The organism is Saccharothrix mutabilis subsp. mutabilis (assembly GCF_039521145.1).
Lineage (GTDB): Bacteria > Actinomycetota > Actinomycetes > Mycobacteriales > Pseudonocardiaceae > Actinosynnema > Actinosynnema mutabilis.
In genome coordinates this window covers 115,192-171,050 of sequence record NZ_BAAABU010000014.1, presented here as the reverse complement: position 1 = coordinate 171,050, position 55,859 = coordinate 115,192, and the positions used below count along the sequence as shown (strand labels likewise).

Here is a 55,859-nt window from a genome sequence, read left to right as displayed (position 1 = left end):
AGCGGCGCGACCCGGCGGACGACACCGGACATCGGCACGGCGGACCTCCTCGATCGGCGTGCCGGGCGCGGCGCCACGCCCGGCACGGTGGATCAGCTCTTCGTCTTCGGCCGGTTCATCGCGAGGATGGACAGGTCCGTGCGGATCTCGCGGACGTCGCCCGCGATGACCTCGGTGTCGTCGGCGACACCCAGCTCGTCGATCGACAGGTCACCCGACGACGTGAACATCTCGGCGAGCGACTTCTCCAGTGCGGCAATGGATTCCATGGCGCATTCACCTCCCCCTTGTGCTCGGCTGTGCGAACGCGTGGCGGCGGTGCCGCGGAGGGTCAGCCGTGGACGGCGTCGGCGTGCGCCCGCAACGGCGAACCGTCCGGGAGCACCGCGCCGCCCAGCTCCTCCACGACCTCCGCCAGCCACGACGTGAATCGCCGACCGTCCAGGCCCAGCTCGGCGCGCGCCCCGGGTGTCGCCGTGCCCGCGGCGAAGTGGCGGGCGCGGGCCCAGGAGGTGGCGAGCCGACGGGCGAGGACGGCCGGCCCCTGCGGGACCAGGTCGCCGTGGCCCAGCAGGGAGAGGTAGAGCACGGTCTGGTGGGTGTAGACGTGGTAGGCGGCCAGCGCGCGGTCGACGCTGAACTCCCGGTCGCCGCCCCACGGCACGGGGATGCGGTGGCTCTGCTCGTCCACGTACCCGCGGCGCAGGATCTCGCGCGCCACCCCGATGTCGGCGAGCTTCTGGTGCAGGGACTCGTGCAGGACGATCTCGGCGGCCTCGGCCTCGTCGGCGAACACGCCCGCGTTGACGAAGATCAGCAACGGGGTGCCGGCGTAGTAGCCGCTGCCCATCGCGCCCTCGAACAGGCCCACGCCCGCGACCGAGCGCACGGTCTCCGCGCCCAGCAAGGGAAGTGCGCGGTCGAGGGTGGACAGCGTCCGGCCCAGCGCCGCGTCGTGCTCCGGTGTGGGCGCGACCGCCGTGACCACCGCCGCGTCGCTCGCGGAGGCCATGGAGGCGTTGAAGCGGGCCACGACCTCCTCGCCGACCGGGTCGCCGCGCCACCCGCGCAGGGCGTGCGGCAGGTCGGCGGACCGGGTGTCGGCGCCGAGGTGGGTGCGGGGCAGGTCGAGGTACTCCGCGACGACCCGGCGGCCCTCGTCGTCGTCACCGGCGAGGAAGGCGCGCAGCGCGGAGTCCAGCGTGCCCCGGCGCAGGCTCTCCAGCTGCGGCGCGGCGGCGGCGTCGAGGCCGGTGACCCCGCACCGGTGCGCGCACAGCCGGCCCAGCCCCCGGTAGTAGGCCGTCGCGGTGCGGCGGATGTCGTCGGCGTGGCCGAACACCCCCGACGCGAGCTTGCGCTCCTGGGCGGTGGCCAGGCCGCCCGGCAGCGTCCCGGCGGTCACGCGGCACGCTCCACCAGGCCGTGGCGGCGCAGCATCGCGACCTGGCTGTCCACGACCTGCCCGGCGCGCTCCGGACCCGCGCCCATGACGTCGGCCAGGCGCTGCACGACCGCGTCGCGCGGGCTGCCGTCGCACAATTCGAGCACGTACCACGTGAGGCGGTCGAGCACGCTGACCGAGAATGGTTCGCGCACGAACACGAATGCGGCGGACAAATCCGCGTACGGTTCCAGCTCCCAGCCGGACGTGCGCACCAACACTTCTCCCGGGCGTGCGTCACCGCCCGGGGCACGGTTTTCCCCCACTGCCGCTCCCCCTGTTACCGCAGGCCCCGAGGGGCCATCCCCACCACGAACGTACCAGCACGTGACGAGAAAGGAACAGGAAGAAGAACATTCCACCCGATACGGGAAAGCGCACCAAAAATAGTCACCCGATCGATGTAACACGGGACGTTCACCGACTCTTGGTGATCCATTTCGTAGCTCAAACGGGCGATATCCGCCACGATCGTGAGCGTTCACCTCTCCGCAACCCTGCCAAGGAGGTTCCGTGCAGACCCTGGACCGCACCCGGCTCTCCTGGACCAAGCGCCTGCTCGTCGCGCTGAGCGCGCTGGCGTCCGTGCTCGGCGTCACCGCGGTGGCCGGCCCGGCCGCCGACGCGACCGTCTACAGCTCCTGCACCATGACCCGCTGCGCCGACGCCCGGTCGGCCAACTCGACGTGGTCGGCGAAGGGCTACCCCGGCTCGCGCGGGTGGTACAGCTGGCCCAACGGTCAGTGCAACTTCGCCGGCGGCACGTTCTACAACCGCGAGGGCCAGCTGCCCAGCGGCCGGTCCTACCTGGAGTTCGACGTCTACCCGCGCGCGTGCGGCGCGTCGCGCGACGCCTACCGGATCGTGGTGGACCGGACCACGGGCGCGGTCTACTTCTCGCCCAACCACTACGGCGACTTCTACCGCCTGTGAGGACGGGCTCGCGCCGCCCCCACGGGATCGGGGGCGGCGCGAGCCGTCAGGCGCGTTCGAACACCACGATCGGGATCTCCCGCGCCAAGGCCTTCTCGAACACCGCGAACCGGGACTTGGCGGCGCGGAACAGGTCGGCCAGCTCCTCCCGCTCCTCACCCCGGGCGATGCGCGCGGTGGCCTTGAGGGTCCGCGTGCCGATCTCCACCGTGACGTCCGGCCGGGCGAGCACGTTGTGGTACCAGCCGGGGTTGTTGGGCAGACCGCCGTTGCCCGCCGCCACGACCCACCGGTCACCGGCGGACAGGTAGCGCAGCGGGGTCACCCGTTCGATACCGGACTTCACACCGACGTGGTGCAACAGGAGCAGGGTGCGTCCCTCCGTAACACCTCCGTTGGCGCGGAAGTCCTCGATCACCCGCTGGTCGTGCGCACGGCGTTCGTCCGCCGTGGACCCGCCGGTCGTGGTCTGCTCGGTCATGGCGGAGATCCTGGCACGTCAGGGCGTCCGGCAGGACACGGTCGGGTTCGCCCACTGGCCGTTGGCCATGACGGTGAAGCCGAACGTGGTGCTGGCGCCCGCGGCGAGGTTGCCGTTGCCGTTGGGCTTCATGGTCATCACGTTGCCGCTGGAGTCCCAGCTCGGCGTGCCGTTCCACGTGGCCGACACCCGCTGCGGCGCGGTGACGGTGACGGCCGCGGTCCAGCTCGTGATCGCCGAGGAGCCGGCGGTGATGGTGACCTCGCCGTTGAAGCGGTCGCCCCACTGCTGGGTGGTGCGGTAGGTGGCGGTGCAGGAGCCGGCGGGCGGCGGCGTGGTGGTGGTCGTCGTGCCCGGCGGGGTGTCGGTGGGCGCGACGGCGCGGCCGGTGCTCGGCGAGATCATGCCGGTGCACAGGCCGCGGGACTTCAGGTTCGCGACGATCTGCGGGATGGCGTTGATCGTCGTCTGGTAGCCGTCGTGCATGAGGATCACGCCGCCGGCCTGCAGGTTCGACGCGGCCTGCACGATCTGCGCGGTGCTCGCGCCGTTCCAGTCCTGCGAGTCGACGCTCCACAGCACCTCGGTGAGGCCGAACTGCGCCTCGACCGCCTTGAGCGTGCTGTTGGTCTCGCCGTAGGGCGGGCGGAACAGCTTGGGCGCCTCGCCGGTGGCCTGCTGGATCGCCTGCTGGGTCTGGCTGATCTCGGAGGTCATCTGCGCCTGGCTGAGCTGGGTCATGTGCGGGTGGCTCCACGAGTGGTTGCCGATCCAGTGGCCGGCGTCCTTCTGGGAGCGGGTCAGCGACGGGTTCGCGGAGACCTTGTTGCCCTGGTTGAAGAACGTGGCCCGGGCGCCGGCGGAGCGCAGCGCGCCGATCACCTGGCTGGTGGTGCTCGCGTTGGGGCCGTCGTCGAAGGTCAGCGCCACGTACCCGGAACGGCAGTCCGCCGGCGGCGCGGACGTGGTCGTCGTGGTGGTGCTCGGCGTGCCGGCGGCGTTCAGGGCGTTGAGGACCGAGGTGTAGGCGGCCTTCTTGTTGCCGGAGGAGTCGAACAGGAGCGGGGTGCCGGACGCGCGCCACGAGTCGCTGTCACGGATGCCCCAGACGGTGATGCCGGTGCAGCGCGACACGGCCAGGCACGCCTGCACGACGCCCTGGTACTGCTGCGCCTGCGTGCTGCCGGAACCCTCGATGTCCAGCTCGGTGATCTGCACGTCCACGCCGAGGTTGGCGAAGTTCTGCAACGTGGTGTGGTAGTTCGAGGGGACGGGGTTGCCGCTGTTGAAGTGCGCCTGGAAGCCGACGCAGTCGATCGGGACGCCGCGGGACTTGAAGTCCTGGACCATCCGGTAGACGGCCTGGGTCTTGGCGTGCGACCAGTTGTCGGTGTTGTAGTCGTTGTAGCAGAGCTTGGCGTCGGGATCGGCGGCGCGGGCGGCGCGGAAGGCGGCCTCGATCCAGTCGTTGCCGGTGCGCTGGAGGTTGGAGTCGCGGCGGGCGCCGGTGCTGCCGTCGGCGAAAGCTTCGTTGACGACGTCCCAGGCGTAGATCTTGCCGCGGTAGTAGGTGGCGACCTGGGTGACGTGGTTGAGCATGGCCTGGCGCAGGGCGCTGCCTTCCATGCTCTGCATCCAGCCGGGTTGCTGGGAGTGCCAGGCCAGGGCGTGGCCGCGGACGCGTTTGCCCTGGTTGCGGGCGTGGTTCACGATCCGGTCGGCGTTGGTGTAGGTGAACTGGCCGCGGTTGGGCTCGGTCGCGTCCATCTTCATCTCGTTCTCGGCCGTGACCATGTCGAACTCGCGGTTGAGGATGCCCACGTAGGTCGAGTCGCTCAACTTGTTCGCGGCCACGGCGGTGCCGAAGTACCGGCCGCTCTCGGCGGCGGCGGAGGCCAGCGTGGTGCCGGCGCTGGCGACCAGCGGCAGGGCCAGGGCCGCCGCGCTCAGCAGCCCGAGGGCGCCGGTGACGGCCGCTATCCGGCGCGGTGTGCGCCGGTCGGCGTCGTTCTTGGACATCATCGTCCTCCAAAGCGCAAAAGTTTCGGTCGAGTTATCGACAGTTTCGGCAAGCTTGAGCGCTCGAATTGAGATCGTCAAGGAATCGGCGACCAAGGGAGACGGGCGGTCGTGGTTGCCAAATCGGCAACGAAGTTTGCCCAATCGGCCAGGGCGGGCGCAGTGTGGTCCGCGGAGGTGGTCACGATGACCCGGTCAGTGGTGAAGCAGTCGGCGGCGAAGCAGTCGGTGGCGAAGCAGAAGGTGGCGGCGCGGTCGGTGGCGGCGCGGGAGCTGTCGAGCAGGTACGACGTGGTGGTGGTCGGCGGCGGTGCGGCCGGGCTGAGCGGTGCGCTGATGCTGGCCCGGTCGCGGCGGTCGGTGCTGGTGGTCGACTCGGGCGCGCCGCGCAACGCGCCCGCCGAGGGTGTGCACGGCCTGCTCGGGCACGACGGCGTGAAGCCCGCGGACCTGGTGGAGCGAGGACGCGCGGAGGTACGCCGGTACGGCGGGCAGGTGGTGCACGGCGAGGTGGCCGGGGTGGTGCGGGCGGACGCCGGTTTCACGGTGTCGTTGGCCGACGGCCGGTCCGTGCACGCCCGACGGTTGCTGGTCGCCAGTGGTCTGGTGGACGAGTTGCCGCCGGTGGACGGCCTGCGCGAGCGGTGGGGGCACGACGTCGTGCACTGCCCGTACTGCCACGGGTGGGAGGTGCGGGACCGGGCGATCGGCGTGCTGGCCTCCGGGCCGATGTCGGTGCACCAGGCGTTGCTGTTCCGGCAGTTGAGCGACGACGTGACCTACTTCGCGAACAATCGCCCCCTGTCCGATGAGGACGCCGAGAAGCTCGCCGCCCTGGGGGTGCCGGTCGTGGCCGGCGAGGTGAAGGCCGTGGAGGTCGCCGACGACCGCGTGGCCGGCGTCCGCCTGTCCGACGGCACGGTGGTCGCCCGCGAGGTGGTGGCCGTGGCGACCCGGATGGTCGCCCGCGCCGACTTCCTCGCGGGACTGGGCCTGCACGCCGTGGAGCACCCTTCGGGCGCGGGCGTGCACGTGCCGGCGGACGCGGCTGGTCGCACCGAGGTGCCGGGCGTGTGGGTGGCCGGCAACGTCACCGAGCCCTCCGCCCAGGTCGGCGCGTCGTCGGCCGCGGGCGCAGCCGCCGGCGCGCAGATCAACGCGGACCTGGTCGCCGAGTCGGCGAGGTGGGCGGTGGACACGCACCGCTCCCCCTTCGCCCACGCCTCCGAGGCCCACAACGCGGACCGAGTGGCAGGCACCCGCCGCCACGGCCTCTGAACACACGCCAACCAACCCCGCCGCCCCACCAACGCCGCCCCACCAACGCCGCCCCACCAACGCCGCCCCACCAACGCCGCCCCACCAGCGCCGCCCGCGCCGACCTCGCCGCCCAACCAGCGCCGCCCTACCCCGCTGGCCCGCCAGCGCCGCCCAACCAGCGCGCCCAAGTTGGCGCGGCCGGGTCAGCGCACCCGAGCCAGCGCGACTGGGGTAGCGCGGCCGGGCCGGGGTGGCGGGGTTAGCGCAGGGCGGGTCAGCGCGGTCCGGTCGGCGCGCCCAACCCAGCCAGGCCGGTCACGGCGGCGGGGTCGACGCAGGCCGGGCCGGGCCGGCGCGAGTGGGTCGGCGCGGATGGGTCAGTGGGTGGCGAGGAGCCAGTGGGACCAGTCGACCACCTCCAGCACCCGCGAATTGCCCGCCCGTCGCGCACCCGCGAGGTGGGCGGGCAGGCGGCCCGAGGCGCGCAGGACCGCCCACTGGTCGCCGGACAGGGTCAGCGCTCGCACGTCCAGGTCCGCCAAGCCCGCCACGTCGTCCACCTCCGCCCCCGACAGGTCCACACAGGACAGTGCCGGCAGCTTGGCCAGGTCCGCTGTTCGCACCTTCCCACCCTTCACCGTCAGGTCCCACAGGGCCGGGTGGCCGGCCAGCTCCGACAGGTCGGCCTCCCGCGCCTCCAGGCTCAACGCCTCCACGGTGTCCGGCAGGCGCAGGTGGACCCGGCCCGCGCGGTTGATGCTCAGGTTGCGCAGCCTCGGTGTGGCGGTCAGCGCGCGCAGGTCGAGGGTCTCGGCGTCGTTCAGGTACAGCTGCTGGACCTGCTCGCGGTTCTGGACGTCTGCCAGGACTTCCGCCAGGTCCCGCGACCCGACCGACTCCGAGGCGTCGTAGTCCACGTCCTCGTCGTACAGCGGCACGATCAGGCGGCCCGAGCCCTCGGCCGGCTCGACGTCGTCGCGCCGCAGCTTCTCCAGCACCGCGCTCATCCGCGCCGTGACCGACTCGGCCACGTACCCGACCGGGCCGAAGAAGTCGCGGCCGTAAGCGATCAGCTGACCCGGTGTGCCCGCCGGACCCGGGTCGAGGTCCACGGCGCAGTAGTTGCCGGCCAGGTCCGTGAAGGCGACCACCCACCAGTCGCTGCGGGACACGCGCCGCACCACGCCCGGCGGGTCTGCCTCCAGGACCACCCGGTCGAGCGCGAACACGCCGTCGTTCCAGCCCCACGCCCCCGGCTCGCCCTCCAGGTACTCCGACACCACCTCGCGCAACGGCATGAGCTTGTACCGGCCCAGCACACCGGTCTCCCGCATGTCGTCGCCGATCAACAGGTACAGCGCCCGCACCTCCTCGGGCAGCCGCAACCCCATCTCCCGCTCCGCGGCGGCCAACTCCTCCTCGGTGCGCACCTCGCCGAACTCCGGGTCGCGTCCGGTCAGTCTTCGGTGGTGCCCGACGAACTCCTCCAGCAACTCCCCGACCCGCCGCACCGCCTCGGGATCGGTCGGCGCACCGGTGGGTTCCACCCCAGCCGGACGCGGCATGCCGGGCCGCGGGTGGTGCGGGTGGCGGTACTCCGGGTCGAGCACCACCGTGTCGGCCGAGGCACCGCCCGGCGCGAAGGCGTGCGCGAACTCCGCACCGCCGCGCCCGTCCAGCGCCACCTCGACCACGAGCGTCCGGGTCTCGCCGGGTGGTCGCAGGGCCGCCTCCAACTCGCGGATCAGGTCGAACCGCTCGAAGGAGGCGTCACCACCCATCGGCCCCCTGTCGGGGAACATCTTGAACGACCAGGACCCGCCGGTCATCACGACCTGCCACACACCGGGGCGGCCGGGGGCCAACTCCCGCTCGGCGATCCGGGCCACCGCTGCCACCAGAACTTCGCGATCTTGAGTCATGGGGTGAGTGTCGCACCGGGGTACGACAATTCAGCGCGGTCCGGCGAACAGGTCCACCACCGGGTCCCACCGGTTGCGCCGGTCCGGCGGGAACCGCCGCAGCGACTTGGCGAGCCGCCGCGACCCCGGCCGGTACCAGCGACGCGCCCACGGCGAGCCCGGTCGCGCGACCCGGCACGTGGCGTACAAAGCCAGCAGCGGCACGAAAAGTCCGCAGATGCCCAGCAGCGTCCGTCCTTTGAGGATCGCCGCCACGGCGAACACGAGGTTCACCGCCACCACCAGCACCGCGGCCAGGCTGCCGTCGTCCGGGTCGTCGTCGAACGGCGAGAACCCCGCCAGCAACAGCAGTCCGACCACGACCGCGACCAGCACGGCGTCCACCGACCGCCGCCCCTCCGGACCCCAGTAGACGTCGTCCAGCCGCAACCACAGCGCGAACTCGTCCAACGTCAACGCCGCCCCGATGCCGAACCCGACGGCCGTGGCGTCCGCCCACCCGTCGGCGGGCCGGAACACCAGCGCGGTCGCGCCCGTCCCCAACAGCAAGAAGATCCCGAACACCTGGTGGTGCACGTGGACCCCGCCCACCGAGATGTCCCGGAACGGCCCACGCCCGGCACGGATGAGCCGCGTCACCACGCGCGTGACGACGAAGGCGACCACGAAAGCGCCCAGCATCCACGCGACGACCGACCGATCCACCACGCCCGGCACTGTCGCACCAGGGCACCGCCGGCGCCGGCCGGAGCGGCTACGAAGCGCGCTCGGTCCCCAACGCCTCCACGGCCTCGACCAACGGCAAGAGCGCCGCGTCCTTGCGGGCTTCATCGAGGGCTTCCCGCAGCGCGGCACCGTGCGTGGGGCGAGCCTCGTCCAGAAGCGTCAGACCGGCCTCGGTCACGTCGGTGTAGATGCCACGCCGGTCGGTCGGGCACAGGTAGCGCGACAGCAGGCCGCGCTCCTCAAGGCGCGTCACCAGGCGCGTAGTGGCGCTCTGGCTGAGCACGACCGCGTTGGCGACCTGGTGCATCTGGAGGTGGCCACCCTCGCCGTTGTGCTGCCGGCTGAGCACTTCGAGCAGCGAGAACTCCCGCACGCTCAGGTCGTGCCCAGCCTGCAAGGCCCGCTCGACGCGGCCCTCGATGCGGTCGTGCAGGACCGACAGCGCGCACCAACCGGCAGCGAGCGCCGTCATGGAGGGGGTGGTGGCGGTCATCGTCCTGGCCTTTCACTCGTCCGGAGGGACATCCGTCACGTTAGCACAACCCGCGCTTGCAAGTATCCAGCGTCTGCAATTACCGTCGGACGCCTGTACAAGCCTGTTGCAAGTCATCGGGAAGGTCCTCTCATGCCTTTCGCGCTCGTGGCGCTGGCCATCGGTGCATTCGGGATCGGCACCACCGAGTTCGTCATCATGGGCGTGTTGCCCCAGGTCGCCGCCGACTTCGGCGTCACCATCCCCACCGCGGGCTGGCTGGTGACCGGCTACGCGCTGGGTGTCGTCCTGGGTGCCCCTCTGCTGACCGTGTTGGGCACCAGGGTGTCGCGCAAGAAGATGCTCATGTTCTTGATGGGTCTGTTCATCGTGGGCAACGCCCTGTCCGCCGTGGCACCCGTGTTCGCCGTGATGCTCACCGGTCGCGTTGTCGCCTCACTGGCGCACGGGGCGTTCTTCGGCGTCGGGTCCGTGGTCGCGGCGGGGTTGGTCGCCCCGGAGAAGAAGGCGTCGGCGATCTCCCTGATGTTCATGGGGTTGACGCTGGCCAACGTGGTGGGTGTGCCGGGCGGGACGTTCATCGGCCAGGAGGTGGGCTGGCGGGCCACGTTCGCCGTGGTCACGGCGCTGGGAGTCGTGGGGTTGCTGGGCGTGGCGAAGCTGGTGCCCGAGGGCGGCCGTCCCGAGGGGGTGACCGTGCGGACGGAGTTCGCGGCGTTCCGGAACGTCCAGGTGTGGCTGGCCATGGCGATGACCGTGCTCGGCTTCGGCGGTGTGTTCGCCGCCGTGACCTACATCGCGCCGATGATGACCGAGGTCACCGGGTACTCCGCCGGCGCGGTCACGTGGCTGCTGGTGCTGTTCGGGGTCGGCATGTTCGTCGGGAACCTGGTCGGCGGCCACTTCGCGGACCGCGCCCTGATGCCGATGTTGTTCACCTCATTGGGTGGTCTGGCGCTTGCCCTGCTCATGTTCACCTTCACGGCGCACGACCGCGTCCTTGCGGCGATCACGTTGACGCTCGTGGGCGCACTGGGCTTCGCCACCGTGCCGCCGCTGCAAAAGTGGGTCCTCGACCAGGCCTCCGCCGCGCCCACCCTGGCGTCGGCGGCGAACATCGGCGCGTTCAACCTGGGCAACGCCCTGGCCGCGTGGCTGGGCGGTCTCGTGATCAGCGCGGGTCTGGGCTACACCTCGCCGAACTGGGTCGGCGCGCTCCTGTCCGGCACCGCGCTGCTGCTCGCGCTGCTGGCGGCGGCGCTCGACCGCCGGAACCGCGGTGTCACCGTTCCGGTGGACGCGATGGCCCCGAGCCGGGTCTGAACGGCTCCACGCCGACCACGTGCCGGGCGTGCGTCGGCTGCACCACGACCTTGACCCGCTGCTCACCGGGCACCCGCCACGCGAAGTGCTCCACGCCCAGGTACTTGCGCGCCAACGCGTCGATGGACCGGTCCGCCTCCTCACCGAGAACGAACTCCACCGCCCGGCCCCGGATCACCACCCGGTCGTAGGGGTCGGCCGGATCGACGCACGACAGCGACAGCCGCGGGTCGCGGCGCAGGTTCTCCTCCTTCACCCGCCCCACGGCCGTGTTGAACACGATGTGGTCATCCTCGATGTCCACCCACATGGGTGACACGTGCGGCGATCCGTCGGGGTTGACCGTGGCGAGGTGCCAGAAGTGCGCCGCCGCGACCCGTGCCCGAACCCGATCACTCAACACCGCGCCTCCCCCGGCTCGGCGGACATTGTCGCGCGGTGGGGGTGGTCGGACCCAGTCCCCGGACGGCGGCACTTCGGCCTCGGTCCATGCTGGTGCCCGTGGACGCGGAGTTGCTGCCGATCGGGCAGTTCGCCAGGTTGAGCCGGTTGAGTGTCAAGCAGTTGCGGCACTACGCCGAACTCGGCCTGCTGGTGCCGGCGCACGTGGACGTCGCCACCGGTTACCGGTACTACCGGCGCGACCAGGCGCGACAGGCGTTGTCGATCGGCCTGTTGCGGTCGTTGGACGTTCCACTGCCGGTCGTCGCCGCCGTGTTGGCGGGGTCGGCGGAGGCGCTGGAGGACGTGCGTCGGGCGCAGGAGGAGGAGTTGGCGCGGCGGCGGCGCACCCTGGCGGCGTTGCAGCGCGTGATGTCCGACGGGTTGCCCGCGACACCCGTTCAGGTGGTCTTCGAGCCCGCGCGACGGGTGGTGGTGGCTTCGGAACGGGCGGCCGACCCGACCGACGTGGCTCGGGCGACGTCGGCCGCCGTGGCCCGACTGCTGCCGAGAGCCGTTGTGCCGCAACTGATCGGGCTGTTCCCGGTGGGGATGGTCGACGCGTTCGAGGTCCGCGTCGCGCTGGTGGCCGACGACGGCGACGAGGTGCTGCCGGGCGGGACGTTCGCCCGCGCCACCCACGTCGGTCCCTACGACCAGGTCCCGCTCACCGCCCACGCCCTGCTGACCTGGTGCGTCGAGCACGGGCACCCGCTGCGGGGCCCGCTGCGCGAGGTCTACGTCTCCGACCCCGCCACCGCCTCGCCCGACGACCTGGTCACCCACTTGATGATCCCCTTGGCGGACTAGCTCTCCACGACGGGCTCGGTCAGCACGTAGACCGGGTCCGTCAGACCGTGGGACACCGGCCCGCCCGGGCGCACTGTCGGCGGCACAAGCCGCAGGACACCCGTTACACGCACGTCCTGACCGGCTCTTCCGCCCCATGCGGCCAAGTGCTGCACGTAGACGGGAAGTTCGCCGCCTTCGGGCACCACCACGGCTCCCGCGTGCGCGTTGTGCGCGGTGCCGTGCAGGGTGATCCGCTGTCCCACGTGGACGTTGAGGTCCATCACGGCACCCTGGCGAACGCGACCGTGTAGACCTGCGCGTCGAAGTCGAGCAGTGGGCGCGAGTAGAACCGGCTCGTGCTCTGGTAGACGACCATGCCGGGTTCGGCGTGGTTGGCGTGCCACCAGTTGCGGTTGTCCTCGTCGTACCAGCCGTAGTCGAAGTTCACGTACCCCGGACGGGCGACGTACCGGTACTTGCCCATGTCCACCTGCCCGGTGGTCGGGTCGGGCCGGAACACCGCGGCGGCCTGCTCGTCTGTCCAAGACGGGTCCTGCTTCCTCCAGAACCGCTTGGAGAACAGCGCCGCGGTCAGCTCGCTGGAGTCGATCCACGACGGGTAGGCCGACAGCACGTTGCGCAAGCCGCTCAACAGCGGGTGCCGCCGGACCTGGGCCGCGTACTCGCGCGCGGTCGGCCGTGACGCCAGGATCTCGTTCAACGCGGCTTGCACCGCCCGCGCCCGCTTGAAGGTGTCGAACGACAGCCCCAACGGCGGGTTGACCACGTCGTCGCGTTCCAGGTTCACCACGGTCACGCCGATGCACCCCCGCGCGAGCGTAGCGCGCTCGTCGTCGGTCATCGGACGGCCGTGCTGCTCCTCCCACGCCGCGATGTAGTCGGGCACCGACCACTCAAGGTGGGAGACGCCGGGCGGCAACGGCGGCGCGATGGGCGGTCGGGCGACGGCCGTGTCACCGGGCGGCGCGGCGAGCGCGTGGGCCGTGGGCACCACGGCGACACCCAAGCCCAGGACGACCGCCGCCAGCACACGTACCAACCACGTGGACACTTGCTGACCTCGCGTTTCTCGAAGGTGCGGGACACGGGGCCGGGCCGGGCCGCGGAGGGATCCACGGGCACCGACCCGGACCGGGCGGACGTCACCGGGTGATCGTGATGGTCCGTTCCTGCTCGGCGGTGCCCCAGTCGGTCGGGGTCCAGACGCTCAGCGACGCCGTCGCGTACGCCGTGCCGGGGCGGAACGCCTTGGTCCGCGACACCACCGTGACGTCGACCTGCTGGAACGTCCCGGTGCACTCGGTGATCGAGACGTAGCGGTCGCCCGTGGCGATGTCCCCGCGCACGTTCTGGGTGACCTGGACCCACAGCGAGCCCTGCCCGTCGGCGGCGCACACGATGGTGGTCGGCACGACGACCGCCGCGCCCCGCGCTTCCAGGCGCGCGGACGACTCGACGGACAGGGCGGCGACGGCCCGGTCCTCCAGCGCGGTGTCCGCGCCGGCGGGCAGCGCCGACGCGACCAGGGCGGCGGCGGTCAGAGCGAGGACGGGAATTGCCCTCATCATTTCCTCCTCGATTTGGAAGATTCGGCGCGCAACCGCCCGTGATGCGGCGGCACGCCCAGAAGGAGAACGTTAGTAGCGGTTGATCTCGCAATTCAAGAAATGACAAAAGCGGTTCTTGCCAATTCCGGCGCACGGGTGACCGACCTGGTCAGAGCGGGTTGATAGGCCGTTGGCACCATTCCGACGCTGCTCGACGGACCCGCCCCGTCTCGTCGGCCCGCACAACGGGATTGACGAATAACCAGGTTCACGGTTTTCGCGCCGACCTGCGCTCGGTAGGGCGGCTCACCGGCCGACGTGGGGGCCGGTGCCACCCGGTCGGCGGCGGCTGCCGGCAGGTCCTCCCGCGGCCGGACGCCGGGGATTGTCGTACCCCCTCGCTACCTTGATCACGAGCTGATCAGAAGGGGGAAGGCGATGTCCGGCACGACGTACCTGGAGCTGTCCGAGTCGGGTGGTGGCGCGCACAAGTTCTACGAGGTGCGCGTCGAGAACACCGAGGTCACGATCACCTTCGGGCGCATCGGTGAGCAGGGGCAGGTCCGCACGGCGAGCTTCGCCGACCACGCGAAGGCGCTGAAGGCGGCGGAGAAGAAGATCGGCGAGAAGGTCCGCAAGGGCTACGCGCCGGCCGTGAAGGGCGAGCGGCAACGCCGTCCGGTGAGCCGGCGGCAGATCGTCAGCACACGCTCCACCGCCCACCAGGCGCCGGTGCTGTGGCGGTTCGCCTCGGGCGCGCCCGCGTTCGGCATCTTCATCGGCGAGGACCACGCCTGGGTCGGCAACGAGAACGGCGACGTCTACACGCTCACCCACGACGGCCGGGTCACCGGGCGGTTCGGGCTGCCCGACTCGGTCAAGTGCATCGTGGCCGACGACTTCTGGATCTACGCGGGCTGCGACGACGGCCGGGTCTACGACCTGGGGGCGAAGGTGCCGCGGGTGGCCTACGAGATCGCCGACGACGTGGACATCTACTGGCTGGACATCCACGACGGCGTGCTGGGCGTGTCCGACCGGCAGGGCCGGGTGACGGTGGTGGACCACGAGGACGAGTTCCAGTGGTCGATGCCGGCCAGCGGCGACAGCGCGTGGATGGTGCGGTGCTCGGACGAGGGCGTCTTCCACGGCCACTCGCGGGGCGTCACCCACTACACCGGGCGCGGGCGCCGGGCGTGGCACGCCGACACGGTCGGCGAGGTGCTGTTCGGGTGGCAGGAGCGCACCGAGGTCTTCGCCGGCACGAGCCGGGCGTGGGTGCACCGGTTCGCGAAGGCCGACGGGCGCAAGACGGGCGACTACCGTTGTGACGCCCCGGTGTTCTCGTGCGCGACGTCGCCCGACGGGGAGTTCGTGTTCGCCGGCGACAACCAGTCCTCGGTGTACTGCTTCGCCGCCGACGGGACACGGCTGTGGAAGCTGGCGACGGGCTGCGGTTCGGCGTTCTCCATGCAGTACCGGGACGAACGGCTGTACCTGGTGACCACGGACGGCTCCCTGGCCTGCCTGGACGCGAGCCCGGCCGCCGTGCACGCCGCCGAACAGGGCCAGCTCCCGCCCCGCCAGGACATCAAGGCCGGCGCCATCGCCCGCGTGGAGGCGACAGCGGAGGTCGAGGTCGTCTCGCCGGCGGCCGCGGGCGAGGGCGTCGTCGTGGAGTGCGTGCAGGAGGGCGGTCGCCTGCGCGTCCACGTGATCTCCGACGGCTACGACCGGACGTGGGGCGTGCAGTTCCCGAAGAACATCCGCGTCCCGGGCGCGCGCTACCTGGTGTCGGAGATCCTGACATCGGCCAGCGGCTCCTTCTACCGCACACGAGGTGAGATCAAGCGTCTCGGCTGACGCCGGGACCCGGCGAAGGGGGTCTCCGTGGCCCTCGGGCTGGTCGAACGCACCGGGACCGGCCACCGGACCACCGCGTCCGGTGCGCTGGGGCCCGCCGCACCTTCGCCGCACACGGCCGCCCGAGGTGTCAGGTTCGAGACGCGCGAACTGCCACAATGGACCCATGCGCGACTTGCGGCTGTGGTTCTCCCCCGCCCGGCTGCTCGCCGAGGGCAAGACGCCGGACTACCGGTTCTCCCTGGCCAACGAGCGGACGTTCCTGGCCTGGATCCGCACCGCGCTCGCCCTGGTCGGCGCGGGCCTCGCGGTGGACCAGTTCCTGCCGGACCTGCACCCCGGGCTGCGCACGGCGGTCGCGCTGACCGCCGTGGGGCTGGGCACGGTGTGCGCGCTGCGGGCGGTCCACCACTGGGTCCGTTGCGAACGCGCCATGCGCCGCGGCGAACCGCTGCCGGTGACCCGGTTCCCGGCGGTGCTGGCGCTGCTGTTGTTCGGCCTGTCGTGCGCGGTCATCGTGACCATCGTGGTGAGCGGGCCGTGACCGACCCCGGTTTGCAGCCCGAGCGCACGCACCTGGCGTGGCGGCGCACCGCGCTGACGTTCACCGTGGTGGCGATCCTGGCCGCCCGCCACGCCGCCGACCACCCCGCCGCGCTCGTCCTGATCGCCGTGGCGTGGCTGGCCTTTTGTGGCACCGCTTACACGCGGGGCCGCACGACCACCCGTCCGCTTCCCCACCTCACGCCCGTGGTCACCGTGTGCTCGGTGCTCGCGCTGGCCGTGGCGGCGGTGCTGGTCCGGTAGCGCTCAGGGGCGGCGCGGGTAGATCAGGCGCAGCGCGCCGACGCACACCGCCTGCATCGCGAGCGCCAGCGCCGCGTGCACGGCCCACGCTCCCACCAGGGTCGGGCCGCCCCACGCCTGCCCGAGCAGCGGGTCGGGCGTGAACGGGTGGCCGAGGGCGCCGATGGTGTCCGGCCACAGCGGGTAGCACCAGCCCCGGGCCACCAGGTACAGCGCGAGCAGCACGAACGGCGCGGCGGCCACCGCGCGGCCGACGCCCGGTCGCGGGCGGACACCGAGGCGGGTGAGGAGTGTGCTCATGACGAAGCAAACTAGGCGCGGACGCGGCGCACGTCGTCGTACCGGGGTGCCGTCTTGAGCGTGCTACCGGGGTATCACCGGACCAGCCGGGCGGGCGCGGTTGGGCTTCGCCTCACGGAATTCGGGGCGGGGGTGTGGGGGTGGCTGTTCTAATTGCGGGCGATGGACGACAGAGTGCTGGTTTCGAAGACGTTGCGGGTGCCGCGGTCGCCCGGTGGGGCCGGGGACGGGCGGGCGGTCGCTCGGCGGTTCGACGCCGTGTTGGTGCAGGTCGGGTTCAAGGCCTCCGGGGAGTTGTTGCGGCACGTCTCCGGGCTGGAGCCGGCAGCCGCGACGGCGTTGACGGTTCGGGTTGTCGCGGCGTTGCGGGAGGTGGTGGGTGGGCATGTCGTGCACAACCCCTACTTCCGGGACTTCCCGCACGGCGTGCCGGACACCCTGGAGTTCTGGTTGGACTGCTTGCGCAAGGCGATCGGGGACGCCCCGCCGCCGCCCGTGGTCAACCTGTTGGCGCTGCCCACCTACGGGCGCGTCCAGCACTCGTACGAGGAGATGCTGGCCGCCCACGACGAGTTGATCCCCTCGGTCAAGGACCGGCTCACCGTGCTGCACCTCGGTGGGACCGTCGAGGAGGAGACCCGGGCGCTGTTCCTGGAGATGGCCGGCAGTCCGGTGCCCTTGAGCGAGGCGGACCTCGGGCTGTTGCGGGAGTTGGCCCAGCGGTGCCCGGAGGTGCCGGCCGGCGTTCCCGTGCGGGAGAACCGGGCCGTGGTCAACGCGGCCCGGTTGGCGGCCGGGCTGCCGCTGATGGGTGTGGACACCGTCACGGACGTGCTGCGGCTGGCTTGTGCGGCGTCCGGAGGGGACCCGACCCTCCTGCGGCCGACCCGGTTCCGGTCGTTCCGGCGGTCGGAGCGGCGGGTGTTGATGAGGGCGTTGGACGACCTGGTGGCCGCCGGTCCGGGCAAGCTGGGTGACGTCGGACTCCACCGGGAGCGGTGGAAGCGGCTGGGTGAGCGGTTGCACCCGCACGAGCACGATGCGTTTCCGCATGCGCAGGACGTGTTCGCGGTGGCGCGCAAGGACAAGGTCGTCCGGTCCTTCGCGGGGCGGGTGGAGGAGAGGTTCGGCGAAGGGGACGTTCCCGGGGCGGTTCGGTTGTTGGCCGGTGCGCCCGGGGTGTTGTTCCGGTCGGTGGACCGCGTGTTGCGGGCCGGCGGCGGCGAGGATGTCGTACGGGCGGTCGAGTCGGCGGTTGACCGGGTGTCGGGACGGGTGCTGGTCTCCGTCCGCGAACACCTGGCCAACCGGACCACGCCGGACACCGCCCGGGTGTTCATCAACCGCGAAGGACGCGGCTGGACCACCGCCGACGAACGAGCGCCCCTGGACACCGCCCTGGTCGACCGGATCACCGCCGCGCTGGACGCCGAACTGACCCGCCGCCTGCCCGCCCACGACCGCCTCGTGGTGGACCCGGAGGTGCTCGGCCTGGCGGTCCCGCTGTCCGACAAGGCCACCGCGGACGGCCTCGGCGTGCTGCCGCGCGGCTCCGAGTCCCGCCTGGACGGTGACCTGCTCCGGTTCTTCACCCACTGGCGGCAGACCCGGCGCAGCACCGACTTCGACCTGTCCGTGCTGCTGCTGGACGACGACTTCGCCCTCGCCGGGCAGGTGTCGTGGACCAACCTGAAGTCCGGCGGGGCCTACCACTCCGGTGACGTCACCGACGCGCGGGACGGCGCGACGGAGTTCATCGACGTGCCGCTGGACACCGTGACCGCCCGGTACGTCGTCCCGCAGGTGCAGGTGTTCTCCGGCGAGGGCTTCCCGGACGTCGCCGAGTCCGTCTTCGGCTACATGACCCGCGACCGCGACCAGCTCGGCCGCCCGTTCGAACCCGCCACCGTCCGGATGCGCTCGGACCTGCGCGGCAGCGGCCGGGTGGCGGCGCCCGTGCTGTTCCGGCGCCACGACGACGGCTCCTGGTCGGCGAAGTGGCTGCACCTCTACCTGCGCGGCGCGGACTGGGGCAACCGCGTGGAGACCAACCACGTGACGGCGTCCGTGCTCGCGCGGTCCATTGTGGAACGACGGGCCACGACGGTCGGCGATGTCGTGGACCTGCTGCGCGCGAAAGCCGGTTCGTACACCACCTGGACGCCCGGATCGACGTTCACCGAGCCCGTGACCTACATCGGGGTCGAGCGGCCCGACGGGTTGCCGGACGGGTCCACGGTCATCACACGGGCCACCTTGCGCACTCTCGTCCCGAACTGAACACCGACGTGGTACCTTGCGGCTGCGAGGCTATTGGGGAGCTTCCTTCTACTCCACTTCCTAGTTCCCCAGCTCTCCTCCACCGTCAAGGCCCCACGCGGATCCGCAGGGTCTGGCTCTCCCACGCGGCGTGCTCGCGGGTGAACGTGTAGTCGTCCAGGGGCAGCGCCTGCGTCGGGTCCATGTCCGGCACCTGGTGCGCCGGGTGCAGGAACCCGAGCAGCCACGCGCCGTTCGCGTCGTACATCGCCCGCATGATCTCGATCTTGCGGGCTCGGGAGAAGGTGCCGTCGGCGACCTCCCGGGCCGTGGCGAAGGACCGCAGCTCCGCGCTGCCCGCGACCACCTCGTCGAACAGCCGCACCGCGTGCCGCTCGAAGTCGGCGACGAACCGGTTCCGGTTGGCCACCCGCTGCCGCTCCGACCCGCGGGTGAACCGAATCGGCAGCGCGCTGTCGCCGTAGACGTCCCGACCGGTGTCGGTGACCGGGTGCCCCCGCCAGTCGAGCTGGTAGCGCCGCGGGAACCACCGCTGCCGGTACCCCACGGCCTGCTGCCCCCGGTCGCCGCCGACGGCCTGCCCGGCGGCCCGCAGGAACCGCTCCCCCTCCCCAGCGCCGAGCCGGCACCCGTGGAACTCCAGCGTCGAGCCGGTGTCGAACCGGGTGGCGCTCTGCAGGTGCTCGCTGGTCAGCCGGCGAGCCGACAACGCGGCCTCCAGTTGCGCGGCGGAGTGCCAGCGGCCGGCCAGCTTCAACTGGTTGGACGGCTCGATGGTCCCGTGCGCGAAGACGTCCACCCGGCGCACCATCCGCTCGGTCTGCGCGCTCTCGACGGCCGACAGAAGCCCGTCGAGCGAGTCGACGCCCTCGACCACGACGACCGTGTCACCGGGCACGGCGGGTCGCCCGAAGTAGGTCCGCGCGTAGGCGGCGGCGTTGCGGATGAACTGGTCGTCGTCACGGCCGGGCGCGGCCACCAGGACGACGTTGACGCGTGGGCCGTTGCGGGCCAGGCCGTGCAGCGCCGACAACGCGCGTTCGTAGCTGCCGCGCAACTGTTCGGTGAGGGCGGCGTCGCCTTGCAGGGAGTCGGTGATCATGCGCCGGCCGTTGTCGTAGGTCGGCTTCCACGCGGCCAGCACCCGGGCGATCTCGGCGAGGTTCGCCTCGGGCGTCGGGTGCGGCATGGCGGGCAGGGCGGGAACGGCCTGCACCATCTCGCGCGTGCGGTAGAAGTCGGCGGCCCCGTCGAAGAACCGAACGAGCAGTTCGACGAACGTGCGCTGCTCGGAACCGGTCGCGGCCCGCGGCCCGTCCCGCTGGACCGACAGCAACGCCGCCGCGACCCGGTTGCCCGCGAGCCGCTGGAGCGCCTCGACCGGGTGCTCGACCACCGGCCGGGGCGCGGCGGCCCGGTGACCGCGCCGCTCGGACCCACTCCGCTCCCGCTCCATCCCACCACTGTCGCGCCCCGGCGGCCGGGCGCAACGTCCGCGGGGGCAGCGACAGGGGCGCGTCAGCCGGCCGGGAAGGCGCGGATGTAGACGTGCTGCGGTTGGGCGGAGCGGTTGACCACGACCAGGACGGAGTGGTCGTTCACCCCGTCGGTCCGCTCGACGGTCCAGTACTCCACCCGGTCGGTGCGCGGGAAGTCCCAGGTGATGCCCGATCCGGGAGGCGGATGGATCGGCGGCCCGCTCTCGGTGAAGATCGGCGTCCACTGGACGACCGGGGTCGCGCCGTCGATGCCGACCCCGGTCAGGAAGCTCGCCACGCAGTCCTCCGGAGCCGTGAAGTCCATGACGATCGTGCTGTCGGCGAACCGCGGCCCCAGGTAGAACCTCGCCGTCTCCCGCGCGCACCCCGGAAGCGGCACCGAGGACTGCTCCTGCGCCTCCTCCAGCGAGAAACCCGACTTGCTGCCCGGGTAGGCGTGCGGGTCGTCGCCGGGCAACAGCACAACGGCGGCGACCACCGCCGCCGCGCCCGTGAGCGCGGCGGCGATGGTCCAGGAGGCCTTCAACGGCACTAACGGCTCCGGTCGATGGTCAGCGTCTGGCTGCCCCGGACCACGAAGTCCTGGGCCAGCCCGGCATCCGGCATCTGGGACAGGTAGGTCAGATCGTAGACGCCCTTGACGAGCTTGCCCTCGTCGAAGTTGTAGTCCTTGATCAGGTCCACCGTGACCGCGCCCCGCACCCGCGTGCCGCCACCGTTCTCCCGGGTGACGGTGACCTGGCCGGAGATCCGGTACTCGATGCTCTGCAAGGCGAGCGTGTTGTCCGTGCTGGAGTTCGCGACGCCCTTCAGCCAGCCGCTGTCGATGTTGACCGTGCACGTCGCCGTCCCCGCGCACTTCTCCGCCGCCATGGCGCTCAACGTGTTGATCGGCTCCTCGCGCTCGTTCTTCCAGTTCGCGTCCTCGAACACCTGGGACATCTGGTCCGGCCGCAGGATGTAGTCGCTGCCCGACTTGCCCGCCCAGTGCCCGAACAGCTCGCAGGTCAGCTCGTACAGGGCGCACACCGCGGACCCGACCAGGCCCATGTGCTCCAGGCGGGCGTTGATGTCGTGCGCCGCCATGCCGGCCTCCAGCACCGACAGCTTGCGGTACGGCTTGTGCTTGGCCTGGTCGGAGCCGTACTCCGGCTTGCCCTGCGGGTGCTTGACCGTGTGCGGCGCGTTGCCGCAGGCGCTGCAACTCTGCCACGGCTTGTCGTCGCCCGCGCCGGCGCAGGCCGAGCCGTCGCCGCGCATCCAGCCGTGGCCGGGCACGTTGTAGCAGGGGCCGCCGCGGGGTTCGGTGCCGTCCGGGTCGGTCAGGTTGACCGGGTTGTTGTTGGCGTAGGAGTACCCGTTCCACTGCTGCGGGCTGTTCTGGTCCAGCAACGGGTCCACCGCGGTGAACCGGCCCAGGGTCGGGTCGTACTCGCGCGCCCCGAGGTGGACCGTGCCCGACGCGTCCTGCACGCCGCCGATGAAGCCGTGGCGGTCCGGCCACGACGCCGGCGGGGTGCCCCGGCCGACGCCGAACGGGTCCTGGTGGCGGCGGGTGACGGCGAGGGTGCCCGCGTCGACCGACGCCGTGCCGGTGCCCTGGTGGTCCTCGATCGTCCACGTCAGGCCGGCCGTGGTCCGGCGGGCGACGTTCTTGCCGCCGTGCGTGTAGAACCGGGTGCCGGTGGCCGTGGTGGAACCGGTCGGGACGAACAGCTCCACGTCGCCCGCGTACAGGGTGGTGCCGGACGGTTCGCGCGTGATGAGGCGGTTGCCGTCGGCGTCGTACAGGTAGCGGGTCGGCTTGCCGGTGGCCGTGTCGGTGTCGACGGCCAGGTGGCCCTCGACGTCGTGGTCCAGCGAGTGGCCCGGGCGGGCGGTGGTGTTGCCCGCCGCGTCGTAGCCGTAGGTCGCCGTGGTCGTGCCGCCGGGGCCGGTGGTGGTGGCCGTCGTCGCCGCGTGCGGCCGGGGCGAGCCCGGCGCGGGGTAGTCGAGCTTGGTCTTCGTGTCGCCCGCCGCGGTGTGCTTGACCTGCTCCACCCGGTTGCCGGTGGGGTCGTAGGACCAGTCGGTCCAGTACGGGGCCACGCCGCCGAGCCCGGCGACCGTCGCCGCGACCGAGCACTCCCCCGACGCCGGCGTCCACGCCGAGGTCAGGCGGCGCAGGTGGTCGTAGCCGAAGCACTGGGTGTCGCCGACGTCCCCGATCCGGGTGATGTCACCGGCCTTGTTGTACGTGTACGCCCGGTTGGTGACGGTCTGGTCGGTGGCCGTGGACCGCACCACGAGCGCCGACGCCGGCAGGTTGGTGGCGGACTCGTAGGTGTGGGTCGCCGAGACCTGCTTGGGGTTGTTCGCGTCGGCCAGGTTCAGCCGCAGCACCTGCCCGAACGGGTTGTACTCGGTCAGCGACACCAGCTTGGTGCCGCCGTTGCCGTCGGCCGCGAACGACTCGGTCGGGTTGCCCAGCGCGTCGTAGGTCCGGTAGATCGTCTCGGCCGGCAGGCCGCCCACGCCGGGCGAGCTGACCGTGGCGACCGCCCCGGTGTTCGGGTCGTAGGTGATCGGGAACGAGTGGGTGCCGCCGATCCCGGCCTCGCTGGTCGGGATCACCACGGTGGTGCCGGTGGGCCGGCCCGCCTCGTCGTACCCGGACACCGCGCGCACGTAGGCCTTGCCGCCGTCGAACCGGACGGCGTTGGTCTCCTTGCCCTTGAGCTTGGTGTCGTAGGCCCAGCTCGCGCGCTTGAGGCCCGAGGTCGTGCCCTCGAACATGCCGGTCTTGCGGCCCAGCGCGTCGTAGGTGTACGCCAGCACCTTGCCCCGGCCGTCGGTGGTCCGCACGACCTGCCCGGCGGCGTCGTACTCCGTGGTGGTGGTGCCCGCGTCCGGGTCGGTCTGCGTGACCTTGCGGCCCAGCAGGTCGTAGCCGAACGTCCACTTGTTCGCGCCCGTGCTGTCGGTGACCGTGTGCTGAAGGCCCGACGGCAGGTACGTGTGCGCCGTGGTGTCGGCCGGGTCGTTGGGCCCGGTGTGCGCGCGGTCCTTGAACTGCTGGGTCTTGACCTTCTGGCCCAGCCCGTTGGTGATCACGGCCGACGCGGTGCCGCCGGGCGGCGGGACCGTGGTGACCCGGTCACCGTCGTAGGTGGTCGTGGTCCGCTTGAGCTCCGTGCCGTCGTTCAGGGTGATCACGGCGGTGGGCCGCCCGGCCGAGTCGTGCTGGGTCACCGTGGTCATCGGGACCGCGTTGTCCTGCACGACCAGCAGCGACGGCTGCGGCGCGGTGCTGTTCCAGTACTGGGCGTGCGCCTTCCACGCCCGGCCCTGCGAGTCGTGCAGGGTGTCCTCGACGACCCGGCCGCCCTGGGCGTACGGGGTCGGCGACTGCGTCTGCACGGTCCGGCCCAGGCCGTCGACGAGCACGTAGCTGGTGGCGTACTGGCCGGAGGCCAGCAACCGGTTCGCCGTGACCACGCTCGGCGTGGTCGTGTTCACCGCGTAGGCGAAGGTCGCGTCGGCGGGCGAGGAGCCCTTGGTGTGCCCGGGCCGCCAGACCGCGGTGAGCCGGCCCAGCGGGTCGTGGGCCAGGTCCGTGCGCAGCCCCGACCGGTCCACCTTGCCGGTGACCACGCCGCTGGCGGGGTTGAGCTCGTCCACGGTGGTCAGGCGCGTCGACACGCCCGCGATGGTCACCGGCGGCGCGCTGGTCTCGATCCTGGTGACCGGGCTGCCGGTCGCCGGCGTGTAGGTGGTGTTCGTGGTGCGGTTGAGCGCGTCGGTCACCGACACGACCCGGCCGTAGACGGTGTCGTAGCCGGTCTTCACCGTCGGCGTCTGGAACACCGCCGTCCCGCCGGACGGCCAGTCGGACAGCGTGTGCACCTCGGTCGCGTCACCCCGGGTCGGGGCGACCCCGTAGGCCTGGCCGTCGAACAGGGTGCGCGCCTCGGAGATGATGTTCGCGCTGCTCGCCGCGTTGGCCTCGGTGCACGGGCCGGACACCTTCTGCACCGACTTGGGCAGGGTGAGCAGCCACGCGCCCGTGTTCTCCGCGTAGGTCGTGCGGGTGCACGAGGTCTGCGCCTGGTCGTCCACGTCACCCTCGGTCTGCACCGCGGTCGGCAGGCCGTGGCCGTTGAACGTGGTCGCGGTGCGGGACGTGCGCCACTTGTTCGACGCCGCGAGCCACACCCGCTTGCGGGACGCGCCGGTGCCGACGTGGTGGGCCTTGACGCCGTTGGCGTCGGTCGCGGTCGCGCCGGAGGACCACGGGTCGTTCAGCGTGGCCGCGATGACGTTGCCGTCCAGGTAGGACAGCGTCTCCAGCGCGAAGCCCGAGTACTGGTCGCTGTCGGCGGTGTTCTCGCCGAGGGAGTTGGCGACCGCGACGGACCTGGTGCCGGAGGCGGCCTTGTCGCCGTCCATGCCGCGCAGGTACCTGGTCTGGGTGACCGTCCGCGGCCCGGCCTCGTCACCCGGGTTGCCCGTGGTCGTCTTGACCACGCCGTAGCCGCGCCACTGCGACCACGTGCGGTACTTGTCCTCCTGGAAGAAGTTCTCGTCGAAGTGCCAGGCGCCGCCGTCGAGGTAGTCGTAGTGCACGCGGACCTGCTTGCCCAGCGTGGTGCGGCCGTCGGTGTTGACGTCGGTCACGACGTACTTGTTGAACCAGTCCAGCACCGGGTCGTTCGCGCCGCCGGGCGTCCAGTGCACCGGGTAGCAGCGCGTGGTGTTGGTCGCCGGGTCCGGGGTGCCGGACTGGCAGTCCGGCTCGGAGTAGGTGACCGTGGTGGTGCCGCCCAGCTCACCGGTGATCGCGGTGATCCGGTGGCGGGACAGGCTGGTGTGGTTCTGCGAGGCCAGCGTCCGGTTCGACTTGGCCGTGCCGCCGAACGTGGTCGCCGGGAGCGTGGCGCTGCCGCCCACCAGGCCGGTGCGGGTCACGCCGTCCAGCCACAGCGACGGGCTGTCGCCGCTGCCGGTGGCCGGGAACGAGTGGGCCAGCGCCCACCGGTCGGCGTCCAGCCAGCCGCCGGACCCGTTGGCCACCTGGGTGGTGATCGTCGTGAGCTTGCGGCGGGTGAAGAACGACGGCGAGACCACCTTGCACACCGCGCCGGGCGCGCACAGGCGGTCGGCGGGCACGTCCGGCCACGAACTCGCCGTGCCGGTGTTGAGCTGACCCGGGTCGCAGGTCACCGCGCCGCCCGGGACGCACCGCTCGGCGGTGTCGAACAGCACCCGGGCCGGGGCCTGGGCGAAGTTGCCGCCGGCCGCCGCGTTCAGGCCGTACTCCATGCGCAGCAGGTGGCCGCCGCGCACGTAGGAGGTGCCCGCGGTGGTGACGTTCATGTTCTGGCCGTAGGCGTTGACCTCCGGCTGGTAGTAGTACACGACCGCGTTGCCGTGGGTGTCGATCACGTGGTCGAGGTTCCAGCGCCACGCCTGGGTGCACGCCGACGCCGCGAACGTCGCCTGGTGGCACGGCTCGCCGCTGTTGTTGCCGTAGACCGGCGCGGTGAACGTCGACTGCGTCTCCGGCTTGCCCGCCGACCAGCCCGGCACCCGGTTGAGGCCGAAGAAGTACTGCGTGCCGTCGGGCGTGGTGACCTTCCAGTGCTCGCCCTCGCGCGCGCCGTTGACCGCGCCGGTCAGCCGCTCGACGCGCGAGCCGTCCTCGTTGCGGGGCCGCCACGCGCCGGTCGCGGTGTCCTTGACCAGCACGGTGCTGCGGCCGGCATAGGAGATGGTCGCGTTGTCGCTCGCCCAGCACAGGTCGCCGGTCTTGGTCTGGCCGTTGTTGCCGCCCAGGTCCTTGGCGCACGGCTTGTAGGCGCGCTCGACGAACCCGCCAGCGCCCAGCGTCCAGCCGTCGCCGATCCAGGAGGGCTGGTTGTTGGTGGCCGAGGTCGCGCCGTCCACGGTGGCCGACGAGTAGGACAGCGACAGCGCCGGGGTGTTGCCGCCCAGCGCCGCGGGCAGCTTGATCGGGTAGCTGTAGGTGAACGCGCCCGACGAGCCGCCCGCGGTCCACGTGCCCGACGGGGAGAGCGGGGTGGCGGTGTAGTCGCCGGAGCCGCTGTCGCCCTCGGCGGTGGCGGCGAGCACGGTGGCCGTGGCCAGCGTGGTCTCGCCGACCAGCGCCTTGTCCCGGTTGGTGTGCTCGACCGGGGTGGCGACGTTGCACTCCGGCCGCTCCGGCGTGGACAGGTGGCAGTCCGGGTAGGACACCAGGCGCAGGCGGCGGCCGTAGTCGCCGCCGAACGCCTCGGCGAACCCGGAGTAGTCCAGCCGGACGGTGATCGGGCCGGAGGTGTCGCCGGACTTCGGGCTGACGCGGTAGAGCGCCCGCCCGTCGCGCAGGCCGAGCGACTCGACCTCCACCTTGCCCGCCGCGCGGCTCGCGGGGCCGCGGCCGTCCGGCGCGCGGCCCGCCCGGCCCTGGCCGCGGCCCAGCGCCAACCCGGACCCCCCGGCGGCCACGGCGGCGGTGCTGGTGCCCGCCCCGGCCGGCGCGAGGTCCACCTCGACCTTGCCGGTCTCGGGCAGCCGCACGTCCGGCGTCGGCGCGGGCGTGCGGGTCTCGCTCTCCGGCGCCGGGCGCGGCTGGTCGGCCGTCCCGGGCACGGATTCGGTCTGCTGGACGGCGGGCAGGTCCCAGCCCAGGCCGTGCCAGCCCTTCTCGGCCGGGGCGGCGCTCGCGGTGACGGTGGCCGTCAGCATCAGGGCCGCCGTCACGACAGAGGTCACAACGGTGCTGCGTCTCATGTGCTTCACCTGTGGTGTGGTCGCGGCGGGGGTCAGTGGACGGAGCCGAACAGGGTGCCCGGGTCGTCGGCGGTGCGGTCGTCCTGGATCTGCGCGGACGTCCGCACGCCGCTGTGCACCCGCACGCCGGCGATGCCGCCGCTCCACAGGTCCACCACGTTGCCGCCCCACTTGTAGTTGCCCACGGACAGCGACCCGTTGCCGTCGTAGACCGGCGCGTTGGCGATGCACTGGGACTGCTTCTGCCCGTTGACGTAGAGGCACGCCGCGCCGGTGGCCCGGTCGTAGGTCATCGCCAGGTGCGTCCACCGGCCGCTCTCGGCCTTGGCGTCGCTCCACGCGTAGAGCAGGCAGTTCGCCTGGTCCCGGTGGCACGGCATGGCCAGCGACCAGCGGCCCTCGGGCATGTTGTCCTTGCGGTAGCCGAGCATGAACGCGCCGTTGGTGGTGTCGCCCACGCTGACCGCCGCCCTGGTGTCGGTGGTGGGCGAGTCGTGCCGGACCCACGCCGACACCGTGTAGGACCGGTCGGTGCGGAAGTCCTGCGCCTTGGGCAGGGTCAGCCCGGTGCCGGCGTTCGGGATGAACTTCGCGTACGCCGCGTCGCCCTCGGTCACCAGGGACACGGCGCCGGTCGCGGTGGCCGACCAGTGGCCGTTGACGTGCCACGCCGAGTCCACGTACGGCAGGCCCGCCAGCGCGGCGACCTGGCTCGCGGTCAGCGCCTGCTGCCACAGCTGCACCGAGTCGATGGCGCCCTTGAAGAAGTGGACCGGCGCGGAGAAGTCGTACGAGCCCACGGTGACCTTGCCGGCCGCGTTCCACGGCGTGCCGGTGAAGGTCCGCGCGGCCACCAGCCGGCCGTCGAGGTAGAGCTGCATGCGCTTGGACTCGTTGTTGTAGACGCCGGTGACCAGCGTCCAGTCGGTGGTCGCGGGCAGGCCCGGCGCGTAGGTCCACTGGGTCTCCGCGCCCGCGCGGTCCTCGGTGTTGAGGCCGAAGATCCACGTCTTCACGTCGGCCGAGTACCGGATCGCGAAGCCGGGGACGTCGGTCCCGGACTGGCCGACCACGCCGTAGTAGCCGTTCAGGTCGTCCGGCTTGACCCACGCGGACACGGTGAACGACTGCGAGGTGTTCACCGCCGGCCCGGTGGAGCGGCTGGAGCTGCCCGACGTGCCGCTGTACCGCAGGGCGCTGCCGGACTTGCCGGGCACCCAGGACGCGCCGGTGGTGATCAGGTTGTTGTCGTAGCCGGCGCCGTTGTTGCTGGAGTCGGCGGCCGTGGTGCCCGAGCCCTCGTCGAACTTCCAGTAGCCCTGCAACGACTTCACCGGCGCGGGCACGTAGTCGCCGGAGTACTCGTCACCGGTCGCGCCGGTGGCCAGCTTCTCCGCCGCGCCCTCGGCGAGGCCCAGCCCGGCGCGCGAGGTCGAGACGCCCGCGAGGTCGCGCACGTCCTGCGCCGACAGCACCCGCTGCCACGCCTGGACGTCGTCGATCTTGCCCGGGAAGAGGTCCACCCGGGTGCCCGACCACTTCGCGCCGCCGATCACGAACGGTCCGGTCGCCGCGAACAGCGGGTTGGCCATCACCTTCGTGCCCGCGAGCTTGCCGTCCACGTACAGCGAGAGCTGCTTGGCCGGGGCGTCGTAGGTGCCCACCAGGTGGGTCCAGACGCCCAGCGCGGGCACCGCCGCGCCGTCGGCGGAGGTGGCGCGGTTGGCGGTGTCGCTGACCGCGTCGCTGTCGGTGGTCGAGAACGACCACTTGCCGAGGTCCTGGGAGAACTGGAGGTAGAAGCCGCTGACCGTGCCGGCGTCCTGCGAGGCGACGCTGTAGTAGCCGTCGTTCCGGTTCAGCATGGCCCACGCGGAGACGCTGAACGACTGCGTGGTGTCCACGACCGGCTGCGCGGTGGCCGCGTGGCCGTCGGCGGCCAGTTGCAGGCCGCCCTTCACGCCGTCCTTGGCGCCGAACGCGTCGGCCTGGGTCCAGGAGTTGCCGCGGTTGTGGCCGACGTTCCAGCCGGCGCCGCCGCCCAGCGTGGCCGGGTGCGCGGTCTGGCCGGGGTTGAGGGTGGCGACGTTGTCGGCCGCCGTGGCGCCGAACTGGTCGTCCAGCGCCCACGCGCCCTTGAGGTACTTGGCGGAGGTCAACGGCTGCACCACGTAGGCGCACGCGGTGTTGGGCGCGGTGCCCGCGGTGGTCAGCGGCGCGACGCACGACGCGTTCGGGCCGGGCGTGCCGGCCTTGTTCACCGCGCGGACCTTGAGCAGGTTCTGGTTGGCGTTGCGGGCCGTGGTGGACAGCTGGGCGGTCGCGGTGATCTTGCCGCCCTCGTCCTTGCGGGTGGCGGGCACCGACGGGGAGCCCTGGGTGGACGGCTCGCTGCCGTCGAGGGTGTAGACGAACCGGTCGATGTCGTAGAGGTTCGCCGTCGCCATGTCGACGCTGATGTCGAAGGTCGCGATGTCACCCTGGTTGACCGGGGTGTTGGTCGGCTTGGTGACCGGCGCGAGCGGCGGGGTGGCGTCCACGAAGAACTCGCAGTCCCAGTCCCAGCGCGGCGACCAGGCCTCGCCGTCGTAGACCTTCATGGCCCACTTGTAGACGCCGTCGGAGCCGATCCACCCGCTGGGGACGGCGACCTGGGCCAACGCGCCCTGGTTCGCGCCCGGCGTGCCGACGTACGGCCGGGAGCCGGCGTTGTCGTAGTAGGTGCCGGGCACGTCCGCGCCGTACGGCCCGCCGCTGGTGGCGATCATGACCTCCAGGCCGCCACCGTCCGGGTCGGACACCCACGCCTGCAACTGCGGCGTCCGGGTCGCCACCCACGGCCGGTTCTCGCCCTTGACGCACGGCAGGGTGCCGTTCTGCATCGAGTGGCTCCACGGGTTGTTCGGCGTGGAGTTGTAGTGGGTCTCCAGGTACGGGTTGAGCCCGAAGCGCCGCCAGGAGTAGGTGTTGCCCTCCTGCTCGCCCTTGAGCAGGAACGTGGTGAGGTCCCAGCCGTTGGCCGCGGCGGTGCGCACCGCGCCGGTCACGTCGAACTGCATCGAGACGTTCGCGGCCTTGGACTGGTTGGTGACGTTGCTGGAGGACTGGAAAGTGCCCGCGCCGGGCTGGGTGTTCCAGGTGGTGTTGCCGTCGATCCAGCCGGACAGGTAGACCTCGGTCGGCTTGGCGCTGCCCGAACCCCACCACGAGTAGTTCAAGGTGGTGTTGAGGGTCGCCCAGTGGATGTTCTTCCACCGCACCGGGTTGGTGTTCATCTGCACGTAGGAGCGCGAGACGCCGGAGGAGTCGGAGTTCTGGTAGCCGGCCTTGAGGTCGCCCAGGTCGCCCTGCCAGGCGTCGAAGTTCTTCGCGGTCGGGTAGCCGGACTGCACGACGACGTGGTGGGCCTTGCCGCAGTTGCCGCAGGAGTAGTCCGGGTCGAGGTAGACCGGGTACTTGGTGTCCTCGTGCCGCAGGAACTCCTGGTCCGGGATGATGCTGACGCTCTCGGGGGTCACCTCGGCGGTCATCACCGCGGTGCGCCTGCCGACCTCGCCGTCGCCGCTGGAGTCCCACATCCGCGTGGCGTCACCGGTGAACCGCACGGAACCGGCCGCGTCCACGACCTCCAGGCCGGGGTCGGACGCCGCCTTCTTGGCCGCCGGGCGGACCTTGGCGTTCTTGGTGTGGGAGCCGAACGTCACCTTGCGCAACCGGGGGTCGCGCGCGGCTTCCGGCGTCTTGACCACCAGGACCTCGGAGAACCCGATCACGTCCGCCGTGACCTTCAGGTCCACGCCCGGCAGCACCTCGGGGTAGGTCGCGCTGGGGCCGTCCAGCACCGGCTCGGGCAGGTCGGCGGCCCAGGTCAGGCCGATCTCCGAACCCTCGTGCGCCATCCTCGCCAGGGGCGTGGCGCGCCCGCCGCCGGAGAAGGCGAGGTCCACCATCGTCGTCTTGGGCGCGATGCTGCCGTCGGCGCGCTTGACCAGCGTGGTGTCCACGGCGGCCCACCCGCCGTCGCGCCGGACCCGGACCGGCCGCTGGTGCTGCCGCCAGGTGAACGACCCGTCCGGCGTGGCCCACACCTCGTCGGTCTCGGTCGTCCGGCCGGTGATCCGCACCGACCGCCCGAGCTGCTTGGCCAACGCCTGCGCGCGGACCTCGTCCGGCGCCTCGTCCACCACCGGCACCGGCTCGGGCGCCGCCACCGCGACAACCGGCTGCACCACCCCGAACCCGACCACCAGAGCCGCGAACGCGGCCACCCGTCTGATTCCGCGCACGCCAAAGACAGACACCACTTGGTTGGAGCCCCCCGTACACAGGCGACAGTCCGCCGCCACGTCGATGCGATCAGCGGAGAACGATGCCTGTTGGATCGAAGTAAAGCACTAGCCCGTTCAGCGCAATCACGCTGAGCTAGCAGCGGGGCGGGGTGGCACCCGGAGCGCGAACCGGACCGGACGAGCGCCCACTGGGCCGCCCGCTCCTGCGGCGCCGGCGCGCCGATCGCCTCGTCCGCCCGCCGACCGCGGGGACGCGGAGTCCACGCCGACCGCCGGCGCCTCGCCCGGCCCGAGCCCGACCCCGAGCCCGAGCCCGAGCCCGAGCCCCACGGTGAGCGACCGCATCCGACCGCGCGAGAGCACGTCGACCGTCGCCGGGCCTTGACGCCGACGTCAGGACAAGCCCGTGTTCGCGGGTTCCCGCGCTTCCGGCTCGCGCGCGGCGGCCTGTTCGGGGAGGTCGGGCGGGGTGTCGGCGGGTTTGTCCTGTGCGATGGCGGCGGCTGCGCCGGGGAAGCGGTACAGGCACATCAGCGGTGCACCTCCGCGACGGGGGCGTGGGCGGTCATGGGCACGACGCTAGGTGCGGCCGGTCAGTCGCCGCTTCTCGAAACCTGATCGACTTGTCCCATCAGCGCCAGCATCGTGGCCTCGAACAGGTCGGTCAGACCGGGCAGCGCGGCGGCTCCCCCGGTGTGCAGGCAGTGGCGGATGCGTTCGGCCGTGCCGCCGATGTAGAGGTCGAAGACGGCGGCCGGCACGGCGGGGACGGTCGGGTCGGCGTGGCGGGCCCGGTGGTGGAGCTTGCGGAACAGCTCGGCGAAACCGGCGTTGACCGCGCTGGTCCGCTCGATCAGGGCCGGTCCGGCGGAGAAGGTCTCCACGTAGAGTGACCACGCGGCCGTCGGGTGCTCGGCCAGCGCGGTGAGGAACGTGTGCCACGACCGCCGCAGCCGCGTGCGCCAGTCGTCCTTGGGCACGTCGGCCAGCGCGGCGGCCAGGCGCACCCCGATGTCGGCCACGGCCTGGTCGAACGCGGTCAGGAAGCACTCCTGCTTGCCGGCGAAGTGCTCGTAGAACGTCCGCCGCGACACCTCGGCCCGGCCCACGATGTCGCCGATCGTGGTGGCCGGGTAGCCCTTCGCGGCCACGGTGTCGAACAGGGCGGCGATGATCCGGCCGCGTTGCGACGACGCCACCTCCGCGCGGGTCAGGCCGCGGCGCCCGGCGGGCAGGCGCTTGTCGGTGACGTCCACGCCGGCCAGGATACCGAGCGCGTCGACAAATCCGCGGAACGCTTTTCCGTTGGATTCGCGGAATACGCGCCGAGATATGCCCCGAAAGACCCGGGTACCGTAGCGTTCCTCGGGTACTGCTCGGTACCACATCCCGGAGGAACCATGTCGCCATTACCGTTGCGCAGGCGCGCGGCAGCGGTGTTCGCCGCCATCCTCACCCTCCTCGTCGCGGCCCCCGCCACCCCCGCGAACGCCCTCGACGCCGAGGACCTGCCGCCGATCGGCGCGGACGCGGGCCGCTTCAACCTGCCCATCACCTGCGCGATCACCCTGCCGGAGCTGGGCGGGCTCAAGGTGTTGGACCTGCCGCTCAACGTCGACATCCAGGGCGTCGCGCCCACCCAACTCGGCCCCGGCCAGCAGTTCTTCCTCACCCAGGGCTCGGGCAGCATGACATTCCCGCGCTGGCTCACCGATTTCGGCGCGACGTTCGGCGTCAACCGCGTGGACGCCATTGTCACGAACATGAGCATCGGCGCGCGCAATGCCACTCCGACGCATTACAACATCGCCGGCGACGGCATCCACGTCAACGACATCGCGCTGACCGCCGGCCAGGAACTCACCGTGCGCCTGCCCGTGGACCCCGCCGCGACGTTCCCCGACATCGGCCCGTTCACCGCGCCCGACGCCGGCGTGGTGACGCTCCAGTTCGACCGCGCGGTCGTGCTGATCACGCTCAAGGCCGCCTGGGGCCTGGTGCTCAAGCTCAAGGCCGACTGCCTGCCGGTGGCCGGCAACGCGTTGCTGTCGATGGCCGTGGGCGGGCCGGCGGGGCAACCCCCGCTCGCCTTCCACGGCGTGCCGCTGGACTTCCCGCGCATCCCGGTCAACCACCAGGTCGGCATCATCAACGCGCCCTACCGCTGCACGGTCCTCGGTCAGCCCTTCGACGTGGGCATCGCGGTCGGCGCGTTCACCCCGCTGTCGGTGGCGCGCAGCGGCGCGATCCGGTTCACCGAGTCGTCGGGCGCGCTGATCATCCCCGCCGCGACCGTGGACCGCCTCCTCGACGCCGGCATCACCCGCGCGTCCGGCCGCGTCACGGAGCTGACCCTGGCCGCCGCGGGCGGCTCGCCCGGCGCCACCAACGTGCTCGGCGAGGGCTTCGCGATCCCCGAGACCACGCTGACCCGGGGTCGTGACGTCGTGGTCGAACTGCCGCCCGACGACGGCACCCTGACCGCCGGCCCGTGGACCCCCGACCCGGGTTCCGGGCACGTCAAGATCAGCCTCGCGACCGCCGCCGCCGAGCTGTCGCTCAACGGCCAACCGCCCACGCCGGTCCGCTGCGCCACGCCGTCGCCGGAGGTGATCCTGCTCGACGCGCCGGTCACCGGCTGACCCCCGGCCGCACCGCGGCGCGACCCACGCGCCGCGGTGCTTCAGCCCAGCGTCAACACCGTCTCCTCGGCGACCCGCGTGAGCTTCTCCGGGTTGCGCACGAAGTACAGGCCCGTGATCCGGCCGTCGGCGACGTGGCAGGCCAGGATGCCGTCCATCTCGCCGTTGACCCGCATGACCAGGGCCGGGCCGCCGTTGAGCGTGGTCGGTTCGGCGGCCAGGTCCGCCCCGAACTTCTCGATGCCGCCCAGCACGTACCGCACGAACTTCTCCGCGCCGACGATCGGGCGCACCGCCGCCTGCTTCACGCCGCCGCCGTCGCTGATCAGCACCACGTCCGGCGCGAGCACGTTCACCAGGCCCTGGAAGTCCCGGGTCTCCAGGGCCCGCTGGAACGACGCCAGCACCGCCCGCACCTCGCTGGGCGCGACGGCCTTGCGCGGCCGGCGGGCGTCCACGTGCTTGCGGGCCCGGTGCGCGACCTGGCGGACGGTGTCGCGGGACTTGCCGACGGCCTCGGCGATCTCGTCGTAGCCCAGCCCGAACGCCTCGTGCAGCACGAACACCGCGCGCTCGGTCGGCGACAGCGTCTCCAGGACGAGCATCATCGCCATCGACACGCTCTCCGCCAGCGCCACGTCCTCCGCCACGTCCGGCGTGGTCAGCAACGGCTCGGGCAGCCACGGGCCGACGTAGTCCTCCTTGCGGCGCTTGAGCGAGCGCAGCCGGTTGAGCGCCTGCCGGGTGGTGGTGCGGACCAGGTAGGCGCGCGGGTCGCGCACGTGGTCCAGGTCCACCTCGACCCACCGCAGCCACGTCTCCTGCAACACGTCCTCCGCGTCCGCCGCCGACCCGAGCATCTCGTAGGCCACGGTGAACAGCAGGTTGCGGTAGGTGACGAAGGCTTCGGTGGCCGGATCGCCGGCGTGCTCGCTCATGCCGCCGCGCACCCGCCGACGACCACGTCATCGATGCCCATCGCTGCCTCCTCGGTTCCCGGCGTTCGAACAGAGGACACCACGGGATCCGCGGCCGTGACACGCCGTGACCCGGATCACGTCAGCTCGGGTAGGTGTGGACCTCGGTCGCCTTGAGGACCGCCCACAGCGTGTCGCCCGGCGCGAGGCGCAGGTCCGCCACCGTGGCGGTGGTGACGTCGGCGAGCACCGGGGGTGTGCCGTCCAGGTGGACGCGGGTGGTGTGCGCGTGGTGCTCGACGCCGGAGACCGTGACCGGCCAGGTGTTGCGCGGGCTGCCCGCCGGTTTCTCCGGGTACAGGCCCACCGCGGTCGGCGGGAACACCACGTGCACGTCCCCGGTCGCCGGTTCGGCCACGGCCAGCCGTCCACCGTCCACGAGGGACACTTCGGTGCCGTTCGCCCTGCCGCGGTACAGGTTCAGGCCGACGAGGTTCGCCACGTAGTCGGTGCGCGGCCGGCGGACGACCTCCGCCGGTGTCCCCTGTTGCACCACCCGGCCCTCCTCCAGGATGACGATCCGGTCGGCCAGCACCATCGCGTCCAACGGGTCGTGGGTGACCAGCAGGGTGTGGCCGGGGTAGTCGCGCAGGTGCCGACCCAGGTCGGCGCGGACGCGCAGGCGGGTGCTCGCGTCCAACGCGGCCAGCGGTTCGTCGAGCAGCAGCAACAGCGGCGAGGTCGCCAGGGCACGGGCCAGGGCCACGCGTTGGGCCTGGCCACCGGAGAGGGTGCGCGGTTTGGCGCGTTCGAACCCGGCCAGGCCGACCTTGTCCAGCCACTCCCGGGCGGTCGCGTTGGCAGCGGGCTTCGCCGTGCCACGGGCGCGCAGGCCGAAGGCGACGTTGTCCAGCGCGGTCAGGTGCACGAACAGCAGGTAGTCCTGGAACACCACCCCGATCGGCCGCCGCTCGGCCGGCAGACCGTCCCAAGTGGACTCGCCGACGCGCACGCGGGCGCCGGGCACCAGACCGGCCAACGCGCGCAGCGCCGTCGTCTTGCCCGCGCCGTTGGGGCCGAGCAGGGCGACGACCTCGCCGGGCGCGATGGCGAGGTCCAGGTCCAGGTCGAACCCCTCCCGACGCACCCGGATCGCGGCCTCCAGCGTCACGTCGCACCCCTGATCCACCGGTCCCGCAGTCCGGCCAGCACCCCCACCGACACCACCAGCAGCACGATGCTGAGCACGATCGCCGCGTCCGGGTCGCTCTCCAGCGCCAGGTACACCGCCAGCGGCATGGTGGTGGTCTCGCCGGGGAAGTTGCCCGCGAACGTGATGGTCGCCCCGAACTCCCCCAGCGCCCGCGCCCAGCACAGCACCGTCCCCGCCACGAGACCGGGCAGCACCGAGGGCAGCGTCACCCGCCGGAACGTCAGCCACCGGGACGCGCCCAACGTCGCCGCCGCCTCCTCGTACCGGGGGTCGGCCGCCCGCAGCGCGCCCTCCACCGACACGACCAGGAACGGCATCGCCACGAACGCCTCCGCCAGCACGACCCCGGCGGTGGTGAACGGCAGCGAGATCCCGAACCACGCGTCCAGGTACTGCCCGACCAGCCCGCGCCGCCCCAGCACCAGCAGCAGCGCCACGCCGCCGACCACCGGCGGCAGCACCAGCGGCACGGTCACCAACGCCCGCAGCACACCGCGCCCCGGCAGGTCGGCGCGCGCCAGCAACCACGCCAGCGGCACCCCGAGCACCAGGCACACCACCGTCGCCAGGCTCGCGCACACCAGCGACAGCCGCAGCGCGTCCCCGACCTCGGCGCCGACCAACCGGCCGGGGAGGGTGCTCCACGGCGCCCGGACCAGCAGCCCGGCCAACGGCAGCAGCAGGAACGCCAGCCCCAGCACCGCCGGCACCACCAGGACCAGCGGCAACCGCCCGCGGACCGGCCTCACGGCGCGGCGAACCCGGCCTCGGCCAGCACCGCGCGGCCCCGGTCGGACCGGACGAAGTCGATGAACGCCCGCGCCCCCACCGAGTTGGGCGCAGCGGCCAGCGGCGCGATCGGGTAGTCGTTGACGGCCTCGCCCGCCTCGGGGAAGTCCCTGCCCTCGACCCTCTCCCCCGCCGCGCGGACGTCCGTCCGGTACACCAGCGCCGCGTCCACCTCGCCCAGCGACACCTTGGTCAGCGCGGCTTTGACGTCCTGCTCCAGCGTGTCCGGCCGGGCGGTGACCCCGGCGGCCTCGAACACCTTCTTCGCCGCCGCGCCGCACGGCACCTGTTCGGCGCACAGCGCGATCTTCAGGTCCGCCTTGGCGAAGTCGGCCAGCCCGGTGACCCCGCCCGGGTTGCCCCCGGGCACGACGATCTGCAGCGTGTTGCGGGCGAACGTCACCGGTGTCGCCTTGACCGTCCCGGTGTCGGTGACCTGCTTCATGTTCGCCGGCGCGGCGGAGGCGAACACGTCGGCGGGCGCGCCCTGGTTGAGCTGTTGGGCCAGCGCGGAACTGCCGGCGAAGTTGAACGTGACCTCCCCGCCGGGGTGCGCCGCCTCGAACTCCTCGCCCAGCCTGGTGAACGCCTCGGTCAGCGACGCGGCGGCGAACACGGCGATCCGCCCCGACGCGCCGCCGGTCCCGGACGCGCCCGGCGTGCCGCACCCCGCCACCACCAGGGCCACGGCCGCCGCGACCAGCTTCCGCATCGGGCTCACGCCTCCGGGATCTCGACGACGACGTGCGTGGACTTGATGGAGGCGACCGCGACGCTGCCGACCTCCAGGCCGAGTTCGTCGGCGGACTCGCGGCTCATCAGCGACACGATCCGGAACGGCCCCGCCTGCATGTCGATCTGCGCCATCACGCCGTCCTTGACCACCCGCGTGACGATGCCGCGCATCCGGTTGCGCGCCGACGCGGCCACCGTGACCCCGGGCTCGGCGGCCTCGGACAGCTGCTGCGCGAACGCCGCCAGCTCGGCGCCGGCGATCGCCTTGCGCCCGTTGTCCAGCACGGCCGCCAGCCGCCCTTGATCGATCCAGCGCCGGATCGTGTCATCGCTGACCCCGAGCAGGGCCGCCGCCTCACTGATCCGCAGATTCGGCATGACTGGCGAGCCTAGTTCCGAACACGCGGAACTTCCACTCTGAAACCTCCGAGATCGCGGGTCGGGTGGCGGGTGGCGGGTGGCGGGTGGCGGGCCTACCGTGATCGTCGAAGTCACCCGATCGACACCCTCGCCGCGCACCCGATGTCGATTCAGCGCCCGAGCCGGGCTCACCTGGTCACCGGGGCCAGCCGCCGGCGGCCGTCGTCGCGGCGGCGAAGTCCGCGAAGGAGCGGGGCGGACGACCCAGGGCTCGCTGCACGCCGTCGGAGAGGTGTTCGTCGCGGCCTTCGCGCAGGGGTTCGATGACGTCGGCGAAGGCCCGCGCGTCGGCGGGCGGCAGGCCTTGGGCGACCAACTCCGCCACGTACTGGTCCACGGTCAGCGGGACGTAGCGGACCGTGCGGCCGGTGGCCCGGGAGATCGTGTCGGCGGCTTCGCGCAGGGTCAGGGCCTTCGGGCCGGACAGTTCGTAGACCTCGCCGTTGTGGCCGTCCTCGGTCAGGGCCGCCGCCACGACGGCGGCGATGTCCTCGGCGTCGACGAAGCTCGCCGCGCCGTCGCCGGCGGGCAGCCGCAACTCACCCGCGCGGACGGCGTCGGCGAAGAAGCCCTCGCTGAAGTTCTGCGCGAACCAGCCCGGCCGGGTGATCGTCCACTCCAGTCCGCTCTCCCGCACGGCCGCCTCGCTGTCCACCAGGCCGTCGAGCACGCCGCCGCTGTCCTTGGCGTACAACGGGTTGTCGATGCCACGGCCGGACGCCAGCACGAGCCGCCGCACCCCGTGCCGCACCGCCCGTGCCACGAACGGGCGAACCAGCTTGGTGCCGTCCAGTTGCACGATGTAGACGGCCCGCGTCCCTTCCAACGCGTGGTCCCACGTGCTCGGGTCGGTCCAGTCGAAGACGTGCTCCGCGCTGCGGGCCGCCGCGCGCACCGCGACGCCGCGGGCGCGCAGGGCGGTGACGACGCGACGGCCGGACTTGCCGGTCGCGCCGGTGACGAGGATTTCGCTCATGGAGTGCAGTCAACCGGGCCGCGGTGAGACGGAAAATGTTCGGGAAGCGCTCTTGGATGTCTGAGCGTCTACTGTGGGGATCATGGACGCGGTGTCGGAACTGCTGGCGGACGTGCGGGCGCGCGGCGCGGTATTCCGGCAGACGATCATGCGCCCGCCGTGGGCGCTGCGCATGGCCACCGGCGCGCCGCTGACCCTGGCCACGATGCTGCGCGGCCGGGCGTGGATCGTCCCCGACGGCCACCAGCCGGTGCCCATCGAGCCCGGCGTCGTCGCGCTGGTGCGCGGGGACGTGCCGCACACCGTCGCCGACGCGCCCACGACGCCGCCGTCCACCGTGGTGACCAGCGCCGACTACTGCCCCGGGCCGACCTCGGGCCGGACCTGCGGCACCCCGGTCGACGGGGCGCCCGTGCTGCTCAGCGGGGCGTTCGAGCGGCGGGGCGACCTCAGCGCACGGCTCCTGCACGCCCTGCCCGCCGTGCTGGTGGTCCCGGCCGGCCCGCCGGCGGACCTGCTGGCGGAGGAACTCGCCCACGACCGCCCGGGGCAGCAACTGGTCCTGGACCGCCTGCTGGACTTCCTGCTGGTCACCGCACTGCGCCACTGGTTCGCCGACCCGGCCGCGGACGCCCCGGCGTGGTGCCGGGCGCTGGACGAGCCCGTAGTGGGCGCCGCCCTGCGCCTGCTGCACGACAACCCGGCGCACCCGTGGACCGTGGCGGAGCTGGCGGCGAAGGCGGGCCTGTCCCGCGCGGCCCTGGCCCGCCGATTCACCGCGCTGGTGGGCGAACCACCCATGGCCTACCTCGCGGAGTGGCGGATCACCCTGGCCGCGAACCTGCTGCGCGAAACCGACGACACGGTGGCCGCCATCGCCCGGAAAGTGGGCTACGCCAACGCTTACGCCCTCAGCGTGGCCTTCAAGCGCATGCGCGGCACCCGCCCCACCGACCACCGCCGCGCCTGAACACCCCCACTCCCGAAGCCGGCACCGCCCGCCTCAGCCCCGGCCGGTGATGGTGAAGCGCAGGAAGCGCAGGTAGTTCACCGGGCGGAAGGCGTCGGCCCGCGCGGTGGCCTCGGCGGCGGCCCGGTCCGCCTCGTCCAGGGCCCGGGCGGCTTCGGCCAGCTCGCGGTCGTGGGTCGCCCGGGTCCGGGTGAGGGCGGTGTTGGCGGACTTGCGTTCGTCGGCCAGCAGGCTCTGCTCCACGCGCAGGGTTTCCAGCAGGTCGCGTTCGGCGGTCTTCGCCTCCTCCAGCACCCGGGAGCGGTGGTCGTCCAGCGCCGCGCTCTCGGACTCGTAGCGCTCGCGGAACGGTCGGCGGTCGGCGGCGGTCAGGGCGGTGGGGCGGCTGCGGTCGGCTTCCGCCGTCAGCCGCTCGCGCCACTGGTCGAGCCGGGTCGCCTCCGCCGCGCCGACCCCGCCGACGCGCACGCGGCTGCCGTTGGCCAGCACGAACATCGCCACCGGGCGCGGCCCGTCCAGGTCGTGGTGCAGGCCGACGAAGTCCGCGGCGGACCGGATGCCGACCGCGTGCAGGTTGGCCACCTGCGCCGGGATCAGCCCCTCGACCGCGTCGGCCACCAGCGTCGCCTTCGCCAGCTCCGTCCGCACGTGCTGCTTCTGCCGCAAGGCGAGCAGCCGTTGCTCCTCGGCGTGCGCCCGCGCCAGGGCGGCCCGGCGGTCGCGTTCGATCCGGTCGAGCCGGTTCTTGACCTCCTGCCGGTGCGCGGCCAGCCGGGAGTTGTGCCATTGCTGCAGGCCGTGGCGCTTGTCGTCCTGCTCGCGCTTGAGGTTCTCGGCCAGCTCGGCCAGCCGGCGGCCCTCCTCCTCCAGCTGCGCGACCCGCAGGGCGGCCGGTTCGCGCGCGGCACGCAGGCGTCGGCGTTCCTCGCGCGCGGTCAGGGCACCGCGCCGCTCGGCGGTCCGGTCGTAGGCCCGCGACGTCCACGACATCAGGGCGACGGCGTCCACGGCGGCGACGGCCTCGGGCAGCACCCCCAGGGGCACGCCCAACGGCAGCAACGCCATCAGCGACCACGACGCCAGCGTCCACGCCTTCGGCCGTTCGGCGAACCGCACCGGCGGCAGCGGGGCGGGCACGTGCGGTTCGAACCGCTCGGCCATCCACGTCGGCAGGGCGGTGCCCGCCGGAGCGCCGGTGGTGACGGTGTCCAGCGCTCGCAGCGGCGGCGGGGCGGCGCGTTCGCGCAGCAGGACGTCCTCGAACCGCCGGGCCAGCGCGCGCAGGCCGGGGTCGGGGTGGGCGGTCAGGGTGGCCAGCGGGAAGGAGCCCGCCGGGTCGGTGAAGTCGGGTTCGGCCAGCAGCAGGTGTTCGGCGTCCTGGTCGCGCAGCTGCCGCCACAGCGCCGGATCGACCGCCAGCGCCACCAGCGACAGGTACACCACCCACGCGGAGAACCGGTCGATCTCGGGGCCGAAGTCGGCGGCCGTGCGGTCGGGCGACTGGTAGTTGCGGTGCCCGGTCTCGGTGGCGGTCATCCCGGCCAGCGCGGGCACGTACATGCCGTCGTAGTCGACCAGCTTCACCACGCCGTCGTCGGTGACCAGGATGTTGCCGTGCTGGAGGTCGCCGTGCCCGACGCCCGCCGCGCGCAGGGCGTCCACCAGGTCGGCGAACCGCCGCGCGAGGGCGGCGAGGGCGGCGGGGTCGTCCAGGTTGCGCTCGATCCACCGGATCAGGCCGATGCCCTCGACCCACTCCATCCGCAGCACCGGGTACCAGGAGCCCTCCACGAGCACGCCCCGGTCGACGTACTCGAAGCCGACGATCCAGTCGTCGTCCAGGCCGGCCAGGTGCTCGCCGATCGCGCGGTACCGGGCGGCCTGCTCGCGCACCTCGCGGGTGAAGCACTTGACCGCGTACCGGGTGCCGTCGGCGACGGTCAGCGAGAAGACGCCCGCGAAGTTGCCGGAGATGACGCGGGGCCGGCCCAGCGCGTCCACCTGGACCTCCGCGCCGGCCAGGTCGGTGTCGCGGAAGCACAGGTCGGTGTTCTGCAACGCGTCCACGTAGGTGGCGCCGGACGGGAACGCGCGGCCCGGCTCGTCATCCGGGGTCCACGTGAACGACGGTGACGTCGTCATTGCGCATCAACCCCTCCCCGCGCACCCGGTCCAGCCAGGCGGCGAACCCGTCGTGGTCGGCCGCGAACCCCCGCAGCACCCGCCAGGGCCGCCCGCCGCGCCCGGTCTCGCGCAGGAACCACTCGGCGACGGCGTCCGTGCAGAGGAAGAACGCGTCACCCGGGCGGGTGCGGCCCGAGGCGGTGCGCACGTGCCGGGCGAGCAGGCCGGTGTCCCGGTTGAACGCGTTGACCAGCGGCGGCGTGTTGTCGAAGTCCTCCGGCCGGTCGAGCGGGAACGCGCGTTCCAGGCGGTCGTCGCGGACCTGGAACAGGCAGCTGTCGCCCAGCGCGGCGGCGTGCCACCGGTCGGCGGCGAACCGGGCGGCCAGGACGGTGGCGTGCGGGCCGCGGTCGAGCTTGGGTTGCTCGTACCAGGCGATCGGGCGGCCGTCCGCCTCGCGCGCGGCGACGTAGTCGGCCAGCCAGGCCTCCCAGGCGCGGCCGGCGGCGGCGAGGGCGGCGGCGAAGCGGTCGGGGCCCTGGAGCACTTCCGCGTCCTCGCCGGCGTGGTCGAGGAGCGAGGCGGTGAGCAGGTCGGCCCACTCCCCCGCGAGCAGGCTCTCCGACGCGCCGTCCGCCACCGCCGCGAGGACGGCTCCGGCGGCGGTCACGCGGCCGGCGTCCTCGCACTCGCGCTCGGTGTTGCCGCGCTTGGGGGCGCGGAGGGTGAACGCGGTCAACGCAGTTCCGTCGCCCGGGTGCCGATGTCGAGGAACTGCACGACCGAGGTGATGTCGGCGTTGTAGACGAACCCGCGGGCCATGTCGCCGGCCGGCAGGCCTTGCTGGAGCGCGTAGAAGCGCATGTGCTGCGGCAGCAGGCTCGACATGCCGAACAGGGTGCGCGCGTAGGGGTCGGGCAGGGCGACGTCGGTGTCGGGGAAGGTCACCGGGACGGCGTTCGCGGCCGAGACGTGCAGGTTGAACAGCAGGGCCGCGCCGTCGGCGGTGACGTGGGTCTGGACAGCCCAGGCGGCGCTGGCGGGGTCGCCGTCGGTGGACTCGCCGTCGGTCAGGTTGAGCACGATGGGCGGGAAGCAGTCCGGGTGGCGGGCCACCCAGTCGGCGACCAGCTTCTCGGCCAGGCCCAGGGCGCGGCACATCGGCGTGCCGCCGTTGGCGACCGGGTCCACCCAGACGGGGAAGCTGGTGGTGGTCTCCACCAGCCCGCCCGCGCCGTCGGGCACCTTCTTGACCCGCTTCTCCACCCGCGCGGGCTGGTCGGCGACCTGGCTGAGCGGCACGAGGTCGCGCCCGGCCAGCGGCCCGGTGAACGCGGAGCCGACGGTGTAGCCGTACCCGAGGACGGCGACGTGGAAGTAGTCGCGGACGCCTTCCTCCTTGGCGCACTTCACGCTCAGCTCGGCGAGCAACCGGTTGATGGCGTCGGCCACGACCTCGGCCTTCCGCTGCCGCGACCCGCCGCCGATCGGGTCGTTCATCGACGCCGACTGGTCGACCAGGAACACGAAGCAGGACGGGTTGGCCCGACTGATCTCGGCCGAATAGGTCACGAAGCTCCCCCTTGCGCGCTTGCCCCAGGACTCCGGGCCGACGGCGTGCGCCGGCACCGTCGGGACATCATGCCAATTCCACGCGGGCCGTCGAGGGGGGCGTGGCCTAGGCTCCGCGGGTGCGAGTCGATCTGATCACCGTCGTCGTGGCCGACTACGACCCCGCCATCGAGTTCTTCACGTGGGTCCTCGGGTTCGAGTTGGTGGACGACTCGCCCTCTCTGACCAACGACGGCCGGCCCAAGCGGTGGGTGGTGGTCCGGCCGCCCGGCGCCGAGACCGGCATCCTGCTCGCGCGGGCCGACGGGCCGCGGCAGGCGGAGGTCGTCGGGGACCAGGTCGCCGGGCGGGTCGGGTTCTTCCTGCGGGTGGACGACTTCGACGCCGCCCACGCGCAGATGGTCGCGGCCGGGGTCGAGTTCCTGACCGAGCCGCGCACCGAGGACTACGGGCGGATCGTCGTCTTCCGGGACATCGCCGGGAACAAGTGGGACCTGCTCGGCCCGGCTTGACCGGTTCCGCGGCGCGACGGCTCGGTTCCGCACCGCGACGGCTCGGTTACGCTCCCCGCGGGAGGAGACCGTGGGCGTCGAGGCTGGGACAGCGGGGTTCGGGGCGGCGTTGCGGGCCGCCATCGGGCGCAGCGGGCTCACGTTGGACGAGGTCAGCCGGCGGTTGCGCGAGCGCGGGACGCCGATCAGCGTCAGCTCGCTGAGCTACTGGCAGAACGGCGACAGCAGGCCGCGGGCCGCGTCGCTGCCGGCCGTGGCGGCGTTGGAGGAGATCCTCGGCGAGCCGCTGACCGGCCTGCTGCTCCCCCGCCCGCGCCCGACCCGCCCCGGGCCACGCGTCGCCCACGACCTGGTGATGCGCCGCCCGGAGACGGTGGCCCGCGCGCTGGCCAAGCTGGACGCGACCCCGGACGACCTCGACAGCCCGCACCGGCTCTCGCAGTACCTGTCCCACCGGGTGGACGCGACCGGGCGCGAGGAGTCGATGCGGGTGCGCCGGATCGTGCGCGCCGACCACGACGGCACGACCCGGTTCCTGTTCGTGTCCCGGGGTTCCAGCATGTCGCACCCGCCCGCGGTCACGCACGCCGTCGGCTGCCGGCCGGGCCGGTTCCGGGCCGACGTGCCGTCCGCGACGTGCGCGTTCGAGTTCCTGCTGGACCAGCCGCTGAACGCGGGCGAACTGGCCTACGTCGAATTCGGCCTGCGCCTGCCACCCGACCACGCGGCCCGCCACACCCAACTGGCCATCGTCCGCCCCGGCCGGGAGATCGCGATCCACGTGACCTTCGCCGGCGACCGCCTGCCCCGCGCCTGCCACGGCTACTTCCAACCCCGCAGCGGCCTGCCGGTCCAACGGCGGGTGGAGTTCGACGGGCCGACCCGGACCTACCAGTTCGTGGCGCTGGACCCCGAGCCGGGCCAGTACGGCATCGGCTGGACCTGGGAGTGACGACTCGTCTCCTGCGTCGATGACCCAGGGCATCTCCGCTCCCGTCGTTCCGCGTGCGGCTAGGTCCGCGGGGCGTACATGATCACCGCGACGCCGACCAGGCAGATCGCCGCGCCGAGGTAGTCCCAGCGGTCCGGGCGGAACTTGTCCACCAGCACGCCCCACGCCAGCGAGCCGGCGACGAACACGCCTCCGTAGGCGGCGAGGATGCGGCCGAAGTGGGCGTCGGGCTGGAAGGTGGCCACGAAGCCGTACGCGCCCAGCGACAGCACGCCCGCGGCGATCCACAGCAGCCCGCGGTGCTCCCGGAGTCCCTGCCACACCAGCCACGCGCCACCGATCTCGGCCACGGCCGCCAGGACGAACAGGACTATCGAGCGCAGGACGGTCACCGGGGTGACGGTAGTGCCGGGTTGGCCGGTTCGTTGAACGGCAGCGGGCAGCGGGGCTGCCCGCTCCGCATGGTCACGCCACGGCCTCCGCCCTGGCCGCCAACGCCGCCAACACCGCTTGCCGACCCGGGGGAACCGTGATGTCGAGGTTCAGTTCGTCACCGGTCACTTCGAGGGTGAAGGTGAAGAACGAACAACAGCCCGTCTCCCGCACGGCCAGGTCGGCCGCTCGCGCGGCGATCTGCGGTTCGGGGGTCAGGCTCATGCGCACGGTGGTCGGGCTGACCCTGGTCACCGAGCGCAGCGCGGCGGCGAACAGGTCGTCGAACTCGCGCTCGCGCAGCGGCTGCTCGGCGGTGGGCAGGGTGCAGGCGTCGGCGGGGAGCGGTGTCCAGGAAGGTGCTTCCACGTCCATGTTCCGACGGTAACCCGGTACCCCGGGTACCGGGTGCAAGTGCGACCGCCGTCCGGGCCACAACGGGCCGGACGGCGGTCGGTGGGGTCAGGGCAGGGTGACGAACGGCTTCAGGAACGAACGGGCCGACGGGGTGTCGAGGCGGTAGACGACGTTGGTGGCGTAGCACGGCGCGTCGCCGGTGATGGTGGTCGCCACCAGGGTGCGGGTGCCGTCGAGGGTGGCGAAGTTCGGGCCGCCCGAGTCGCCGTAGCAGGCGCCGCCGTAGCCCTGGGACTCGATCATCGACAGGCGCAGCCACGTGCTGTTCAGCGCGTTGAAGCCCAGCGGGGCCTTCATGCGCACGCCGCCGCCGGGGTGGGTGTGGCCGCCGGGGCCGCGGGCGGCTTCCTCGGTGCCGTAGCCGACGACGGAGTACTCGGCGGCGTTCAGGCCCTGCGGTCCGAGGGCGTCGAGCTTGCCCGCCGTGGGCAGGGTGGCCGGGGTGAACGACCAGCGCGCCGCGAGCTGCCTGGCCGACACCTCGACCACGGCGATGTCGTGCGAGTCGGCGGAGTTGCCCGGGTAGGCGGGGTCGTTGTGCGCCACACCGGGGACGCCGACCGCCGCCGCCTTCTGCGCGGGCGTGCCGGGGGCGGCGTCGAGGGCGGACTGCACGTCCTGGAGCAGGGACACGTAGAACTTCACGTTCGCCGGCCAGTCGGTGGTGCAGTGGGCGGCGGTGAGGAAGGTGTCGCGGTCGACCATCGTCCCGCTGCACACCCAGTCCACGCGGTCCGGCGTGGCCGGGTCGCCGTCGTTGTCCCAGGTGGCGACCAGCGCGCCGACCTCGGTGCGCTCCGGCGCGGGGGTGGCGTTGTAGGTGTTGATCGCGGAGGCGGGTGTGGCGGTCACTGCGGCGAACGCGACCACGGCTGCGGCCACGGTTGCTGTGCGCATGGGCACTCCCTTGCTGCGTGCGGCGTAAGAGCGCGATTGAACCCCTCCCGCGCCGACCACAAAACCCTCCTACCAGCGTTCACAGATGCCAACCGGTTCAGGACGCCGGCACGGTGTCGGCCCACTCGACGGTCACGCCCGACGCGGTCCGGTGCCGGGTGAGTTCGCGCAGTTCGGCGCGGTCCGGTGGGGTGGGGCCGAGGCCGATCGCGTACCGGGCTGAGCCGGACCGAAGCGGTTACCGACCAATTCCGCACCACTTGCCCGCCGACTGCCACCATGATGGATCAGCGAGACCCCCTGACCGGAAGGCTGCGCCCATGACGACGACCTCGCCCCCCAGGAGCACCGGCCGCAAGTTGGCCCGGTTCGTGGGGCACTACCTGGAGATGGTCGTCGCCATGCTGGTCGGCATGATGGTGCTCGGCATGCTGTGGCCGGCGTCGTGGACCGCGCGGGTCGAGGTCGGGGCGCTGCTGATGGCCACCGACATGACCGTGGCGATGGCGCTGTGGATGCGCATCCGCAAGCACTCGTGGCCGCGCGTCCTGGAGATGTCCGCCGCGATGTACTTGCCGTTCGTGGCGCTGTTCGTGCCGTACTGGATGGATCTGATGTCCGGCGACGCGCTGATGGTCGCCGCGCACGTGATCATGTTCCCGCTGATGCTCGTCGCCATGCTGTGGCGGCGCGCGGATTACTGGCACTAGGCGGGGTCCCGCGGGAGGCCTCGGACCGAGAGCCTCCCGCGCGGCGCGTCAGCCGCCGATGCCGCCGAGCAGCGGGCCCACCAGGGCGGTGACCGGGCTGAGCAGGCCGGCCGGGCCGCCGGGGCCGGCGAGGCCGCCCGCGGGGGCCGCGGTGGCGACCGGCGCGGTGAGGACGAGGGCGGCGGCCGTCGCGGCGACGAGCTTGCCAAGAGTGCGCATCAAGTACTCCGAACCGTGGTTGCGTTCCCGGACAACCGTGGATGCTGGCCCGACCCCACCGGGCCCGCGACCCGAGTCCGGAAGCTCGACCCTTCCGTGTGACGATCAGTCCTCCGCGGACCCCCGCGGCTGCCAGCGCCACGCGAAGTCGCCGGAGTGCGGCGGCGGGCCGGGCAGTTCCACGCCGCCGTCGTGGCCCAGGCTCTCGACCATCATCGCCAGCACCCGCCGGCGCAGCTCACGAGTCCGCTCGACGTCCGGGACGCGGATCGCGGCGCAGCTCTCCAGCACCAGGCCCAGGTCCTCCACGACGGCGTCGGGGCGCAGCCGGCCCGCCTCCCGCGCGCGGTCGACCACGGCCCGCGCCAGCCGGGCGGCGCGCTGGGAGTCCTCGAACATCTCCGGGGTCGGGGTGAACGTGCCGGCCAGGTGCACGGTCAGGGAATGCACGTCCGCCTCGACCACGCGGTCGAGGAACCCGGCGAACGCGGTCCACGCGTCGGGCTGCTCCAGCGCGGCCTCGGCCTCGGCGATGTAGCGGCGCAGGCCGTCGTGGCACAGCTTGCGCAGCATGTGCTCCTTGCCCGGGTAGCGGCGGTAGAGGGCGCTGATGCCCACGCCGGCGCGCTTGGCCACGGCGGCGACGGGGGCCTTGGGGTCGGCCATGAAGACCTCGCGCGCCGCGTCGAGGATGACCTGGTCGTTCTGCGCGGCCTGGCGGCGGCGACCGGCGAGGCCGGTTTCGGCGGGTGACGACATGGTCACGAGAATAACACTTGGAACGGATCGTTCCGCTCTGCTACAGTGAAACGGAACAAAGCGTTCCGTTCCGAAGGAGACAGGCCATGACGAACACCGCGATCCGCCCCTTCCGCGTCGAGGTCGCCCAGGCGAAGCTCGACGACCTGGCCGACCGCCTGCGCCGGGCGCTGTGGCCGTCGGAGCTGCCCGGGGTCGGCGACGCGTACGGCGTGCCCGGCGACCGCGTCCGCTCGCTGGCGCAGCACTGGCTGGAGGAGTTCGACTGGCGGGCCTTCGAGGCGAAGCTGAACGCCTTCCCGCAGTTCGTCACCGAGATCGACGGCGAGGACATCCACTTCCTGCACGTCCGCTCGTCCCGCCCGGACGCGACGCCGCTGGTCATGACCCACGGGTGGCCCGGTTCGGTGGTCGAGTACCTGGACGTCATCGCACCGCTCACCGAGCCCGCGGCCGACCAGCCCGCGTTCCACGTGGTCGTCCCGTCGCTGCCGGGCTTCGGCTTCTCCGGCCCGACCCGCAGCACCGGGTGGAACCGGTACCGCACCGCGGCGGCGTGGGTCGAGCTGATGCACCGCCTGGGTTACGAGCGCTACGGCGCGGTCGGCAACGACGGCGGCTCGATGGTCTCCCCCGAGATGGGCCGCCTCGACCCGGACGGCGTGATCGGCGTGCACGTCACCCAGGTGTTCTCGTTCCCGTCGGGCGACCCGGCCGAGTTCGCCGACCTGAGCGAGGCGGACCTGGCCGCGCTCCAGCACCTCCAGTGGTTCATGGACAACAAGTTCTCGTTCAACCAGCTGCACAGCCAGCAGCCGCAGACCCTGGCCTACGCCATCACCGACTCCCCCATCGGCCTGCTCGCCTGGAACGCGCAGCTGTTCGACGAGAACCTCGACGCGGAGTTCGTGGTCGCGAACGTGGCCCTGTACTGGCTGACCGGCACGGCCGGGTCCGCGATCCGCTTCTACTACGAGGACGCCCACGCCACCGAGCACCCGACCGGGCCGACCACGACCCCGCTCGGCCTGGCCATGTTCGCGGGCGACTTCCAGTCCATCCGCCGCTTCGCCGACCGCGACCACAAGAACATCGTCAGCTGGAACTCCTACGACGGCGCGGGCGGCCACTACGCGGCGCACGAGGCCACGGACACCCTGGTCGCCGACATCCGCCGGTTCTACGCGCAGCTCGTCTGATCCCCCACGAAGGGCCGGTCACCCCGACCGGCCCTTCGCCTTCGACCGCGTGCCGTTCTCCGGTGAGGGCGTTGCGCGGATGATCGTGGCCTCGCTATCTTGAAATGGTCGTTCCAAGTTAGCCTCAGGAGGTCGCCCGAGATGGCGGAGTTCACCCTGCACGACGAGACCACGGCCCCCGAGGAGTCCCGCCCGCACTTGGCGGCGGGCAAGAAGCGCATGGGTTTCGTGACGACGTTGAACGCGGTGATGGCCGAGTCGCCGGAACTGCTCGCCGGGTACAACGCGCTGGCCGAGCAGTTCGGCAAGTCGTCCCTGCCGGGGCCGGCGAAGCACGTCGTGTGGATCACGGCGAGTGTCGTCAACGGCTGCGAGTACTGCGTGGCGGCGCACTCCACGGTCGCGCTGAAGAACGGTGTGGACGCGGCGGCGGTGGAGGCGCTGCGGGCCGGCAAGCCGTTGGCGGACGGGGCGTTGGAGGCGGTGCGGGCGCTGACGGAGTCGATGGTCGCCGACCGCGGGTGGGTGTCCGACGAGCAGGTCGAGCGCTTCCTGGCGGCGGGCTACACGCGGCGGCACGTGCTGGACGTGGTGCTGGGGGTGGGCATGAAGACGCTGTCCAACTACACCAACCACATCGCCCACACCCCGCTCGACCCGGCGTGGGCGGACCAGGCCTGGACCCGCGACTGACCCGGCTTGGTGGCGCGGCGGCTGCGGCTCGGCGGCTGCGCTCGGCGGCTGAGGCTGGGCGGGGGGGCGGCTCGGGGGGCGGCGCGGCGGCGGGCGCGGGCGGCGACTGCGGCTCGGCGGGGGCGGCGGGGTTTGTGTGGTCTGGCCGGTGAGCGGTGGCGGAGCCTGGGAGTTGGCTCCGCCACCGCTTGTCGAGTCAGCAGGCGATCGGCTGGGGTCCGAAGGCCACGTCGTCGAACCACAGCGTGTCCGCGCCGTCGCCGTAGCTCTCCCAGCCCAGCCGGACGTCCACGACGTTCGGCCGCCAACCGGCCCGAGCCAACCACTGCTGGTCCACGTCCGGCGTCGGGGTGCCGTCCACCTGCAAGCCCGTGACGTCCTGGCCGTCCAGCGCCGTGCGCAGCTTGCCGGTCGGGTCGACGGTGAACTGCACGCACGTCCACGTCCCCGTCGGCAGCGGCTTGCTCAGCGCCACTCCCTGCGGGCTCTGCGCGGGCAGCGTGGCGTCGTCGGACTCGCGGTTCCACTGAAGGGCCTGGTTCTGGCCACCCATCCGCAAGTCCTTGCCGTTGTCGGCGGTGTCCTTGAGCGCCATGAACGTCACGTGCGCGGCGGGCAGCGGCGTGGTGTGGCGGACGTAGAAACGGCCGTGCGTGTTGCCGCCGGGGAGCGCGGTGCCGAGGAAGATGTGGTTGCAGTAGCCCGCTTTCCCGTCCACGCGGACCGACTTGGACCCGCCGTGCGCCACCGTGCTGTCGATGGTGACCGTGCTCTGGCCCGTGCAGTTGGCCGCGCCGACCGTCCACGGGGCACCGGGCGTGCCGGCGTGACCCTCGAAGTCGTCGCAGACAACAGCGCCCGAGCACGTGGGAGGTGGCGACGAAGTCGTGGTCGTGGTGGTGGTTGTGGTTGTGGTTGTGGTTGTGGTTGTGGTTGCGTCGTTGCACCGCACGCCGTTGAGCGCGAAGTCGGTCGGCGTCGGGTTCGTGCCGGAGTAGGTGGCCTGGAAGCCGAACTGGGTGCTCGCGCCCGTCCCGAGTGCGCCGTTCCACTGGGCGTTGCGGGCGGTGACTTTGTTGCCGGTCTGGGTCACCGTCGAGTTCCAGGCGCTGGTCACAGCCTGGTTGCCGGCGAAGGTCCAGGTGAGCGTCCACGTGCTGACCGGCGCGGCGTGGTTGGCGACCTTGACGTTGGCGGTGAAGCCGGTGGACCACTGGTTGGGCACGTAGTCCACGGCGCACGCGGGCGCGGCGCGCACCGCCTGCCCGCCCAGCACCACCAGTCCGGCCGTCGTGAGTAGCGCGGCGATCGCCGCCAGTGCAGCGCGCACAACAACCCCTTCGTCGTCGTGTCTGGGAGCGTTCCCAGACACCGACTGTAACGGTCCAGTCACGCGGATGGAAGGGGCCGGGCCGTCGCGGCCCGGCCCGCAGCCGTCAAAAACCCACTCGGATGGTCACCTTCGCCGGTGCCGAGACCGCGCCCGCCGCGTCGACCACCTCGTAGGTGAACGAGTCCTCCCCCGCCACCACCGACCGCGCCCGGTAGTGGAACGACCCGTCGGCCGCCGGCGTCAGCGTCCCGTGCCGGGGCCCGTCGACCAGCCGCGCGGTGAGCGGCCCGCCGTCCGGGTCCGTGTCGTTGCCCAGCACGCCCGGCGCGGGCACCCGCAGCGCGGACGACCACACCCGCCGGGTGAACGCGTCGTCCACGGCCGCCGGCGGGCGGTTCACCGGGCTGGTGTTCAGCCGCACCCTCACCAGGCTGTCCACACCCCGGTGCTCACGTCCTGCGACGGCCGGCTGCGGCAGCCGGGTGACGGCACGACACGGTCCGGCGAATCCGCCGGGCGCGGCGCGGTGCCCCCGAACGGTCCGTGGCAGTGTCGGGCGGCGGATGGATCGAGGTCGGGAGAGCGCAATGAGCCGACACATCGGCGAGGAACGACACACGGGCCTGTGGGGGACGACGCCCCCGATCCCGGCCCCCACCCCCGCCGAACGCACCACGACACCGGCCCCGCCGCCGGAGTACGCCACACCGGAACCGGTCACCACGGCACCGGAACAAGCCCGCACGGCACCCGAACAAGCCCGCACGGCACCGGAGTACGCCACCGTGACACCGGAGTTCGACGCCGTCGCCACGACACCGGCCCCACCGGAGTTCGACGCCGTCGTCACGACACCGGCCAAACCGGTGTCCGACACCCCAGCGCGCGCCACCCCGCGACCCGCGCCGCGCCGGCCGGAGCGCCGCGCCCCCACGCCGGCCGAGCAGTCCACTTCGGACGAACCGACCGAGCGCGACTTCCTCATCCCCGCCGAGGGGTTGACCGCGCAGCAGCGCAAGCACGCGCTGACCAAGCTGGAGACCTACCTGGTCGGCAAGCACGAGCACATGGTGGGCTTCCAGGGCAACCAGGACCTCGGCCACGCGCAGCAGGACCTGGGCCGGTTCCTCGACTTCCACCTCAACAACGTCGGCGACCCGTTCCAGCAGGGCAACTACAAGCCCAACACGAAGGCCGTGGAACGCGCCGTGCTCGACCGCTACGCCGAGCTGTGGCGCGCGGAGTGGCCCTACGACGGCAAGAACCCCGAGAGCTACTGGGGTTACGTGCTCACCATGGGCTCGACCGAGGGCAACCTCTACGCCCTGGCCTCCGCCCGGGACTACCTGTCGGGCCGCAAGCTGATCGGCGACCCGGGCGGGTCCAACCCGCAGATGGTCTACGTGCAGGCCGCACCGCCGGCGCGGTCGGCGCCGGCGGCCCGGGTGGGCGGCTCACCCGCCGCCGACCCGCGCAACGCCTACCGCCCGGTGGCGTTCTACTCCGAGGACACCCACTACTCGGTGATCAAGGCCGTGCGGACGCTGGCGATCGACACGTTCGGCGCGATCGGCACCGCCGAGTACCCCGACCAGTGCCCGCTGGGCGGCCGGTGGCCGTTGGAGGTGCCGTCCAAGGGCGGCCCGGACGGCAGTGGCGAGATCGACGTGGACAAGCTGGAGCGGCTGGTCGCGTTCTTCGCCGAACGCGGCCACCCGATCCTGCTCCTGCTCAACTTCGGCACCACCTTCAAGGGCGCCTACGACAACATCGAGAAGGTCGCCACCCGCCTGGTCCCGCTGTTCCGCCGGCACGGCCTGCTGGAACGCGAGATTGAGTTCGAACCCGGCCGCACCGACCGCCGGCGCGGCTTCTGGGTGCACGTGGACGGCGCGCTGGGCGCGGGCATCATGCCGTTCCTGCGCCACGCGGCCGAGGAGGACGAGCACAGCGAACTGGCCGTGGCGCTGCGCCGGGAGCTCAAGGGCAAGGTCCCCGAGTTCGACTTCGGCCTGCGGGTGGACGGCGTGGACGTGGTCGGCTCCCTGGTCATGAGCGGGCACAAGTGGGCGGGCGCGCCGTTCCCGTGCGGGATCTTCATGACCAAGAACAAGTTCCGGGTGGAGCCGGCCGCCACTCCGGCCTACACCGGCTCCCCGGACACGACCTTCGCCGGTTCCCGCAACGGCCTGTCGCCCTTGGTGCTGTGGAACCACCTGGCGTCCAGGTCCGTGCGCGGGCACGCGGCCGAGGCGGTGGCCGCGCTGCGCCGGACCCGCTACCTGGAAAGCGCCCTGCGCGAACTGGAGGACCGCCTCGACCGCGAGGACCGGCTGCCCGAGGGCGGCCTCCACGTGGACCGCAGCCCGATGGCGTTGACCGTGCGGTTCCGCAGGCCCAACGACGAGATCATCGCGAAGTGGTCCCTGTCCTGCCAGCCGATGCCCACCGGCACGGGCGAGGTGCGCCACTTCGCCCACGTCTTCGCCATGCCGTCGCTGACCGAGGAGAAGATCGACCTGTTCATGGAGGACCTGTTCGCGGAGGGGGCCTTCACCCACCCCGACATCCCGCTGCCGGAACCCACGACGTCGGCGACCGCGTTCGCCGCCGACGTCCAACCGCTGGCCCTGGTGCCGATGACGGGCCGGGGTTTCCAGTAGGTCACGCGTCGACTCCGCGGCGGGCGCGCAGGCTGGTGAAGGTCACCACCGCGAGCGTGCCGATGATCACCGCCAGGGAGAGCGGCGTCGGGATCTCCGGGACTGCGGGCCAGATGCCGTGCGCCCAGTGCAGCACCAGCTTCACGCCGATGAAAGCGAGGATGACCGCCAGGCCGTGGTTGAGGTGGACCAGCTTGGCCAGGGCCGCGTGCAGCACGAAGTACAGCGCGCGCAGGCCCATCAGCGCGAAGGCGTTGGTGGCGAACACCAGGTACGGGTCCTCGGTGATCCCGTACACCGCCGGCACCGAGTCGACGGCGAACACGACGTCGGTGGCGAACACCGCCACCACCACGACCGCCAGCGGCGTGAGGGCGCGCCGCCCGTTCTCGCGCACGACCATCTTGGCCCCGCGGTAGTCGTCGGTGACCGGCATGAACCGACGCAGAAGCCGCACCGAACGCATGCGCGAGATGTCCGGCTCGGCCTCGCCCTGCCGGACGACCTTGACCGCCGAGGCGAACAGGACCACGCCGAACACCAGGAACGCCCACGTCCCGGCCGCCAGCATCGCCGCGCCGGCCGCGATGAACACGCCGCGCAGCACCAACGCGCCGACGATGCCGTAGAGCAGGACGCGCTGCTGCACCGCCGCCGGGACGGCGAAGGCGGCCAGCAGGAGCATGAACACGAACAGGTTGTCCACCGACAGGGACTTCTCGACCACGAAGCCGGTCATGAACTCCAGCGCGCGGTCGGTGCCGGCGTCGAACCACAGCCACACGCCGAACGCCACCGGCAGCGTCAGGTAGAACACCGACCACCCGACGGCTTCCCGCATCGACACCTCGTGCGGGCGGCGGGTGACCACGAAGTCGACGACCAGCAGCGCGATGAGCGCGACGATGCTGATCGCCCACAGCGCCGGGGTGCCGACCGGGGCGGCGGACTCCGCCAGGACGAGCGTGGACGCGGGGGACGTTGACACAGGACCTCCTCGGGCACGGCGTGCTCCGAGGTCTCCTTCACCCGCGCGGCGGGCGGCCTGCCGGGGACACGCACGGGTGTCCGTATTGACCGGTCAGACGCTTGGGAAGTACTCCCCTCGACACCAGTGTCGCACACTCTTTAAAGGATTGGTAAAGGGGCCACCCGGGCAGCCCCGCAACCGCCGGGCCAGGGCCACCGCCGGCGGGGAGCCCAGGCCGGCGTCGGCGGGGAGCCCAGGCCGGCGTCGGCGCACTTCGCACGGGCCGCGACGGCGAAGGACCGGATTCCTGGGAGCGCGACCAGGACGTGCCCGACCGCCTCGCCCCCCGGGCGCTCGCGGGCCCGGTCCGGTGCCCGACCGCCTCGCCCACCGGGCGCTCGCGGGCCCCGACCCGGCCCCCGGCCGCAGCGCCAAGGAGATGCCCTCCGCTCGACCGGGGGTCGCACAACCCGGCGGCGCTCCCGGCCGGGCGGCCACGTCAGTCCACTGTGGACCATTCAGTGGCTCATGCCA

At 72.4% G+C, this 55,859-nt stretch carries 53 protein-coding genes and 1 pseudogene (1 of these 54 running past the window's edge); 16 read left to right on the top strand and 38 right to left on the bottom strand.

Annotated elements, in window-relative coordinates; all coding sequences use genetic code 11:
- The 4 genes from ABD126_RS26375 to ABD126_RS26360 all read right to left on the bottom strand — a co-directional run.
- Positions 1-32 carry the 5' portion of a diaminopimelate decarboxylase family protein gene (locus ABD126_RS26375; RefSeq protein WP_343936618.1) on the bottom strand. The gene continues 1,159 nt to the left of window position 1, outside the view, so 32 of the gene's 1,191 nt are visible here — the first part of the coding sequence; the start codon lies at positions 30-32; the stop codon falls past the left edge of the window.
- Between the two features lie 60 nt (positions 33-92).
- Complete coding sequence (locus ABD126_RS26370; RefSeq protein ID WP_343936617.1) at positions 93-269, bottom strand: hypothetical protein; 177 nt, start codon at positions 267-269, stop codon at positions 93-95.
- Positions 270-331: 62 nt separating this feature from the next.
- Positions 332-1,405 carry an aKG-HExxH-type peptide beta-hydroxylase gene (locus ABD126_RS26365; protein WP_343936616.1) on the bottom strand — a complete coding sequence of 358 codons (1,074 nt, stop codon included), beginning with the start codon at positions 1,403-1,405 and terminating at the stop codon, positions 332-334.
- Positions 1,402-1,659, bottom strand: a complete 258-nt coding sequence (locus ABD126_RS26360; protein WP_343936615.1) for a hypothetical protein — start codon at positions 1,657-1,659, stop codon at positions 1,402-1,404. Before ABD126_RS26360 ends, ABD126_RS26365 begins: the two co-directional genes overlap by 4 nt.
- A gap of 298 nt (positions 1,660-1,957) precedes the next feature.
- Here ABD126_RS26360 and ABD126_RS26355 point away from each other — a divergent pair, with 298 nt between their 5' ends.
- Complete coding sequence (locus ABD126_RS26355) at positions 1,958-2,377, top strand: ribonuclease domain-containing protein (protein ID WP_343936614.1); 420 nt, start codon at positions 1,958-1,960, stop codon at positions 2,375-2,377.
- Positions 2,378-2,423: 46 nt separating this feature from the next.
- Here ABD126_RS26355 and ABD126_RS26350 read toward each other — a convergent pair whose 3' ends face one another.
- From ABD126_RS26350 to ABD126_RS26340, 3 genes and pseudogenes are all read right to left on the bottom strand, one after another.
- Complete coding sequence (locus ABD126_RS26350) at positions 2,424-2,858, bottom strand: nitroreductase/quinone reductase family protein (RefSeq protein WP_343936613.1); 435 nt, start codon at positions 2,856-2,858, stop codon at positions 2,424-2,426.
- Between the two features lie 18 nt (positions 2,859-2,876).
- Positions 2,877-3,263, bottom strand: a complete 387-nt coding sequence (locus ABD126_RS26345) for a cellulose binding domain-containing protein (RefSeq protein ID WP_343936645.1) — start codon at positions 3,261-3,263, stop codon at positions 2,877-2,879.
- 189 nt (positions 3,264-3,452) lie between these two features.
- A pseudogene (locus ABD126_RS26340) lies at positions 3,453-4,877 on the bottom strand (endo-1,4-beta-xylanase); the annotation flags it as partial.
- A 186-nt stretch (positions 4,878-5,063) separates the two neighbouring features.
- Here ABD126_RS26340 and ABD126_RS26335 point away from each other — a divergent pair.
- Positions 5,064-6,155, top strand: a complete 1,092-nt coding sequence (locus tag ABD126_RS26335) for an NAD(P)/FAD-dependent oxidoreductase (RefSeq protein ID WP_343936612.1) — start codon at positions 5,064-5,066, stop codon at positions 6,153-6,155.
- 359 nt (positions 6,156-6,514) lie between these two features.
- On the opposite strand, the gene ABD126_RS26330 is transcribed toward ABD126_RS26335, so the two are convergent.
- From ABD126_RS26330 to ABD126_RS26320, 3 genes are read right to left on the bottom strand one after another with little or no spacing between them, the layout of a single operon-like run.
- Complete coding sequence (locus ABD126_RS26330; protein ID WP_343936611.1) at positions 6,515-8,059, bottom strand: SMI1/KNR4 family protein; 1,545 nt, start codon at positions 8,057-8,059, stop codon at positions 6,515-6,517.
- Positions 8,060-8,089: 30 nt separating this feature from the next.
- On the bottom strand, positions 8,090-8,767 hold the full coding sequence (locus ABD126_RS26325) for a hypothetical protein (protein ID WP_343936610.1): 678 nt from the start codon (positions 8,765-8,767) through the stop codon (positions 8,090-8,092).
- A 46-nt stretch (positions 8,768-8,813) separates the two neighbouring features.
- Positions 8,814-9,278: a MarR family winged helix-turn-helix transcriptional regulator gene (locus ABD126_RS26320; RefSeq protein WP_343936609.1), complete on the bottom strand. Its 465-nt coding sequence runs from the start codon at positions 9,276-9,278 to the stop codon at positions 8,814-8,816.
- A 132-nt stretch (positions 9,279-9,410) separates the two neighbouring features.
- On the opposite strand from ABD126_RS26320, the gene ABD126_RS26315 reads away from it, so the two are divergent.
- Complete coding sequence (locus ABD126_RS26315; RefSeq protein ID WP_343936607.1) at positions 9,411-10,601, top strand: MFS transporter; 1,191 nt, start codon at positions 9,411-9,413, stop codon at positions 10,599-10,601.
- Here the strand turns inward: ABD126_RS26315 and ABD126_RS26310 are convergent.
- Entirely contained in the window at positions 10,561-11,004 is a 444-nt protein-coding gene (locus tag ABD126_RS26310) for a PPOX class F420-dependent oxidoreductase (RefSeq protein ID WP_425542884.1), read from the bottom strand. The genes ABD126_RS26315 and ABD126_RS26310 overlap by 41 nt on opposite strands.
- 86 nt (positions 11,005-11,090) lie before the next feature.
- On the opposite strand from ABD126_RS26310, the gene ABD126_RS26305 reads away from it, so the two are divergent.
- Positions 11,091-11,852, top strand: a complete 762-nt coding sequence (locus tag ABD126_RS26305; RefSeq protein ID WP_343936605.1) for a MerR family transcriptional regulator — start codon at positions 11,091-11,093, stop codon at positions 11,850-11,852.
- Here ABD126_RS26305 and ABD126_RS26300 read toward each other — a convergent pair.
- The 3 genes from ABD126_RS26300 to ABD126_RS26290 all read right to left on the bottom strand — a co-directional run bounded on the left by ABD126_RS26300 (position 11,849) and on the right by ABD126_RS26290 (position 13,420).
- A complete protein-coding gene (locus ABD126_RS26300) occupies positions 11,849-12,115 on the bottom strand; it encodes a hypothetical protein (protein WP_343936604.1) in 267 nt (88 codons plus the stop codon). The two genes, ABD126_RS26305 and ABD126_RS26300, sit on opposite strands and share 4 nt — an antisense overlap.
- Entirely contained in the window at positions 12,115-12,906 is a 792-nt protein-coding gene (locus ABD126_RS26295; protein ID WP_343936602.1) for a hypothetical protein, read from the bottom strand. Before ABD126_RS26295 ends, ABD126_RS26300 begins: the two co-directional genes overlap by 1 nt.
- Before the next feature lie 91 nt (positions 12,907-12,997).
- Positions 12,998-13,420: a hypothetical protein gene (locus ABD126_RS26290; RefSeq protein WP_343936600.1), complete on the bottom strand. Its 423-nt coding sequence runs from the start codon at positions 13,418-13,420 to the stop codon at positions 12,998-13,000.
- 420 nt (positions 13,421-13,840) lie between these two features.
- Between ABD126_RS26290 and ABD126_RS26285 the strand changes: the two genes are divergently transcribed.
- The 3 genes from ABD126_RS26285 (at position 13,841) to ABD126_RS26275 (ending at position 16,072) form a co-directional block, all read left to right on the top strand.
- Positions 13,841-15,265, top strand: a complete 1,425-nt coding sequence (locus ABD126_RS26285) for a WGR domain-containing protein (RefSeq protein WP_343936599.1) — start codon at positions 13,841-13,843, stop codon at positions 15,263-15,265.
- A 166-nt stretch (positions 15,266-15,431) separates the two neighbouring features.
- Positions 15,432-15,809 carry a YidH family protein gene (locus ABD126_RS26280; protein ID WP_343936598.1) on the top strand — a complete coding sequence of 126 codons (378 nt, stop codon included), beginning with the start codon at positions 15,432-15,434 and terminating at the stop codon, positions 15,807-15,809.
- Entirely contained in the window at positions 15,806-16,072 is a 267-nt protein-coding gene (locus ABD126_RS26275; RefSeq protein WP_343936597.1) for a DUF202 domain-containing protein, read from the top strand. The genes ABD126_RS26280 and ABD126_RS26275 overlap by 4 nt, the downstream gene beginning before the upstream one ends.
- A 3-nt stretch (positions 16,073-16,075) precedes the next feature.
- Here the strand turns inward: ABD126_RS26275 and ABD126_RS26270 are convergent, their stop codons facing one another.
- Positions 16,076-16,372, bottom strand: a complete 297-nt coding sequence (locus ABD126_RS26270; protein WP_343936596.1) for a hypothetical protein — start codon at positions 16,370-16,372, stop codon at positions 16,076-16,078.
- 162 nt (positions 16,373-16,534) lie between these two features.
- Between ABD126_RS26270 and ABD126_RS26265 the strand changes: the two genes are divergently transcribed.
- Entirely contained in the window at positions 16,535-18,652 is a 2,118-nt protein-coding gene (locus ABD126_RS26265) for a TerD family protein (protein ID WP_343936595.1), read from the top strand.
- Between the two features lie 85 nt (positions 18,653-18,737).
- Here the strand turns inward: ABD126_RS26265 and ABD126_RS26260 are convergent, their stop codons facing one another.
- From ABD126_RS26260 to ABD126_RS26235, 6 genes are all read right to left on the bottom strand, one after another.
- The gene (locus ABD126_RS26260; protein WP_343936594.1) at positions 18,738-20,108 is read right to left on the bottom strand and encodes a hypothetical protein; all 1,371 of its coding nucleotides are present in this window, start codon (positions 20,106-20,108) and stop codon (positions 18,738-18,740) included.
- A 62-nt stretch (positions 20,109-20,170) separates the two neighbouring features.
- The gene (locus ABD126_RS26255) at positions 20,171-20,683 is read right to left on the bottom strand and encodes a hypothetical protein (RefSeq protein WP_343936593.1); all 513 of its coding nucleotides are present in this window, start codon (positions 20,681-20,683) and stop codon (positions 20,171-20,173) included.
- A complete protein-coding gene (locus tag ABD126_RS26250) occupies positions 20,683-26,922 on the bottom strand; it encodes an RHS repeat-associated core domain-containing protein (protein WP_343936592.1) in 6,240 nt (2,079 codons plus the stop codon). The genes ABD126_RS26255 and ABD126_RS26250 overlap by 1 nt, the downstream gene beginning before the upstream one ends.
- A gap of 32 nt (positions 26,923-26,954) precedes the next feature.
- Entirely contained in the window at positions 26,955-31,208 is a 4,254-nt protein-coding gene (locus ABD126_RS26245) for a LamG-like jellyroll fold domain-containing protein (protein WP_343936591.1), read from the bottom strand.
- 396 nt (positions 31,209-31,604) lie between these two features.
- The gene (locus ABD126_RS26240; protein ID WP_343936590.1) at positions 31,605-31,742 is read right to left on the bottom strand and encodes a hypothetical protein; all 138 of its coding nucleotides are present in this window, start codon (positions 31,740-31,742) and stop codon (positions 31,605-31,607) included.
- Positions 31,743-31,804: 62 nt separating this feature from the next.
- Positions 31,805-32,467: a TetR/AcrR family transcriptional regulator gene (locus ABD126_RS26235; protein WP_343936589.1), complete on the bottom strand. Its 663-nt coding sequence runs from the start codon at positions 32,465-32,467 to the stop codon at positions 31,805-31,807.
- Positions 32,468-32,611: 144 nt separating this feature from the next.
- On the opposite strand from ABD126_RS26235, the gene ABD126_RS26230 reads away from it, so the two are divergent.
- Positions 32,612-33,853 (top strand): hypothetical protein, encoded by a 1,242-nt coding sequence (locus ABD126_RS26230; protein ID WP_343936588.1) that lies wholly within the window; start codon positions 32,612-32,614, stop codon positions 33,851-33,853.
- A 41-nt stretch (positions 33,854-33,894) separates the two neighbouring features.
- On the opposite strand, the gene ABD126_RS26225 is transcribed toward ABD126_RS26230, so the two are convergent.
- From ABD126_RS26225 to ABD126_RS26200, 6 genes are all read right to left on the bottom strand, one after another.
- Positions 33,895-34,791 (bottom strand): RNA polymerase sigma-70 factor, encoded by an 897-nt coding sequence (locus ABD126_RS26225; RefSeq protein ID WP_343936587.1) that lies wholly within the window; start codon positions 34,789-34,791, stop codon positions 33,895-33,897.
- Between the two features lie 121 nt (positions 34,792-34,912).
- Positions 34,913-35,941, bottom strand: a complete 1,029-nt coding sequence (locus ABD126_RS26220) for an ABC transporter ATP-binding protein (RefSeq protein ID WP_343936586.1) — start codon at positions 35,939-35,941, stop codon at positions 34,913-34,915.
- Positions 35,938-36,732 carry a molybdate ABC transporter permease subunit gene (gene modB / locus ABD126_RS26215; protein ID WP_343936585.1) on the bottom strand — a complete coding sequence of 265 codons (795 nt, stop codon included), beginning with the start codon at positions 36,730-36,732 and terminating at the stop codon, positions 35,938-35,940. Before modB ends, ABD126_RS26220 begins: the two co-directional genes overlap by 4 nt.
- On the bottom strand, positions 36,729-37,484 hold the full coding sequence (modA, locus tag ABD126_RS26210; protein ID WP_343936584.1) for a molybdate ABC transporter substrate-binding protein: 756 nt from the start codon (positions 37,482-37,484) through the stop codon (positions 36,729-36,731). The genes modB and modA overlap by 4 nt, the downstream gene beginning before the upstream one ends.
- 5 nt (positions 37,485-37,489) lie before the next feature.
- Positions 37,490-37,885, bottom strand: a complete 396-nt coding sequence (locus ABD126_RS26205) for a TOBE domain-containing protein (RefSeq protein ID WP_343936583.1) — start codon at positions 37,883-37,885, stop codon at positions 37,490-37,492.
- A 178-nt stretch (positions 37,886-38,063) separates the two neighbouring features.
- The gene (locus tag ABD126_RS26200) at positions 38,064-38,903 is read right to left on the bottom strand and encodes an NAD(P)H-binding protein (protein ID WP_343936582.1); all 840 of its coding nucleotides are present in this window, start codon (positions 38,901-38,903) and stop codon (positions 38,064-38,066) included.
- Between the two features lie 82 nt (positions 38,904-38,985).
- Here ABD126_RS26200 and ABD126_RS26195 point away from each other — a divergent pair, with 82 nt between their 5' ends.
- On the top strand, positions 38,986-39,873 hold the full coding sequence (locus tag ABD126_RS26195; protein WP_343936581.1) for an AraC family transcriptional regulator: 888 nt from the start codon (positions 38,986-38,988) through the stop codon (positions 39,871-39,873).
- Between the two features lie 33 nt (positions 39,874-39,906).
- Here ABD126_RS26195 and ABD126_RS26190 read toward each other — a convergent pair whose 3' ends face one another.
- The 3 genes from ABD126_RS26190 to ABD126_RS26180 are packed head-to-tail and all read right to left on the bottom strand — an operon-like array spanning position 39,907 to position 43,569.
- Positions 39,907-42,015 (bottom strand): protein kinase domain-containing protein, encoded by a 2,109-nt coding sequence (locus ABD126_RS26190; protein ID WP_343936580.1) that lies wholly within the window; start codon positions 42,013-42,015, stop codon positions 39,907-39,909.
- On the bottom strand, positions 41,978-42,736 hold the full coding sequence (locus ABD126_RS26185; protein ID WP_343936578.1) for a protein phosphatase 2C domain-containing protein: 759 nt from the start codon (positions 42,734-42,736) through the stop codon (positions 41,978-41,980). The genes ABD126_RS26190 and ABD126_RS26185 overlap by 38 nt, the downstream gene beginning before the upstream one ends.
- A complete protein-coding gene (locus tag ABD126_RS26180) occupies positions 42,733-43,569 on the bottom strand; it encodes a VWA domain-containing protein (RefSeq protein WP_343936577.1) in 837 nt (278 codons plus the stop codon). Before ABD126_RS26180 ends, ABD126_RS26185 begins: the two co-directional genes overlap by 4 nt.
- Before the next feature lie 119 nt (positions 43,570-43,688).
- Here ABD126_RS26180 and ABD126_RS26175 point away from each other — a divergent pair, with 119 nt between their 5' ends.
- Together ABD126_RS26175 and ABD126_RS26170 are read left to right on the top strand one after the other, a co-directional pair.
- Positions 43,689-44,081, top strand: coding sequence for a VOC family protein (locus ABD126_RS26175; RefSeq protein ID WP_343936576.1), 393 nt, complete (start codon positions 43,689-43,691; stop codon positions 44,079-44,081).
- A 70-nt stretch (positions 44,082-44,151) separates the two neighbouring features.
- Positions 44,152-45,033, top strand: coding sequence for a helix-turn-helix domain-containing protein (locus ABD126_RS26170; RefSeq protein WP_343936575.1), 882 nt, complete (start codon positions 44,152-44,154; stop codon positions 45,031-45,033).
- Positions 45,034-45,092: 59 nt separating this feature from the next.
- Here ABD126_RS26170 and ABD126_RS26165 read toward each other — a convergent pair whose 3' ends face one another.
- From ABD126_RS26165 to ABD126_RS26155, 3 genes are all read right to left on the bottom strand, one after another.
- Positions 45,093-45,425 carry a YnfA family protein gene (locus tag ABD126_RS26165; RefSeq protein WP_343936574.1) on the bottom strand — a complete coding sequence of 111 codons (333 nt, stop codon included), beginning with the start codon at positions 45,423-45,425 and terminating at the stop codon, positions 45,093-45,095.
- Between the two features lie 73 nt (positions 45,426-45,498).
- Positions 45,499-45,840, bottom strand: a complete 342-nt coding sequence (locus ABD126_RS26160; protein WP_343936573.1) for a hypothetical protein — start codon at positions 45,838-45,840, stop codon at positions 45,499-45,501.
- 87 nt (positions 45,841-45,927) lie between these two features.
- The gene (locus tag ABD126_RS26155) at positions 45,928-46,779 is read right to left on the bottom strand and encodes a trypsin-like serine protease (protein ID WP_343936572.1); all 852 of its coding nucleotides are present in this window, start codon (positions 46,777-46,779) and stop codon (positions 45,928-45,930) included.
- Between the two features lie 320 nt (positions 46,780-47,099).
- Between ABD126_RS26155 and ABD126_RS26150 the strand changes: the two genes are divergently transcribed.
- Complete coding sequence (locus ABD126_RS26150; RefSeq protein WP_343936571.1) at positions 47,100-47,489, top strand: hypothetical protein; 390 nt, start codon at positions 47,100-47,102, stop codon at positions 47,487-47,489.
- Positions 47,490-47,537: 48 nt separating this feature from the next.
- Here the strand turns inward: ABD126_RS26150 and ABD126_RS26145 are convergent, their stop codons facing one another.
- On the bottom strand, positions 47,538-47,708 hold the full coding sequence (locus tag ABD126_RS26145) for a hypothetical protein (protein ID WP_343936570.1): 171 nt from the start codon (positions 47,706-47,708) through the stop codon (positions 47,538-47,540).
- 105 nt (positions 47,709-47,813) lie between these two features.
- Positions 47,814-48,467 (bottom strand): TetR/AcrR family transcriptional regulator, encoded by a 654-nt coding sequence (locus tag ABD126_RS26140; RefSeq protein WP_343936569.1) that lies wholly within the window; start codon positions 48,465-48,467, stop codon positions 47,814-47,816.
- An 86-nt stretch (positions 48,468-48,553) separates the two neighbouring features.
- Here ABD126_RS26140 and ABD126_RS26135 point away from each other — a divergent pair, with 86 nt between their 5' ends.
- Together ABD126_RS26135 and ABD126_RS26130 are read left to right on the top strand one after the other, a co-directional pair.
- Positions 48,554-49,666, top strand: a complete 1,113-nt coding sequence (locus ABD126_RS26135; protein ID WP_343936568.1) for an epoxide hydrolase family protein — start codon at positions 48,554-48,556, stop codon at positions 49,664-49,666.
- Between the two features lie 141 nt (positions 49,667-49,807).
- On the top strand, positions 49,808-50,359 hold the full coding sequence (locus tag ABD126_RS26130) for a carboxymuconolactone decarboxylase family protein (protein WP_343936567.1): 552 nt from the start codon (positions 49,808-49,810) through the stop codon (positions 50,357-50,359).
- A gap of 196 nt (positions 50,360-50,555) precedes the next feature.
- Here the strand turns inward: ABD126_RS26130 and ABD126_RS26125 are convergent, their stop codons facing one another.
- Both ABD126_RS26125 and ABD126_RS26120 read right to left on the bottom strand, forming a co-directional pair.
- Positions 50,556-51,689: a cellulose-binding domain-containing protein gene (locus tag ABD126_RS26125; protein WP_343936566.1), complete on the bottom strand. Its 1,134-nt coding sequence runs from the start codon at positions 51,687-51,689 to the stop codon at positions 50,556-50,558.
- A 106-nt stretch (positions 51,690-51,795) separates the two neighbouring features.
- Positions 51,796-52,119 (bottom strand): Ig-like domain-containing protein, encoded by a 324-nt coding sequence (locus ABD126_RS26120; protein ID WP_343936565.1) that lies wholly within the window; start codon positions 52,117-52,119, stop codon positions 51,796-51,798.
- A gap of 160 nt (positions 52,120-52,279) precedes the next feature.
- Here ABD126_RS26120 and ABD126_RS26115 point away from each other — a divergent pair, with 160 nt between their 5' ends.
- The gene (locus tag ABD126_RS26115; RefSeq protein WP_343936564.1) at positions 52,280-54,355 is read left to right on the top strand and encodes a PLP-dependent aminotransferase family protein; all 2,076 of its coding nucleotides are present in this window, start codon (positions 52,280-52,282) and stop codon (positions 54,353-54,355) included.
- Between the two features lies 1 nt (position 54,356).
- Here ABD126_RS26115 and ABD126_RS26110 read toward each other — a convergent pair whose 3' ends face one another.
- Positions 54,357-55,313: a TerC/Alx family metal homeostasis membrane protein gene (locus ABD126_RS26110; RefSeq protein ID WP_343936644.1), complete on the bottom strand. Its 957-nt coding sequence runs from the start codon at positions 55,311-55,313 to the stop codon at positions 54,357-54,359.
- Between the last annotated feature and the right edge of the window lie 546 nt (positions 55,314-55,859).

What these genes read in the sequence shown, in the direction of transcription:
- ABD126_RS26370 (WP_343936617.1), bottom strand. Translation starts at nt 269, where the DNA reads ATGGAATCCATTGCCGCACTGGAGAAGTCGCTCGCCGAGATGTTCACG.
- ABD126_RS26350 (WP_343936613.1), bottom strand. Translation starts at nt 2,858, where the DNA reads ATGACCGAGCAGACCACGACCGGCGGGTCCACGGCGGACGAACGCCGT.
- ABD126_RS26345 (WP_343936645.1), bottom strand. Translation starts at nt 3,263, where the DNA reads ATGATCTCGCCGAGCACCGGCCGCGCCGTCGCGCCCACCGACACCCCG.
- ABD126_RS26335 (WP_343936612.1), top strand. Translation starts at nt 5,064, where the DNA reads ATGACCCGGTCAGTGGTGAAGCAGTCGGCGGCGAAGCAGTCGGTGGCG.
- ABD126_RS26330 (WP_343936611.1), bottom strand. Translation starts at nt 8,059, where the DNA reads ATGACTCAAGATCGCGAAGTTCTGGTGGCAGCGGTGGCCCGGATCGCC.
- ABD126_RS26320 (WP_343936609.1), bottom strand. Translation starts at nt 9,278, where the DNA reads ATGACCGCCACCACCCCCTCCATGACGGCGCTCGCTGCCGGTTGGTGC.
- ABD126_RS26315 (WP_343936607.1), top strand. Translation starts at nt 9,411, where the DNA reads ATGCCTTTCGCGCTCGTGGCGCTGGCCATCGGTGCATTCGGGATCGGC.
- ABD126_RS26305 (WP_343936605.1), top strand. Translation starts at nt 11,091, where the DNA reads ATGCTGGTGCCCGTGGACGCGGAGTTGCTGCCGATCGGGCAGTTCGCC.
- ABD126_RS26300 (WP_343936604.1), bottom strand. Translation starts at nt 12,115, where the DNA reads ATGGACCTCAACGTCCACGTGGGACAGCGGATCACCCTGCACGGCACC.
- ABD126_RS26290 (WP_343936600.1), bottom strand. Translation starts at nt 13,420, where the DNA reads ATGAGGGCAATTCCCGTCCTCGCTCTGACCGCCGCCGCCCTGGTCGCG.
- ABD126_RS26285 (WP_343936599.1), top strand. Translation starts at nt 13,841, where the DNA reads ATGTCCGGCACGACGTACCTGGAGCTGTCCGAGTCGGGTGGTGGCGCG.
- ABD126_RS26280 (WP_343936598.1), top strand. Translation starts at nt 15,432, where the DNA reads ATGCGCGACTTGCGGCTGTGGTTCTCCCCCGCCCGGCTGCTCGCCGAG.
- ABD126_RS26270 (WP_343936596.1), bottom strand. Translation starts at nt 16,372, where the DNA reads ATGAGCACACTCCTCACCCGCCTCGGTGTCCGCCCGCGACCGGGCGTC.
- ABD126_RS26265 (WP_343936595.1), top strand. Translation starts at nt 16,535, where the DNA reads ATGGACGACAGAGTGCTGGTTTCGAAGACGTTGCGGGTGCCGCGGTCG.
- ABD126_RS26260 (WP_343936594.1), bottom strand. Translation starts at nt 20,108, where the DNA reads ATGGAGCGGGAGCGGAGTGGGTCCGAGCGGCGCGGTCACCGGGCCGCC.
- ABD126_RS26250 (WP_343936592.1), bottom strand. Translation starts at nt 26,922, where the DNA reads ATGAGACGCAGCACCGTTGTGACCTCTGTCGTGACGGCGGCCCTGATG.
- ABD126_RS26240 (WP_343936590.1), bottom strand. Translation starts at nt 31,742, where the DNA reads ATGTGCCTGTACCGCTTCCCCGGCGCAGCCGCCGCCATCGCACAGGAC.
- ABD126_RS26230 (WP_343936588.1), top strand. Translation starts at nt 32,612, where the DNA reads ATGTCGCCATTACCGTTGCGCAGGCGCGCGGCAGCGGTGTTCGCCGCC.
- ABD126_RS26225 (WP_343936587.1), bottom strand. Translation starts at nt 34,791, where the DNA reads ATGAGCGAGCACGCCGGCGATCCGGCCACCGAAGCCTTCGTCACCTAC.
- modA (WP_343936584.1), bottom strand. Translation starts at nt 37,484, where the DNA reads ATGCGGAAGCTGGTCGCGGCGGCCGTGGCCCTGGTGGTGGCGGGGTGC.
- ABD126_RS26205 (WP_343936583.1), bottom strand. Translation starts at nt 37,885, where the DNA reads ATGCCGAATCTGCGGATCAGTGAGGCGGCGGCCCTGCTCGGGGTCAGC.
- ABD126_RS26200 (WP_343936582.1), bottom strand. Translation starts at nt 38,903, where the DNA reads ATGAGCGAAATCCTCGTCACCGGCGCGACCGGCAAGTCCGGCCGTCGC.
- ABD126_RS26195 (WP_343936581.1), top strand. Translation starts at nt 38,986, where the DNA reads ATGGACGCGGTGTCGGAACTGCTGGCGGACGTGCGGGCGCGCGGCGCG.
- ABD126_RS26190 (WP_343936580.1), bottom strand. Translation starts at nt 42,015, where the DNA reads ATGACGACGTCACCGTCGTTCACGTGGACCCCGGATGACGAGCCGGGC.
- ABD126_RS26160 (WP_343936573.1), bottom strand. Translation starts at nt 45,840, where the DNA reads ATGGACGTGGAAGCACCTTCCTGGACACCGCTCCCCGCCGACGCCTGC.
- ABD126_RS26155 (WP_343936572.1), bottom strand. Translation starts at nt 46,779, where the DNA reads ATGCGCACAGCAACCGTGGCCGCAGCCGTGGTCGCGTTCGCCGCAGTG.
- ABD126_RS26150 (WP_343936571.1), top strand. Translation starts at nt 47,100, where the DNA reads ATGACGACGACCTCGCCCCCCAGGAGCACCGGCCGCAAGTTGGCCCGG.
- ABD126_RS26145 (WP_343936570.1), bottom strand. Translation starts at nt 47,708, where the DNA reads ATGCGCACTCTTGGCAAGCTCGTCGCCGCGACGGCCGCCGCCCTCGTC.
- ABD126_RS26140 (WP_343936569.1), bottom strand. Translation starts at nt 48,467, where the DNA reads ATGTCGTCACCCGCCGAAACCGGCCTCGCCGGTCGCCGCCGCCAGGCC.
- ABD126_RS26135 (WP_343936568.1), top strand. Translation starts at nt 48,554, where the DNA reads ATGACGAACACCGCGATCCGCCCCTTCCGCGTCGAGGTCGCCCAGGCG.
- ABD126_RS26130 (WP_343936567.1), top strand. Translation starts at nt 49,808, where the DNA reads ATGGCGGAGTTCACCCTGCACGACGAGACCACGGCCCCCGAGGAGTCC.
- ABD126_RS26115 (WP_343936564.1), top strand. Translation starts at nt 52,280, where the DNA reads ATGAGCCGACACATCGGCGAGGAACGACACACGGGCCTGTGGGGGACG.